This window comes from Acidiferrobacter sp., assembly GCF_054609335.1.
In genome coordinates, this window is the sequence record NZ_JBTRWP010000004.1 from 1 (window position 1) to 57,487 (window position 57,487).

The 57,487-nt window shown below is 62.2% G+C and carries 53 protein-coding genes and 2 pseudogenes (1 of these 55 cut by a window edge); 12 read left to right on the forward strand and 43 right to left on the reverse strand.

The features are described 5' to 3' along the window. The first annotated feature begins 305 nt into the window (after positions 1–305). Positions 306–509, forward strand: coding sequence for a P27 family phage terminase small subunit (locus ACYCTF_RS01545; protein WP_461284426.1), 204 nt, complete (start codon positions 306–308; stop codon positions 507–509). Here ACYCTF_RS01545 and ACYCTF_RS01550 read toward each other — a convergent pair whose 3' ends face one another. The 4 genes from ACYCTF_RS01550 to ACYCTF_RS01565 all read right to left on the reverse strand — a co-directional run bounded on the left by ACYCTF_RS01550 (position 510) and on the right by ACYCTF_RS01565 (position 2,226). Beyond that, positions 510–998, reverse strand: a complete 489-nt coding sequence (locus ACYCTF_RS01550; protein ID WP_461284427.1) for a GNAT family N-acetyltransferase — start codon at positions 996–998, stop codon at positions 510–512. It lies immediately after the preceding gene. Beyond that, entirely contained in the window at positions 995–1,264 is a 270-nt protein-coding gene (locus ACYCTF_RS01555; protein WP_461284428.1) for a type II toxin-antitoxin system TacA family antitoxin, read from the reverse strand. Before ACYCTF_RS01555 ends, ACYCTF_RS01550 begins: the two co-directional genes overlap by 4 nt. Before the next feature lie 342 nt (positions 1,265–1,606). Beyond that, a complete protein-coding gene (locus tag ACYCTF_RS01560) occupies positions 1,607–1,903 on the reverse strand; it encodes a 3'-5' exonuclease (protein WP_461284429.1) in 297 nt (98 codons plus the stop codon). Continuing rightward, the gene (locus ACYCTF_RS01565; RefSeq protein ID WP_461284430.1) at positions 1,876–2,226 is read right to left on the reverse strand and encodes a hypothetical protein; all 351 of its coding nucleotides are present in this window, start codon (positions 2,224–2,226) and stop codon (positions 1,876–1,878) included. The genes ACYCTF_RS01560 and ACYCTF_RS01565 overlap by 28 nt, the downstream gene beginning before the upstream one ends. 762 nt (positions 2,227–2,988) lie before the next feature. Here ACYCTF_RS01565 and ACYCTF_RS01570 point away from each other — a divergent pair. Continuing rightward, positions 2,989–4,176 carry an NAD(P)/FAD-dependent oxidoreductase gene (locus tag ACYCTF_RS01570; RefSeq protein WP_461284431.1) on the forward strand — a complete coding sequence of 396 codons (1,188 nt, stop codon included), beginning with the start codon at positions 2,989–2,991 and terminating at the stop codon, positions 4,174–4,176. A 786-nt stretch (positions 4,177–4,962) separates the two neighbouring features. Here ACYCTF_RS01570 and ACYCTF_RS01575 read toward each other — a convergent pair. The 4 genes from ACYCTF_RS01575 to ACYCTF_RS01590 all read right to left on the reverse strand — a co-directional run bounded on the left by ACYCTF_RS01575 (position 4,963) and on the right by ACYCTF_RS01590 (position 6,532). Next, positions 4,963–5,751 carry an SDR family oxidoreductase gene (locus tag ACYCTF_RS01575; RefSeq protein ID WP_461284432.1) on the reverse strand — a complete coding sequence of 263 codons (789 nt, stop codon included), beginning with the start codon at positions 5,749–5,751 and terminating at the stop codon, positions 4,963–4,965. A 143-nt stretch (positions 5,752–5,894) separates the two neighbouring features. After that, positions 5,895–6,053 carry an ATP-binding domain-containing protein gene (locus ACYCTF_RS01580; protein ID WP_461284502.1) on the reverse strand — a complete coding sequence of 53 codons (159 nt, stop codon included), beginning with the start codon at positions 6,051–6,053 and terminating at the stop codon, positions 5,895–5,897. Continuing rightward, a complete protein-coding gene (locus ACYCTF_RS01585; protein ID WP_461284506.1) occupies positions 6,019–6,201 on the reverse strand; it encodes a hypothetical protein in 183 nt (60 codons plus the stop codon). The genes ACYCTF_RS01580 and ACYCTF_RS01585 overlap by 35 nt, the downstream gene beginning before the upstream one ends. Positions 6,202–6,274: 73 nt before the next feature. Further along, positions 6,275–6,532 carry a hypothetical protein gene (locus ACYCTF_RS01590; RefSeq protein WP_461284433.1) on the reverse strand — a complete coding sequence of 86 codons (258 nt, stop codon included), beginning with the start codon at positions 6,530–6,532 and terminating at the stop codon, positions 6,275–6,277. A gap of 1,331 nt (positions 6,533–7,863) precedes the next feature. Between ACYCTF_RS01590 and ACYCTF_RS01595 the strand changes: the two genes are divergently transcribed. From ACYCTF_RS01595 to ACYCTF_RS01610, 4 genes and pseudogenes are all read left to right on the forward strand, one after another. After that, on the forward strand, positions 7,864–8,175 hold the full coding sequence (locus tag ACYCTF_RS01595) for a zinc ribbon domain-containing protein (RefSeq protein ID WP_461284434.1): 312 nt from the start codon (positions 7,864–7,866) through the stop codon (positions 8,173–8,175). Positions 8,176–8,214: 39 nt separating this feature from the next. Then, positions 8,215–8,889: a hypothetical protein gene (locus tag ACYCTF_RS01600; RefSeq protein ID WP_461284435.1), complete on the forward strand. Its 675-nt coding sequence runs from the start codon at positions 8,215–8,217 to the stop codon at positions 8,887–8,889. Between the two features lie 645 nt (positions 8,890–9,534). Further along, positions 9,535–11,315, forward strand: a pseudogene (locus ACYCTF_RS01605) (IS1634 family transposase). A gap of 141 nt (positions 11,316–11,456) precedes the next feature. Beyond that, entirely contained in the window at positions 11,457–11,714 is a 258-nt protein-coding gene (locus ACYCTF_RS01610; RefSeq protein ID WP_461284436.1) for a hypothetical protein, read from the forward strand. 114 nt (positions 11,715–11,828) lie between these two features. Here the strand turns inward: ACYCTF_RS01610 and ACYCTF_RS01615 are convergent, their stop codons facing one another. Both ACYCTF_RS01615 and ACYCTF_RS01620 read right to left on the reverse strand, forming a co-directional pair. After that, complete coding sequence (locus ACYCTF_RS01615; RefSeq protein ID WP_461284437.1) at positions 11,829–12,275, reverse strand: universal stress protein; 447 nt, start codon at positions 12,273–12,275, stop codon at positions 11,829–11,831. Positions 12,276–13,028: 753 nt separating this feature from the next. Continuing rightward, positions 13,029–15,320 carry a plasma-membrane proton-efflux P-type ATPase gene (locus tag ACYCTF_RS01620; RefSeq protein ID WP_461284438.1) on the reverse strand — a complete coding sequence of 764 codons (2,292 nt, stop codon included), beginning with the start codon at positions 15,318–15,320 and terminating at the stop codon, positions 13,029–13,031. A 348-nt stretch (positions 15,321–15,668) separates the two neighbouring features. Here ACYCTF_RS01620 and ACYCTF_RS01625 point away from each other — a divergent pair, with 348 nt between their 5' ends. The 4 genes from ACYCTF_RS01625 (at position 15,669) to ACYCTF_RS01640 (ending at position 18,412) form a co-directional block, all read left to right on the forward strand. After that, complete coding sequence (locus tag ACYCTF_RS01625; protein ID WP_065969614.1) at positions 15,669–15,866, forward strand: hypothetical protein; 198 nt, start codon at positions 15,669–15,671, stop codon at positions 15,864–15,866. A 9-nt stretch (positions 15,867–15,875) separates the two neighbouring features. After that, positions 15,876–16,079: a hypothetical protein gene (locus tag ACYCTF_RS01630; RefSeq protein WP_461284439.1), complete on the forward strand. Its 204-nt coding sequence runs from the start codon at positions 15,876–15,878 to the stop codon at positions 16,077–16,079. Between the two features lie 768 nt (positions 16,080–16,847). Next, entirely contained in the window at positions 16,848–17,567 is a 720-nt protein-coding gene (locus ACYCTF_RS01635; protein ID WP_461284440.1) for a class I SAM-dependent methyltransferase, read from the forward strand. A 539-nt stretch (positions 17,568–18,106) separates the two neighbouring features. Further along, complete coding sequence (locus ACYCTF_RS01640; RefSeq protein WP_461284441.1) at positions 18,107–18,412, forward strand: HVO_A0114 family putative DNA-binding protein; 306 nt, start codon at positions 18,107–18,109, stop codon at positions 18,410–18,412. A 417-nt stretch (positions 18,413–18,829) separates the two neighbouring features. Here the strand turns inward: ACYCTF_RS01640 and pgsA are convergent, their stop codons facing one another. The 25 genes and pseudogenes from pgsA to alaC form a co-directional block, all read right to left on the reverse strand. Continuing rightward, complete coding sequence (gene pgsA / locus ACYCTF_RS01645) at positions 18,830–19,417, reverse strand: CDP-diacylglycerol--glycerol-3-phosphate 3-phosphatidyltransferase (RefSeq protein ID WP_461284503.1); 588 nt, start codon at positions 19,415–19,417, stop codon at positions 18,830–18,832. Next, positions 19,414–21,213, reverse strand: a complete 1,800-nt coding sequence (gene uvrC / locus ACYCTF_RS01650) for an excinuclease ABC subunit UvrC (RefSeq protein WP_461284442.1) — start codon at positions 21,211–21,213, stop codon at positions 19,414–19,416. The genes pgsA and uvrC overlap by 4 nt, the downstream gene beginning before the upstream one ends. Then, the gene (locus ACYCTF_RS01655; RefSeq protein WP_083995719.1) at positions 21,210–21,896 is read right to left on the reverse strand and encodes a uracil-DNA glycosylase; all 687 of its coding nucleotides are present in this window, start codon (positions 21,894–21,896) and stop codon (positions 21,210–21,212) included. The genes uvrC and ACYCTF_RS01655 overlap by 4 nt, the downstream gene beginning before the upstream one ends. Next, positions 21,893–22,924 (reverse strand): beta-N-acetylhexosaminidase, encoded by a 1,032-nt coding sequence (gene nagZ, locus ACYCTF_RS01660; RefSeq protein ID WP_461284443.1) that lies wholly within the window; start codon positions 22,922–22,924, stop codon positions 21,893–21,895. The genes ACYCTF_RS01655 and nagZ overlap by 4 nt, the downstream gene beginning before the upstream one ends. 9 nt (positions 22,925–22,933) lie before the next feature. Continuing rightward, entirely contained in the window at positions 22,934–23,419 is a 486-nt protein-coding gene (locus ACYCTF_RS01665; RefSeq protein WP_461284444.1) for a L,D-transpeptidase family protein, read from the reverse strand. Next, positions 23,420–24,739: a 23S rRNA (uracil(1939)-C(5))-methyltransferase RlmD gene (gene rlmD, locus ACYCTF_RS01670; protein ID WP_461284445.1), complete on the reverse strand. Its 1,320-nt coding sequence runs from the start codon at positions 24,737–24,739 to the stop codon at positions 23,420–23,422. Then, positions 24,736–25,512, reverse strand: coding sequence for a 3'-5' exonuclease (locus tag ACYCTF_RS01675; protein ID WP_461284446.1), 777 nt, complete (start codon positions 25,510–25,512; stop codon positions 24,736–24,738). Before ACYCTF_RS01675 ends, rlmD begins: the two co-directional genes overlap by 4 nt. Continuing rightward, positions 25,509–26,402, reverse strand: a complete 894-nt coding sequence (gene cysM, locus ACYCTF_RS01680) for a cysteine synthase CysM (RefSeq protein ID WP_461284447.1) — start codon at positions 26,400–26,402, stop codon at positions 25,509–25,511. Before cysM ends, ACYCTF_RS01675 begins: the two co-directional genes overlap by 4 nt. Positions 26,403–26,520: 118 nt before the next feature. Beyond that, the gene (recJ, locus tag ACYCTF_RS01685) at positions 26,521–27,987 is read right to left on the reverse strand and encodes a single-stranded-DNA-specific exonuclease RecJ (protein WP_461284504.1); all 1,467 of its coding nucleotides are present in this window, start codon (positions 27,985–27,987) and stop codon (positions 26,521–26,523) included. Positions 27,988–28,382: 395 nt separating this feature from the next. Beyond that, positions 28,383–28,946 (reverse strand): annotated as a pseudogene (locus ACYCTF_RS01690) (DUF4396 domain-containing protein). Between the two features lie 793 nt (positions 28,947–29,739). Beyond that, a complete protein-coding gene (locus ACYCTF_RS01695; RefSeq protein WP_461284448.1) occupies positions 29,740–32,862 on the reverse strand; it encodes an efflux RND transporter permease subunit in 3,123 nt (1,040 codons plus the stop codon). Continuing rightward, positions 32,862–33,761, reverse strand: coding sequence for an efflux RND transporter periplasmic adaptor subunit (locus ACYCTF_RS01700; protein WP_461284449.1), 900 nt, complete (start codon positions 33,759–33,761; stop codon positions 32,862–32,864). Before ACYCTF_RS01700 ends, ACYCTF_RS01695 begins: the two co-directional genes overlap by 1 nt. Beyond that, positions 33,761–35,023: a TolC family protein gene (locus ACYCTF_RS01705; RefSeq protein ID WP_461284450.1), complete on the reverse strand. Its 1,263-nt coding sequence runs from the start codon at positions 35,021–35,023 to the stop codon at positions 33,761–33,763. Before ACYCTF_RS01705 ends, ACYCTF_RS01700 begins: the two co-directional genes overlap by 1 nt. 49 nt (positions 35,024–35,072) lie before the next feature. Further along, entirely contained in the window at positions 35,073–35,432 is a 360-nt protein-coding gene (locus ACYCTF_RS01710; RefSeq protein WP_461284451.1) for a hypothetical protein, read from the reverse strand. 92 nt (positions 35,433–35,524) lie between these two features. Then, the gene (locus ACYCTF_RS01715; protein ID WP_461284452.1) at positions 35,525–35,725 is read right to left on the reverse strand and encodes a glycoside hydrolase family protein; all 201 of its coding nucleotides are present in this window, start codon (positions 35,723–35,725) and stop codon (positions 35,525–35,527) included. A gap of 327 nt (positions 35,726–36,052) precedes the next feature. After that, positions 36,053–37,819, reverse strand: coding sequence for a single-stranded-DNA-specific exonuclease RecJ (locus ACYCTF_RS01720; protein WP_461284453.1), 1,767 nt, complete (start codon positions 37,817–37,819; stop codon positions 36,053–36,055). Then, a complete protein-coding gene (locus tag ACYCTF_RS01725) occupies positions 37,819–38,292 on the reverse strand; it encodes a hypothetical protein (RefSeq protein WP_461284454.1) in 474 nt (157 codons plus the stop codon). The genes ACYCTF_RS01720 and ACYCTF_RS01725 overlap by 1 nt, the downstream gene beginning before the upstream one ends. Then, on the reverse strand, positions 38,279–40,435 hold the full coding sequence (locus ACYCTF_RS01730; RefSeq protein ID WP_461284455.1) for an integrase: 2,157 nt from the start codon (positions 40,433–40,435) through the stop codon (positions 38,279–38,281). The genes ACYCTF_RS01725 and ACYCTF_RS01730 overlap by 14 nt, the downstream gene beginning before the upstream one ends. 4 nt (positions 40,436–40,439) lie before the next feature. Further along, positions 40,440–42,419 carry a site-specific integrase gene (locus ACYCTF_RS01735; RefSeq protein ID WP_461284456.1) on the reverse strand — a complete coding sequence of 660 codons (1,980 nt, stop codon included), beginning with the start codon at positions 42,417–42,419 and terminating at the stop codon, positions 40,440–40,442. A 4-nt stretch (positions 42,420–42,423) separates the two neighbouring features. Next, complete coding sequence (locus tag ACYCTF_RS01740; protein ID WP_461284457.1) at positions 42,424–43,656, reverse strand: tyrosine-type recombinase/integrase; 1,233 nt, start codon at positions 43,654–43,656, stop codon at positions 42,424–42,426. 167 nt (positions 43,657–43,823) lie between these two features. Beyond that, entirely contained in the window at positions 43,824–44,045 is a 222-nt protein-coding gene (locus ACYCTF_RS01745; protein ID WP_461284458.1) for a hypothetical protein, read from the reverse strand. Continuing rightward, on the reverse strand, positions 44,042–45,034 hold the full coding sequence (locus ACYCTF_RS01750) for a hypothetical protein (protein WP_461284459.1): 993 nt from the start codon (positions 45,032–45,034) through the stop codon (positions 44,042–44,044). Before ACYCTF_RS01750 ends, ACYCTF_RS01745 begins: the two co-directional genes overlap by 4 nt. Before the next feature lie 60 nt (positions 45,035–45,094). Beyond that, positions 45,095–46,165, reverse strand: a complete 1,071-nt coding sequence (gene thrC, locus ACYCTF_RS01755; RefSeq protein ID WP_461284460.1) for a threonine synthase — start codon at positions 46,163–46,165, stop codon at positions 45,095–45,097. A 14-nt stretch (positions 46,166–46,179) separates the two neighbouring features. Continuing rightward, positions 46,180–47,490 carry a homoserine dehydrogenase gene (locus ACYCTF_RS01760; protein ID WP_461284461.1) on the reverse strand — a complete coding sequence of 437 codons (1,311 nt, stop codon included), beginning with the start codon at positions 47,488–47,490 and terminating at the stop codon, positions 46,180–46,182. Further along, positions 47,487–48,686 carry an alanine transaminase gene (gene alaC / locus ACYCTF_RS01765; RefSeq protein ID WP_461284462.1) on the reverse strand — a complete coding sequence of 400 codons (1,200 nt, stop codon included), beginning with the start codon at positions 48,684–48,686 and terminating at the stop codon, positions 47,487–47,489. The genes ACYCTF_RS01760 and alaC overlap by 4 nt, the downstream gene beginning before the upstream one ends. A 144-nt stretch (positions 48,687–48,830) precedes the next feature. On the opposite strand from alaC, the gene ACYCTF_RS01770 reads away from it, so the two are divergent. Further along, complete coding sequence (locus tag ACYCTF_RS01770) at positions 48,831–49,241, forward strand: Mth938-like domain-containing protein (protein WP_461284463.1); 411 nt, start codon at positions 48,831–48,833, stop codon at positions 49,239–49,241. A gap of 4 nt (positions 49,242–49,245) precedes the next feature. Here ACYCTF_RS01770 and rpoS read toward each other — a convergent pair whose 3' ends face one another. The 8 genes from rpoS to ACYCTF_RS01810 are packed head-to-tail and all read right to left on the reverse strand — an operon-like array spanning position 49,246 to position 55,339. Continuing rightward, positions 49,246–50,229 (reverse strand): RNA polymerase sigma factor RpoS, encoded by a 984-nt coding sequence (rpoS, locus tag ACYCTF_RS01775; RefSeq protein ID WP_461284464.1) that lies wholly within the window; start codon positions 50,227–50,229, stop codon positions 49,246–49,248. Between the two features lie 23 nt (positions 50,230–50,252). Beyond that, the gene (locus tag ACYCTF_RS01780) at positions 50,253–51,017 is read right to left on the reverse strand and encodes a peptidoglycan DD-metalloendopeptidase family protein (RefSeq protein WP_461284465.1); all 765 of its coding nucleotides are present in this window, start codon (positions 51,015–51,017) and stop codon (positions 50,253–50,255) included. A gap of 2 nt (positions 51,018–51,019) precedes the next feature. Continuing rightward, on the reverse strand, positions 51,020–51,652 hold the full coding sequence (locus tag ACYCTF_RS01785) for a protein-L-isoaspartate(D-aspartate) O-methyltransferase (protein WP_461284505.1): 633 nt from the start codon (positions 51,650–51,652) through the stop codon (positions 51,020–51,022). 26 nt (positions 51,653–51,678) lie between these two features. After that, positions 51,679–52,431 (reverse strand): 5'/3'-nucleotidase SurE, encoded by a 753-nt coding sequence (gene surE / locus ACYCTF_RS01790; RefSeq protein ID WP_461284466.1) that lies wholly within the window; start codon positions 52,429–52,431, stop codon positions 51,679–51,681. A gap of 3 nt (positions 52,432–52,434) precedes the next feature. Continuing rightward, positions 52,435–53,439: a S49 family peptidase gene (locus tag ACYCTF_RS01795; RefSeq protein WP_461284467.1), complete on the reverse strand. Its 1,005-nt coding sequence runs from the start codon at positions 53,437–53,439 to the stop codon at positions 52,435–52,437. Then, positions 53,432–53,773, reverse strand: coding sequence for a Rieske (2Fe-2S) protein (locus ACYCTF_RS01800; protein ID WP_461284468.1), 342 nt, complete (start codon positions 53,771–53,773; stop codon positions 53,432–53,434). Before ACYCTF_RS01800 ends, ACYCTF_RS01795 begins: the two co-directional genes overlap by 8 nt. Further along, the gene (locus tag ACYCTF_RS01805) at positions 53,761–54,411 is read right to left on the reverse strand and encodes an HAD family hydrolase (RefSeq protein WP_461284469.1); all 651 of its coding nucleotides are present in this window, start codon (positions 54,409–54,411) and stop codon (positions 53,761–53,763) included. The genes ACYCTF_RS01800 and ACYCTF_RS01805 overlap by 13 nt, the downstream gene beginning before the upstream one ends. Beyond that, the gene (locus tag ACYCTF_RS01810) at positions 54,404–55,339 is read right to left on the reverse strand and encodes an RluA family pseudouridine synthase (protein ID WP_461284470.1); all 936 of its coding nucleotides are present in this window, start codon (positions 55,337–55,339) and stop codon (positions 54,404–54,406) included. The genes ACYCTF_RS01805 and ACYCTF_RS01810 overlap by 8 nt, the downstream gene beginning before the upstream one ends. Positions 55,340–55,673: 334 nt before the next feature. Between ACYCTF_RS01810 and ACYCTF_RS01815 the strand changes: the two genes are divergently transcribed. Further along, positions 55,674–57,487: the 5' portion of an Rne/Rng family ribonuclease gene (locus ACYCTF_RS01815; RefSeq protein WP_461284471.1), read on the forward strand. It continues 424 nt past the right edge of the window; only the first 1,814 of its 2,238 coding nucleotides appear in the window; the start codon lies at positions 55,674–55,676; its stop codon lies off the right edge, out of view.

The following is a 57,487-nucleotide window of genomic DNA, read 5'->3' on the forward strand; positions in this document are numbered from 1 at the left end:
CTCGCATGAGTTTTTATGACCCAGCGACGTTATATAACAAGGCCCGGCTTTTGTCCAGCCCCCGAAGCCCGTTGATTATCGGGAGGGGCTCGTATTGAGAACTATTACCACATTTAGAATTGCTGGGGCCGCGCGGCACGGTGGGAAGCCCCTACCTACCCCTTGGCAGGGAAACCGGCCGAGGTTGCTCGGAAACCACGCCTTGGTCATGTGCCATCAGCCGGTCTAAACGCGCGAACGTGTGGCCCGGATGGCTGGCGCTATGCCGTGGCCAACGCCCCGGCCGGACTCTTGGCGTTACTTCGATGCGGCGGTGCTGGAGCCCTGGGCGAACTGCGCCGGGATATACCCCGAGGCGCTCGCCGCTGATGGACGTGATCCGCGATCTGGCCATGGAAATGAAGGGGTATGAGTCGGAGATGGGTTTCACGCCGGCTTCGCGCTCACGGGTGCAAGTCGCGCAGGACGCACGGCGCACCGAAGATCCCTGGGCGGACATCGCCGGCTAATCAAGGCCGCGTGCCGGCCAGGCGCAGCATCAGGGTCGTCGGATGGGCGGGGGATGCCTGGAAGCCGTAGTGCTCGTAGAACTGCCGGGCGCGGTCGTTCAGGGCATGCACGAGCAAAGCAGGCACGCCAGCATTCTGCGACACGGCGACGGCGCGGGTGACCGCATCCCGGAGCAGTGCCGCACCGAGCTTCTTGCCCTGGGCCCGCGTGTCGACCGCCAGGCGCGCAAGCACCATCACCGGCACCGGATCGGGCATGTTGTGCCGGATCGCACGGGTTGCGGACTGGTGAGCAACAGCCCCGGCTGCCATGGCGTAATAGCCCAGCACGGTGTGCTCGGCGTCCGCCACCACGAAGGTCCGGGTGGCTCCGCTCACCTGATTGGCGAAGGCGCGGCGCTTGAGCCAGTCGTCGAGAACGATCTCCTCGCGGGAGAAGGTGTCGAGCTTGTGATGCTGCGAGAGCGGCTCCGGCGGGTGCAGATTCATGCACCGGTCTGCCACGGCGCCTTGACCGCCATCAGGCGGTCAAGCCCGGGATTGGGCGCTGGCGGCGCATCCAGCAGGGCCGTGAACTCGCGGAACTTGGCCTCATCGAGGCTGAAGAAGACCTGATCGAGCAGCACCGCCTGCGCCTTGTCACAGGCAGCCTCGAGCATGAAGTCGGAGCGGTTCTTGCCGAGCAGCTGCGCGGCCTGGTCGATCAGGTCACGCTGTTCGGGCAGCGCCCGGAGGTTGATGGCGGCGTCACGCATGAGTCGCTCCCGATAGATACACAACAGATACAAGAACCAAAGCCCGAATGTGTAGCTGTTGTCAATGCAAACCTTGCTTGGAAAGCTGTGGTGGCCGGGGAGATTCCCGCCCGCCGCTGGGCGAAGCTCGCCCCTTCAAAAAGGGTGAGCGCCACCACCGCTCCGGTTAACGCCCCGCTGTAGTACCCCGCCATGAGCGCCCCAACCTCGGCAACACTCGCGGTCGCCCCCCACGCCAGTGGCACAAACCACAGCGCCCCAAACCCGACCGCAAGCCGTTCCCAAACGAGCCACCCCAAGAGCGCGCCGACCGTGCCCCATGCTGCAAGGCAGGTCGCCGATTTAACGCCCTAGGCCAGCCTCAGTCAGAAACCGGCTGGGGCTTCCGCAATCGCCGGCATAGGACAGGACAAGCATTGTCTCCGCGCGAGTCATGCCTACGTAACAGAGCCGCCGCTCCTCGTCGACCGTACCATCCAAGTGGGGAAGCACCCCCTCTTCGACGGCGATCATCCAGACATGCGGAAACTCGAGCCCCTTGGCAGCATGCAGGGTGGACAACACCACAGCGCCCTCTTCAGGCTCACGACGTCGACCTTGACCCACGACCATCAAGCGTGCGGCCAGAGACCCTGACATCTTCTCCAGCGCCTGCAACGCCCAGGCACTGGGCTCGCCGCGCCCGCACTGGCGACACGCTCGCCAAGGTGCCTCTGGTGCCCGATAGGATAGAAACGATATTTGCCGCGGATGTTGCAGTCCACAGCCACAGCGATATTTCTGCGGTTTAGATCCACGCCCTTGACGGTGGCTATGGCGTCCATCACATCCGCCATCAACGTTTTTTCGACGGACACCAGCAAATACCAGGTTTTGGTTCCGGGGTCCTGCCAGGGTTTCGCCGCACCCGGCGTGACGCCATGTTCCAGCGTTTTCTCCAGCCAGCCCAGAACTTGTTCCATCCTTCATATCGGCATCGAATGCGTCCGCCCAAAGCCCCCGCGCTGACCGTTTGCTCCTTGCCCAGAGACCAATCCCGGCGATGGTTCAAGTTTACGGTCATGGCGGCAAATGTCGGAGCCTTGTCCAGACCCTCTCGGCGCTTGCATTCGCCACTTCCCCTTGTATACTACTCATATATTCTATTGTGTATTTGACTTGTACAATGTGAAGAGAACAAATACTGTCCCGATACCGCCGCGCTGCGCTTACGATGGCTTCGGGGGACGCATGGCTATCGCTTTGCCCGATGGGCACGGAGGTCCCACCGGGAGGCCGCCAGGTCGTGGTTTAGGGTAAGCCCCAAGGCGGCACGGAAAAATCGAGGCCCTTCGTAACAATGGGCGAGTCCAGGCCACGACGCATACATGGACACCCGCGCTCGATGGACTATTGTTGACGTGCTGACACCGCGGGACAGGGCGCCCCGATGAGACGTAAGCGGGCCACCCCCTTTAAGCGTGCGTTGGCCTGCGGTATGCGCTTGGATATCCAAGCCGTCGTCGCGCGCACAAATAGTTCGACGGTGTGCCTTCGCTTCGTGGGTGTGAAGCGTAGGCGCCAGGCGACGCGACATCGCGGCGGGGAGATACCGGATGGGGGGTGTCGGTATGACGGTCATTTCACGGTCCCCAAGAGCCGCCGTCGGCGCTCCCTTATGAGGGCGTGGTCGCGCGTTTCCGACCCGAGGTGCGCGCCGGGCGCCTACAAACAGGAGTACCGTCATGAAAAAAACGATCATCGTGGCCGGCAACGGGTTCGCGTCGCTCTTTTTCATCATGTATTTACTCGACAGTCCTATTTTCCCGTTCGTGGCAGCCCTCTTTCGGAGACTGTATTCCCGCTATGACATCATCCTCATTGGCAACGGGACTTTTGTTTATTTTCCCGCGATCCCCGAGTTTTTGACGAAGAAGCGAAACAAGAAAGGCATCACAGTCGACATTCGTCCGTTTTTATGGCGGAGAAACATTCGCTTCATAGAAGGCCAGGTTATGGAGCTGCGGGATGGCGGTCGCACAGTGGTCACGGATCACGGCACCTACCGCAACGATGTGCTTTTTCTGGGGATCGGGCCCACGTTCCGCAAGGAGGATATTCCGGGAACAGCCGAGCACACTTACTCGCCCTGCCATGGGCCAGATGACATGGATCGCTTTATAGCCAAGCTCGATGCCTTGGACAGCGGAATCATTTATGTCGGCTTTACGATCAACAAGAAGGATGGTTTCGTCGCCGGCCGCACGGGTCCCATGTATGAATGTGCATGTCTTTTGGATTCCGCGTTAAGGACGAGGGGCGTCCGCGATCGTTTCGAGATCCATTTCTTCTCGCCCAACCGCAGTCCGGGGGACAAGGGCCCGCTCACTGACCGGCTCGTGGAGCGTGGAATCCTATGCGATGATGGCTATTCGCCGGACAAGTTCGTGGAAGGCGGGATGATCGATCATGACGGGGCATTCCGTAAGGCGGACCTCGTCCTTTACTCGGCAGCGATGACAGGGCCGCCGCTTATACAGCGGTCGCACTGCTTGCCCATGTCAGTCGGCGGCCATATCGATGTGGATCGATACGGGCAGGTCAAGGGCTTGCGCGATGTCTATGCCGCCGGGGATTGCGCCGCTCATGAGGCGCCGCCCCCTTGGGTGCCTCATCAGGCGCACATGGCTCAGCTGCGGGCACAGGCCGCCGCCCGCAATGTGAGGGCCGCGTTAGCCGGACAGGGTGCGTGCCACACGTATCGGCACGAGATCTCATGCATCCTGGATATGGAAAACGACGGCATGTGGATGCATATCTCGGAGGATGGGAAGCCACCCTTCCGAGGCATCTTCCCGAAACGATCGCGGCAGCTGATCCGAGTCAAAATGCTGTTCGAACGGATCTTTCTCTTTTACCTTCGACATCTCTAGAGAAGCCCTGAACAACTCGTATTTCCGACACACCGTGCACTACGACGGCGCTGCGGTAAGGGAGATGAGGACGCAGGCTGCGTCTGGCCGGGCGCCGATCCAGCCTTTTTGGGTGTTTCCGGGATCTTTCATGCGAGATCCGACCGTTGAAGTGACCGCTACCCGAACGGTGGCTGGGTTCATAAGGTTTTGCGCCAAACGTGCGTCATCGGGTCGTCCAGACCATGCCAGGGTCGGCCGTATGCCTGGGGGCTAGCCGTAGGGCTGGTGGTCGCCGCCGCCCATGTCCAGGGGGCCACGGCCCTACCCGCTCTGCGCCATGGCCGGGAGGCTTTAAGTCCGAGGGACTTTGGCCAATCCCGGTCCGACCGATGTCTTTTAGCAACCCGCCCCAAGGCCTCAGGAACCGCTGCCCTCGGTATAAGGCGGCTGTGCACGAGGTCGAGGCGGCCGGTCCGCGCGTGGGATCCGGATCCGCAGGCGCATCGCGCAAGGCCTTCTGTGCCATCAACGGAGTGCCCCCTCAAGGCCTGCGACCGGGGTTTCGAGAACACCCACCGCTATGTGCCCGGCGCCTTGGCCGCCCTGTCCTTTGTGCACACACGTCTGCTGTGAGCCGTGGGTATAAGTCTCTCCAGCCTGCGGGCTTCCGGCCCGAACGGCTCCCGAACGGCGAGACTTAGCCCAACCAGGGCGCAAAATGGTGCGTCTGCGCTTCCCCGTCCCGTTGCAGTCCGGATTCGGGACCCTGCGATTATCGAAATCATGGGGTAGTTCCGGCATTCCTTATTTCTCGGAAATCCGTCTGGCTTTTCCAGAGACCCGGGCAATCAAAAAATCATAGACGGGTATGGGCAATCGCCGTAGCATCCAGGCGACTACAGCCATCTGCCAGGGCAGCACCAACCATGGCCGGCCGCGGTCTATGGCGCGCCGCATCTTCATCGCCGCCACGCTGACGGGCATGAGCCAGGGCATGGGGTAGTGATTGTCTGCGGTCATAGGCGTGTCGATATATCCTGGTGCGATGCAACAGACGCGGATCTGACCTTTGCGTAGTTCCAGTCGCAGACTCTCCAAATAGGCAATCAAACCCGCCTTGGAGGCGGAGTAGGCCGCTACCCCGGGCAGACCGCGCAGACCGGCGACACTGGCGATTCCTGCGACCCGACCCCCGGGACCTAGATAGGGCAGGAAGGCGCTTACGGTATTTTCGACTCCGATGAGATTGATCTCGACAATGTCCGCGAACACATCTCGATCCGTTGGTTCCGAACTCGATGTACCGCGACCGATACCGGCATTGGCGATAACGATCCCGATCTCGCCAAAAGCCCCATGGCAGCGGGCGGCTAAGGCATCCAGAGCCGGGGCATCACGGACGTCCGCCACCCCGACCATGACCTTGGCACCGCGATCGCGCAGGAGGGCCGCCGTAGACTCCAAGGCCGCGGGCTGCCGGCCAATGAGCAGCAGCGCTCGCCCCGGCTCCCCATAGGCCAGGGCCAAAGCGCGGCCGATACCACTCCCGGCACCAGTGATGACGACCGTTTTGGTGTTAGAGAAGTTGACCATCTTTTGCCTCAGCTCTCCCGAAAACTCTACCTATCCGCGCCGCAGTGCTCCGCCTGTAACCGCATCGCGGTTCGGGGGTGGTGACCGGCCATGCGGTCTACAATGTGCGGCTGGTCATGAGCGGCGCTAATCTGTAAGGCCCGCTAGGTGCCGACGAGCACCGTCCGCTCGCGGGCACGCGGGATCGCCGTGTACAACACGGGCGCGCTCAATAGCAGGCAATGGCCCGTGGTGACCGGCGCGATCACCGCGGGGTATTCGGCTCCTTTAGCCTTGTGCGCCGTGATGGCATAGGCCAGCACGAGGTCGTCCAGGCCCGCGCGCAAGCGTCGTCTCGCGGTCGTCCCAGGCTATGGTGACCGCCTCCTCGCCCTCGACGGTCCCGATGCGCGCGATGGTGCCGATGTCGTCGTTGCTGATGTCGTGCTGGTAGTTGTTGCGGGTCTGCATGCCGCCGTCCACGATGTGAGCGCAGCAGCCGGTGTCGGGTAAATCCCCATAGATGCACCCCGCGGTTTCGATACTACGGCAATGCTGGTCTCGCACCCTGGAGACGGCTCACAAGTCCCGGCCCCAGATCCCGGCCGAAACGGACGCACAGACCGGATGCGGCGAACGCGGTCGCATGGTTGTAGCCCATACCACCAAAACCCTGAACGAGACGCCCCGGCCGGCCAGTGGTATCGCCAGACCCCGTTACCATGGCCAGCACGTCGAGGTAGACGGCCCCGAACACACCGATAAGCGGCGGCTTAAAATGGGTCCGGCTAGCGCATTCCAAAAGATACAATCTAACACAACTGCACTCTTGACGTCTGGTCTTGGGGTATGGGACTGTCCGCTGTGGACGGCTATCGGTCGGGTGTCCCTACCCTCTTTGGGCAGCCCGCTGTGCGCGTGAGATGGAATCCGCACAAAGGGTAGTGGTCGATAATGAGTCTCAACCCGTTTGCGCGGGAATCCCCGCCGTCATCGTGGGCCGTATGGCCCATGAGGGCAGGGAGGGATAGCGCCGCCGCGTAGCGGCGATAATTCACAACTGGTGAAACGAGAGTTTATCATTGTGAACAGGAAGGAATGACCAACCACATAGGATCTTACCTGCAAACTGAATCTGCTGCTCAGCAAAGAGCAGGCAGATACTGTTCGTCGCACGGCATTGGCGTACCGTCACGCCCTGAACCACGTCTCGGCCATCGCCTTTGCCAACGGCAAGATGTCGCACGGCATGAAGCGGCAGACGCTGGTGTACCAGGAATTGCGGGAACGCTTCGGTCTGCCGTCCCAGATGGCCTGCCATGCACCGCGGCAGGTGGCGGCAGCCTACAAGACTTTGTGGGAACGGGCCAAAGCCAACACTGCCCATACAGCGCGCGGTTGGACGAAGCGGCGCTACAAGGGACTCGACAAGGCCCCGCACTTCACCGCCCTGACCGTGACCTTGAACCATCGCCGGGATTGGGCGTTGGGCAAGGAGCATACGGTCAGTGTGGGGACTTTGGAGGGGCGCATCCGGTGCCGGTACGAAGGATGGAACCAACACCTGGGCTGGTTGGAGCAAACACGGGACCATGGCATCACGCTGGGTGCCGCCAAGCTCTGGCAAGATCCGGGAACCCAGGCATGGTACCTGCTGGTGTCCATCGAAAAAGCGTTGGCTCAGAACCCGATGGACACCATCACCACCGTCAAGGGCGTGGATCTGAACCGCCGGAACATCGCGGTGGAATCCAGCACCCGCGGCCCATGTCGTTTTTATCAGGGCGGGCACCAGAGGCATTGGGCCGAACGGGGGGCCGCCAGTACACGCAGTGCGCTGCAAGCACAGGGCACTCGCGGGGCCAAAGCGGTTTTGAGGAAACTCGCCCTGCGAGAAAGACGGCTGAATGCGGATACGGCGCACGGCGTCAGCAAGGCCATTGCGGCGGAGCCACACGCGATGGTGGGCATGGAGTGGCTGAAGGAGATCCGGGAACGGACCGAACGTCGCCACTTGCAGACGGCTTCGGGGAAACGGCGCAAGGCCAACCGCACAGTCAGTAGTTGGGGTTTTGCGGATGTGCAGGCCAAAACCGCGTACAAACCCGGCTGTCGGGTGGTGTACCGGTCTGGGTGGATGCGGACTATACCAGCCAGGGGTGTCCCCTTTGTGGACACACCGGGCGGGAGAATCGGCCCAATCAGGGCTTGCTGTTTGTGTGCACGCATTGCGGCCATACCCTCCATGCCGATTTGGTGGCTGCCAGAAACATCCGTATGCGAACGCTCCTCATCCGGCAAGACTGGATAAGGACGGGGCGATTGTCAGCCGCCCCTGAAGCATCAGGCGATGAAGCCAAAGCCGCACGCCTGCAAAGGTATGCGGAACTGCGGTGGAGCCTGGATGCAAGCTCCGTCCTCATTGCAGGCCGTATGGCCTGTTAGGGCGGAGTGGTTGACGAGCATGCATATGGAGGTCTGCGTATGAAGCGTCGCGTCGCCGCTCTTGTGGTTCTGGTCTGTGCACTATGGGGCTTGGTGTGGCAGCCTGCGCAGGCCTACGTCGGCATATCGGTCAATGTGGGCGCCCCGGGTTTTGCATTCTCGTTTGGTGAAAACTTGAATGTCTTCTATGCGCCCCGCTACAGCGCCTATGTGTATGCGGACAACGGTCTTTACTATCGCTGGGTCGATGACGGCTGGGTCTATTCGCGGGTGATCGTCGGCCCATGGTGGCCATTCGCGCCCACGGTATTCCTACCGCCTTTGCTCGCTTATGGTCCGCCGCCTCCGGTCGTGGCGTATCGCCCCTACTTCGTGTGGTGGCGCATGCGAGTCGCGCCCTGGTATGCGCAGGCCCACCCTGTCTGGTGGGCACGGCATCACCCGTTTCTTGCGCGATATGCACTGTGGCGGACACGCGTCATCCCCTTCTATCGGGCTCATCCGGGCATCCTCTGGCGTCGGCCTGTCGGCCGCATGATCTTTACGCATCGTTTTGTACGACGTCGGATGTGGCGCTACACGCTCCATCATCCCGCATTCGCGGCACGTCATCCCTTGCTACGGCAGCGGGCCATGCGATATGCCCGGTTTCATCGCGGCTTCATCCGTCGCAGGCCACTCATGCCGCCCCGTTACCGGCGCTTCCGCCGGTGAGGTTTCCATGGGCGGGGGCGTGGCGTTCGCCGACACGAGTTTGTGAGCCGCTCAAAGCGGCTAGAGGGGGTCGCTCACGCGGCCCCGGTTCTTGGGGCGACCTGACGGTGGCAATCCACGCCACAGGTTCATTGGGTCCAAACGCCGGTATTCTGGCTCCTGGTTTCTGGAGAACTTCCGGATCATGGCCTCATTCCAGCCGAACGTGGAGACGAAATACCCCTGGGCCCAGAGGCGCAATCCTCCGGGAATTCGTTTCCATTCCCCGTACACCCGGATCCGATGAATGGCGCCCTGGCCATTAACCCGTGCGTCACAGGGGTTGCCGCCTCCATTGATCGTTAATCTGGGGGCGAGGCGAGAGAACGACGGCCGTGCTCAACCCGGCCGCCGCCCCCGAGAGCGCGGCGGTGGACAAGGTGGCCCAGGAGTTGCGGGTAGGAGTGGCCACGCTGGAACGCTGGCGGGCTAACCCGTCTTTCGCTATTCGCCCGGGAACACGCCCGTTTTCGCCAATGATAAGGGGGCTTGCGTAAGATAACATGCTGTGTTATTGCGAGATTTTTCTTGGCACGGTCTCTTTAACCCGTGTAGTGAAGACTTTGGTGGTTGACGGTGGCTTGGGAAGTTTCCACACTGCACGATATGTTCCTCAAATGCACACGCCGCAACAAGGACGGTAAGATCCACCGCTACTGGAGCGTGGTGGAGAACCGTAGGCTCAGCTCGGGGCGCATGGCGCAGCGCCAGGTCTTGTACTTAGGAGAGATCAACGACAGCCAGAAGGCGGCATGGCGCAAGAGCATCGATGTCTTCGATGGAGGTCGCCTGCGTCAGGTGGCGTTGTTCCCAGAAGCCCTGTCGCCGCCCGATGATGCCACGGCCGTCGGCATTCGGATCAACGAACTGCAACTGAAGCGTCCGCGCCAATGGGGTGCCTGTTGGCTCGCAGACGTGCTGTGGCGGCAGCTTGGGCTCGATGCCTTCTGGGAGGCGCGCCTGCCACCCTCGCGTAAAGGCACGCCCTGGGCGTCCGTCCTGCAAACGCTCGTGACCTATCGCCTGATCGATCCCGGTTCCGAGTGGCGGCTGCACCGACAGTGGTTTGTCCAAAGCGCAGGCCTATCTGCTCGATGCCGATTTTGCGCTGGCCGAGAAGGATACGCTCTACCGTTGTCTAGACAAGGTGCTGGCTCACAAGGACGACCTCATAAACTTCCTGCGTGCGCGGTGGGGCGAGCTCTTTGGCGTCACCTTCGATGTGTTGCTCTACGATCTAACGAGCACGTACTTCGAGTCGGACACGGCCCGCGGGGAAGAGGACCTTCGCCAATATGGCTACTCGCGCGACAAGCGTGGCGACTGCCGGCAGGTGGTGATCGGGTTGATCGTGACCCCAGATGGCTTCCCGTTGAGCTACGAGGTGCTCGCGGGCAACACCGCGGATTCCGCGACCCTCGGGGATCTCTTGACGCGCATCGAGACGCGCTATGGAAAGGCCAATCGGATTTGGTGCATGGATAGGGGGGTGCCGACGGAGGCGACTTTAGCGCAGATGCGGGCCATAGGGGCCTCCTATGTGGTCGGCACCCCAAAGGGGCGTCTCACAAGGCTCGAAGCGGATTATCTGGCGCAGCCCTGGTCGCAGGTACGCGAGGGGCTTATGGTCAAGCAATTGCCCAAGGAGGGAGAGACCTACGTGCTTGCCCTAAGCGCCCAGCGCGTCCACAAAGAGCGCGCAGCGCCAAGCAGCGTCTCAAACGGTATGTCGCACGGCTTAAGGCCCTTGCCAAGCGCAGTGTCCCAAACGGGACGCCTTGCTGATGAAGATGGGGGCAGCCAAGCAGGCCGCCGGACGTGCGGCGGGTCTCATCACCGTGACGGTGCCCAACGCAGACGAGACAGTGAGTAGGGACACGTTCCATTTTGCGCTTGATCGCGAGAAGTTGCGCGCGGTGCGTCGGCGTGAAGGACGTTATCTACTGCGTACCAACATGAACGGTTACGACCCGGCTGCCCTCTGGACCTTCTATGTGCAACTCACCGAGGTCGAGCAGGCCTTCAAAGAGCTCAAAAACGACCTCGCAATACGACCGGTTTATCACCAGCTCGAGCATCGCATTGAGGCCCACATCTTTGTGGCTTTCCTCTCCTATTGCCTCCAAGTCACACTCAAGCATCAATTGAAGCAACGCGCTCCCGGTTTAACGCCGCGTGCAGCGATCGAGACGTTCAAAACCATACAGATGGTGGACGTCCATATCCCTACGACCGATGGCCGCTCGCTGCTCCTATCGCGCTACACACAACCCGAACCCGAGCATCGTCTGCTTCTCGATGCGTTACGGTTGCGGCTACCCGCGCAACCGCCGCCCAAGATCACGGCCTCGCGCGTTTCCCCGGTGGTTGCCGTAGCCGCGATGTAGTGGAGACCTTTTAGAGCAAATATATTTAAATACAACAAGTTAGTCAGATCGACCCCCGCGAATAGCGAAAGACGGGCTAAGGCCTTGGGAGCCCCGAGAACGGAGCGGACCTGGACGGCCACTGCCCGTCTGGAGGCCGTAATGGCCATCGCGGCTTTGGCCACCCCGGCCGAGGTCCGGGCCAGACCCGAGGAGACCCGCAAGGATCAGCGGCGCATCCAGGAGCTCGAGCGCGAGATGCGGCGCAAGGACAAGGGCAAGGACAAGGCCTTGGCCGAGACCGCCGCCTTATTGGTGCTCTCAAAAACCTCTCGGCGATCTTCAACGAGGGCGCGGACGAATGATTCCGCTGAAGGATCGCCAAACTTTCGCCCAGAATATCCGACAAGCGCAGGTTGAAGGGGTCCGCTTGTACGCCGCCTGTGCGCTCGCCGGCATCGATAGCCGCACCCTGCTGGGACGAGGCTTGGGCCCCCGCACAGGGATCGGCGTCCAGAGGCTGTGCGCACGACGCTAGTGGCGGCTCGGGATTAAAAGGATGGGCATAGTCGCCGCCCGCGTTACGCCCTCGGCCACGCTACCCAGGACCAGATGTTGTATACCGCGACGCCCATGAGTGCCCACCACGATCAAATCGGCCGACCAGCCCTTGGCCTCTTCCACGATGACGGTGGCGATCCGTTGGGTCAGGTTCTCGGGTAGCGCGGTCTCAACCTCAAGTCCTGCCGCTATGACCTTGGCCCGCGCCTCGTCTATGACGTCCTGCCCGGCCTTGAACAAGATCTCCTCGAGCTGCGCATTGTCCATCATGCCGGCATCCGCCGTGATGAACGGAAATTCATCGATTACATGCACCAGCCGCAAACGCGCCGACTGTTCCTGGGCCAGCTTGATCGCCTCTTGCAGGGCCAGAGAAGAGGTGTGGCTACCATCGATAGCAACTAGTATCTTTTTGTACACAGGAATTCCTCGTTGTTATTTAAGTGACCCCGTGCGTCCCGAAAACGAAGATCCATCCCCGCTTTCCGGAGCCGCGGTTCCCTAAAATCGGTCACCAAACCGCCCCGTACGATACGTAAATTGGGTACGGACGAGCCGTATCGGACACCCCTCAAACACCCTACGACTTTCTATCGCCCTCCCCTTGCCGCGACTACCTGCCGTGGCGCTGTTCGTAAACCGGCATCGTCAATAAAAGCATTCCCAATGACACGCTCAAACATCTTCCTTATCGCAATCCCAGTACACCCAAAATCCCATCAGTCGCCGACCGTTCGTGACGTGCCGCCTATCCAGCTTGATCTCTTACCCTTACCTGTAGGATAGGCGGATCAAAAGATGTTTGCTTGATCTATATCTATTCGACATGTCTTTGTCAACATGATCTGAAAAATTGGTTGGCCCGACCGCGTTCATTGTGCGCATGGGCCGTGTTGCTGGGCTTGTGGCACCATCGGTATCGATCTTCTCGTGGGCAACATCCCACGGCCCCTCCGGTAGTCAAGGGCGAAAGCGATCCCGCAGACTGCGCGAAGCCCGAGATCGCCCATATACCGCGCTCATGCGTCGCGCGATGAGGCGCGGTGGCCGCAATGGGCGCAACCATAGGGCCCGGCACACCACGCCTTGCCGAAACTAGCGCCGGTCAAGGTCCTACGAGCCCGTGGGCGGGCTTTAACGCGGGCTTAGCGAATGCCTCTTCCTAAGCGATCGTCATGCATCTGTTTTTGTGAGGTGTCGCAGCAACGGCACCTTGATTTGATCGAGCAGCAACGTATACAGGATCGTGGCTACAAGCAGCCACAAGGTGATGGTCAGAGGCAGCCGTGCCATAAGAAGGCCCTGTTGCGCCAGCACGCTGACTATGGCGATGTCGGCGATACCGGCCCAGAGAAGAAGCGCGCCTGGACGCGAGTGCCACAAATGGCCGCGCTCGCGAACCAAGAGGACGTTCGCAAGGCCGGAGAATACCAGCCCCAAAAAATCCAAGGTTTGCAGGGCGTGTAATGGCAGGCCCATGGCCCATCCGCTCAGGTACACGGCAAAAATATAGACAAGCCATGCTATGGCCACGACGAGGGAAGAGAAGATGAGCGCGCGGACATCCCACCGGTCCGGGGTCGGCGAGGGCCGTACGCGATCTCTGGCCAGAGACATTGTAATAAAGTCGTTGGCGAACAGGAGCAAAAGAACGAGAAGTGGGGTGATCACGAAGCTCCGGAAAGCCAGCAGTCCCAGGCTCAGAAACAGTGCAATCTGAAAAGTCTTGACGATCTTATTGAGGGTGTAGGTCAACAAGCGCTGATAAACGCGGCGGCCGGTCACTATCGCGTCGACGACCCCGGAGAGCCCCGGCGTCGTCAGAACGAGGCTTGCCGCGGCCTTCGCGACGTCGGTGGCGCTCTCCACCGCGACCCCCACCTCCGCCTGCTTGAGGGCGGGCGCATCGTTCACGCCGTCACCCGTCATGCCGACGATCCTGTGGTGCCGTTGCAAACCCTGCACCAGATGAAACTTGTCTTCGGGAAAAACGCCGGCATAGACCGCACAGTCTTCGCCAGTGTCCACGCGGTCGCAGACGGTGCCGGTCAAGCCCAGCGTCTGCGCGACGGTCTTCGCGGTGGCGACGTTATCGCCGGTCACCATCCGCACCCGCACCCCGAAATCGTGCAGGGCCTGCAAGACCCCCGGCGCGTCGGCGCGGATAGGGTCCGCCAGGCCCAGCAGTCCAAGAAAGCGCGGCGCCCCCGCGGGGCCCGCCGCCACCGCCAGGACCCGTGCCCCCTGGGCCGCCAGTTCCCCGGCGATAGGCTCCCAGCCGGCCGCCTGGGTCAACTCGGCAATGACTTGGGGCGCCCCTTTCATGGCCTGCCACCGCCCTCCGTCGGCCTCAAACGACGCCTCGGAACGTTTTGTGGCCGGGTCGAATGGCGTAAAGCTCGTACGTTGGGGTATCGCCGCATTGTTCGCGTGGGCGGCAGCCAGGATGGTCAGGTCGATAGGGTCTTGGGTGGCATCGTCGCTGGCCACGGCGGCCATGGATAAGAGTTGGGCCTGCGTCGTTTCACCCATAGGGCGGGCTGCCACCAGACTGAGTTGGTTTTGGGTCAGTGTGCCGGTCTTATCACTGCAAAGGTCGCTCATTGCGGCCGCTTCCTCGATGGCCGCCAGGCGCGTCACGAGCACGCCGCGCTGCGCGAGCCCAAGGGAGGCCATGGCCGTCGCGAGCGTAAAGGTCGCCGGAAGGGCTACGGGTACCGAGGCCACAAATAGAATGAGGGCAAAGGGCAGGATTTCGGCCAGGGGCATATGCGTGACGGTGGCATAGACCAAGATGGCGGCCACCAGAAAGCCGTCCATGATCACGAGATAGCGGACGATCGCCAGCACGAGTTCCTCCAAGTGGCTCTTGGAGCCCGCGCCGCGAACCAGCTCGGCCGTCTTGCCGAAATAACTGCGCGCGCCCGTCGCCGTTATCGTTCCGCTGGCTTCGCCCCGCCGAACGACGGAGGCCGAGTAGACGGCCGCTGTCGCACTGCGCTCGACCGGTATGGATTCACCCGTGAGCGCGGACTGGTCGACCAAGATCTGCCCGTCCGTCAGGGTTATATCGGCCGGCACGATATCGCCGATACGCACATGGACCAGGTCGCCCGGCACGAGGTCACGGGCTGCGATGCTGCGCCACTGCCCATCGCGAAAGACGCGTGCCATGATATGAAGGCGTCTTTTCAGCGCATCGAGGGCGCCCTGGGCCTTATGTTCTTGGCGAAATCCCAGGATGGCGTTGAACATGAGCAGCAAGCCGATGATGATGGCCTCCGGCCACTTTCCGAGAACGAGCTCGAGAATCAGGGTGATCTCCAGCATCCACGGCACCGGATCCCAGAATTTTTTCAGGAACAGCACCCATGTGCGCGGCTTTATTTCGATAACGGAATTGGGTCCGTACTGCGCCAAGCGCCGTTGCGCCTCTTCGGTGCTCAGGCCGATATCAGCACTCATAACCCCTCCCCTCGTTCACGCTACCCTATTACGCGACAATGCTGCGGCTAATAACCATGAGTCGCATTGACGATTCGTCAACGGAGCGTATGGCCCATTATCAGCCCCGCCGTCCCGTAAAGACATGATCAGGCGCAAGCCCGGATCGCGCCGGTTTAGGGGCCATAAGGATGGGCTCATGCGGCGGATGCGCGATTCGACGGTACGGCGGAACCGGTCTGTCGCGCAGGCCGGGACAAAGGTCCGTGCCGGTGCCGGAGAACTTCCGGTCGATGGATGAGTCTATCTATGCAAACGTCGGTGTGCGACGGATTGTGCGGTAAAACGGTCTCATACTAAGGAGTGATCATGGAAATTCTTGAGAAGTCGGCATCCCGGGTCGTGCTCAAGTTCGACAAAGCTGAACTGGAGGGTTTCAGCGATCCTGTTATAAAAAACGCGGAGACCTTTGCCAGCGCGACCCTTGACATGGCCAATTTGCTGAAAGAGCAGGCCTATCGCATGAAAAACCATTTCGTACAGCCCCCGCACGCTTTCGGGGATTGAGGGGGACGTATGCACATTAGAACGGAAGGATCGGATTTTGTCGTATTGGACGTCAGCCTCAAAGAGGCCGGTCGTATCGCCGCCGATATTCTGTCCCAGGAGGCGATTGCCGGGGACAAGGCGCTTGCCGTGGCCCGCAAACTCCGGGAGGCGGGGTTCTATCTGCAGCCCGCCGTCTCCGGACGTTCGGAGTGGGCAGGTCCGGTCGAGTAAACGGGGTAACGACGGGGTCTGAGCGGCCCAGGTGGGCCCCGCGACGTGGGGCGCCATCTTTTTGGCGCCGAGGGCAACCGGTTGGTTAGCGGCGCGTCAGGCTGCCGGCCCGGCCCGTTTTGCGATGCGGACGCCGCAACAGTCGGCCAGCTTCGCTGGAAGGGCCTAGTCGATATATGAACTCTCCCACCGCCGCATCGCTTTTGCGATGGTGGCTGCTGCGCAGCTCACAAAGCCCAGAGGCTGCAGAGGCCGCGCGGGATTCTCCACAATCATACCCACAACCGACCACGACCGGTAACAAGATGCCTGGGTCGGATCCTGGTCCATAGGCCTGACGGCGGACTCCATTCATCCCATCATCGTATAGGCTACCGCCATCGCCATACGACACAGCAAGATTACTGTCGTGCGCCAAAGATCCGGCCCTGACATTTTTTCAACACACAGACATCACGCGAGACCTTGACGTGTCTTGGGCGCATAGGCTTCTCTCGGGTCATAATCCCCTGCGGACTACTGGTCGTGCCGCCCATCGCCACCCTTTGCGTTTAATCACATGTTTTTGGCGGCCTGCGGGTGACCGTCCGGCACATGACTATCATGGCCACGATCGGCAGCACCCGTGCTTCTGGCAAGGTGTCGTCGAATTGCCATCCACTTAGGCTATCCTTATGTCGAAGCGGTGAGATAGCTGATCAGTCGACCCGGCGGGCTGATCGCGCTTTGATAGTTTTGGGAAGCAACCTCACGAAAAAGGATATGTATATGGTCCCGGAGCATTTCGACCTTCACAATGAACCCTGGCTTGACGAGCGGACGCGTCGGCGCCTTGCTGGGGCGGGCCAGGGCATTGATGTCGCAAGCCAACGCGCGGATGATCTGGACGAGCGCTGCCTCGCCTTTCTCGACGCACGGTTTGCACAAAACCCCACGACCCGCCCCTCCGCTTTGGATCTGGCCTGCGGAAGAGGCGGACAGACATTGCGCATGGTGGCCTGCGGCGCCCTGGTTACCGCTGTAGACCGGCATGACCACGGTGCGGACATCCAACGCGCCTTAAGCGGACGTCCCATTCTACAGCCACCGCACTTCATCCAGGCGGACTTCCGGGCCTTACCCAAGACCCTGCCTGATGCGCCCTATGATGCCATCATCTGTCAGCGAGCCATTCATTACCTGCGGTACGCCGAGGCGATTACGGCTGTGCGCGCCTGGACGCATTACCTCAAACCGGGCGGCCGGGTGTTTCTTTCGGCCTCGGGATTGAACTCGGAATTGGGGCACAGATATCCTCATAGGGACCGGCCGGTCGCGGAACGCTATGCCTACTTGGCGTCGGACATAGCGCACCGGCACGCCATCCAGCAACCCGTGTGCCTCTATGAGGCTATGGACCTCGTAGATCTTTTGCATGCCGCCGGGCTTGGGGTCGCCGACATCTTCCTGTCTCCTTTTGGCAATGTCAAAGCCATGGGCTTCATCTAAGAGGGGCTGCCCACCCGCGTTTGAATGGACGCCTCTATTGCTACCCATTGCGTCTATCGGACACGCCTGTCCGCATTCTTGGCCGACAGATGCGCGCACCAAGCCGTCGTTATGCCGTCTGCTCTTTTGCGCATGCATGCCATGGTTTCGCATAATGGCCGTCGGATGCAATCAGATCATCATAACGTCCTCATTCTTCCATTGTGCCGCCCTCAATAACCATTATTTTCCCGGTGTTCATGACTGTAGAAATTCTCAATGTGGGACTCATGGGGTTTGCTACCAAAGTCCGCCTTCCCTGATGAGATGGCCCGCAGAGTTGTCGAAACCTCTGACAAGTCCACTGGATCGAGTGCACTTCCGACACCAATGGCCGAATGTCGGGTTGGCTGCCACCGGGTGGCCCGGAGCTCTATCTCTTCGCTTTGAGAATTGCTGTTCGCGGGCATCGATCTCTTGATAGAAGACTTCGTCGCGGATGTGGAAAGCTGGAACAGTGCACACTGATTGTTACCGTACAACCGGACTGGCGGGCCGCGTTGCGCGCAGCCGGCCGGGCAGCGGAAGAGCGCCAATATCAGGGTGAGCGATGGAATTTCGAGACGCCGGAGGCGTTGTTCTGTCATCTGACAGTGCGGCGATGGGCGCTGGTGCATCTCCTGCTGGGTGCGGGCGAGGTGTCGGTGCGGGAGCTGGCCCGGCGGGCTGGGCGCGACGTGAGACGCGTACATGAAGACGTGACGGCGCTTGCGGATCTCGGGCTCCTGGAACGGACCGACCGCGGCGGGGTTGTGTGCCCGTTTGCCGACATTCATGGCGACATGCACTTACGTGGGGTGGTTTGATCCGCACATAGCCAGTCTGCGGCTCTGGGGGCCACAACAGCGTCGCGTCAAACGTCGTCCTTGATCGGAGCGCGTTCCCCTCATAATCCTTTCAAAGGCCTTCCCGATTTGCGACCTGATGTGTCGTGAGACGCCCCACTGCGCGTTATAGAAGACCGCGCGAATTCCTGCCCCCTTCAGGGGATGGGGATGAGAGCGCCGCTGCTCGATGGACGGCTATGTTCCCGGGCACTCCACACGGTATCGACGGATGACCCTCACGGATACCGCGCCCGCCGTCCCCCAGGCTTTACGCCTGTGTTCAGAGCGGTTCCTGGCCACAGAGGCACTTGTGCTTCGGGAACCGTTCCCGCACTTGCGGGAGGTGTAGCCCTTGCGACCAACAGCCCTTGCGGCCAACAGGGGCGTAACATTTCCCTAGCGACCCTCGCCCTCCCCTCTCGTCAGTTCCGGCCACGCCGCCTTCAGATAGACACCCATCGACCAGAGCGTGAGCAGGGCTGCAACATAAAGAAGGAGTTCGCCGGCCCGGAACGCCGAGACACCTATGACCGGCCGCTCGTAGAGCAATAGCAGGATCGCCACCATCTGCACGCCGGTCTTGAACTTGCCCACCACCGACACCGCAACACTCTTGCGCTTACCCACCTCCGCCATCCACTCGCGCAATGCCGAGACTGCGATCTCGCGACCGATGATGACCAACACTACGACGGAAAAGAGCGAGGTGCTGAGCAGCGGTGGATGCAACTTGGGATTGGCCACGATCATGATGAGCGCCGTGGCCACCATGAGTTTGTCCGCCACCGGATCGAGAAACGCCCCGAACGCCGACGACTGGTTCCATCGCCGCGCGAGATACCCATCCAGCCAGTCCGTGAGGGCCGCCAGCAAAAAGAATCCCGCGGTCCCGATATTGGCCCATGAGACCGGAAGAAAATACACGAGCACGAACACCGGAATGAGTGCGATCCGGAGCAGCGTCAGGATATTGGGTGCGTTCAGGGGCACGGTTCGCCTTTGGCATGAAAGATGTCGTAGATGCGCCGCGCAAGCCCCTTGCTGATTCCTGGGAGTCGCTCGAGATCGGCGAGTTCGGCCTGCGCCACGAAGCGTGCGCCGCCCAAGGCCTTGATCAGGGTCTGGCGGCGCTTTGGCCCGACCCCGGGTATAGTGTCGAGTTCCGACACGAGCCGCGCCTTGGCGCGCCGCGCGCGATGCCCGGTTATGGCGAACCGGTGGGCCTCATCGCGCACGGACGCCAGAAACACCAAGGCCGCGGGCGCGTGATCGAGCGTGAAAGGCTCGGCGCGTCCCGGTTCATGGAACTCTTCATCCCCGAATCGACGTTCCGGCCCCTTGGCGATACCGAGCACGCGCGCCTGCCGTCCGAGCGCCCGCAAGGCCTCTTCGGCGCGCGCCACCTGGCCCGCACCGCCGTCGATCAACACGAGATCGGGCAGCGGGGCCTTGGCGTAACGGCGCGCGACCGCCTGACCGACGGCCGCATAATCGTCACCAGCGCCCACGCCTTCGATATGAAAACGCCGATAGTCGCTCTTGATCGGCCCATCCGGGCCGAACACCACGCACGAGGCTACAGGCAGCTCCCCTTGCGTATGGCTGATGTCGAAACACTCGACACGCGTGGCCCCCGCCAGCCCAAGGGCCGCGATCATCGCCGCCCAGCGCGCACTGTGGCCGGCGCGCTCCGCCTGCCGGCGGCGCAGGGCATCGGCGGCATTGGTCTTCGCCAAGGCCACCCATCGCCGGGGAATCCCGCGCGCGGGTACCGCGATCGTCACCGCATGCCCGGAGTCGGCACACAGGGCCTGGGCGATCCACTCGCGTCCCGGAACCGGGGTGCCGATATAAATATGCGTGGGCGGCGATTGCCCGAGATAATACTGCGGGAGAAACGCGGCCAGCGCCTCCCCGGCGGACATGGCCTCGGGGACACGCGGAAAGAGCGTCTTGCATCCGAGCTGCCGCCCCCCGCGTATCGCCAGGATCGCGACCACCAGCACGCCCCTGTCCTCGGCCACGGCCAGGACATCGGCATCACCCTTGTCGTTATCGACGTACTGGCGCTCCTGTGCGGCAGCCAAAAGCGCCACACGGTCGCGTAGCCGCGCCGCCTGTTCGAAATCGAGCCGCGCGGCAGCCTCCGTCATCTGCCGCTTGAGGTCACCAAGCAGGGTCTTGTTGCGGCCCTCGAGAAACCACAGCGTGTGGCGAACATCCTGCGCATAACTTTCTTTGTCCACGAGCCCCACGCACGGGCCTGAGCATCGATGAATCTGGTACTGCAGACAAGGGCGCGTGCGATTGCGGAATACCGAATCCTCGCACTGGCGGACCGGAAACACCCGCTGGAGGAGATTCAAGGTCTCGCGCACGGCTGTGGCGCTGGGATAAGGCCCGAAATACCGCCCGGGCTCGCGGCGCGCCCCGCGGTGGAACCCCAGCCGGGGGAAGTCCGAAGCCCCGCCCAAAAAGATCATGGGATAACTTTTATCGTCTCGTAACAATACATTATAGCGAGGTCTTAAAGTTTTTATGAGGTTATTTTCGAGCAGCAGGGCCTCGGTCTCGGTATGCGTCACCGTGACCTCGATATGATGCACGGCGGCCATGAGCGAGGCGATCCGCGGGCTCTTCGCGGGCCTAAGGTAGCTGCCCACGCGCTTGCGCAGGCTCACGGCCTTGCCGACATAGAGCACCACCCCGCCCTCGTCTAGCATGCGATAGACCCCAGGGCAGTCCCCCAAACCCCGCACCAACTCGCGTAGATCACTCATGACACCTCGCGCACAGCGGCCGTAAAGACCTCCTCGAACATGGTCGCAGTCAGACGCCGTGTCTGCGTGTTATAGCGGCTGCAGTGGTAAGAGTCCCACACGATCCGGCCCGCCACCTCATGACGCGCGCCGTGCGCGAAGCGGTGGCGCGCAAGCGGTGTGCCGAAGGCCCGCAGCACGGCCTCATGGGCGATGCGGCCCAAAGCCATGATAACGCCACCCTCGGGTAACGCGGCAAGCTCTGCATTGAGATAAGGCGCGCAGGTTCGGATCTCTTCGGCAGTCGGGCGATTAGCCGGGGGCACGCATTTCACGGCATTGGTGATACGCGCGCCGGTCAGCGCCAGCCCATCGCCGACTGCCAGCGATTGCGCACGGTTGGCAAGCCCTAGGCGATGGAGGGTCTCATAGAGCAGGATGCCTGCGTAGTCGCCGGTAAACGGCCGGCCGGTGGCGTTGGCGCCATGGAGTCCCGGGGCCAGCCCCACGATCACGAGGCGCGCGGACGCATCGCCGAACGCCGGCACCGGCCGGCAGCGATACTCCGGGTGGCGACCCTTGATCTCATCGCGAAACGTCGCGAGCCTGGGACACCGTCGGCACCGCGACAGCGCCGTCGTCTGCGCCGGTGTGTCGGACAGAGCCGACTTCGGCGATACCCGAGGCCTCGCCCTCCCACTCATGGCGATTCGCTAAATAATGACTGTAAGAGCTGGCGAGATGCGCGATAGTCGGCACTGGCGGGAAGTTCGTCTGCGGTCCACGCCGGACGCCCGTGCAGGCGCGTCATACGCGCCTGCGACAAGGGATTGACGTAGCCAGAGAGCGCCCCGAACAGGCCATCGAGACCGTCGGGGTCGTTGCAGGCGAGCACGACATCGCAGCCCGCGGCCAGGGCCTTGCGGGCACGCGCACCGAGATCGCCGGCCCCATGGGCCCCCGCCATACTGAGATCGTCGCTGAAGATCGCCCCGCTAAAGCGCTGCCCCTTGCGCAATACCTCTTGCAGCCACACGCGCGAGAAACCGGCGGGCTGGGCATCCACCCGTGGATACAAGACGTGCGCGGGCATGATCGCCGCCAGCACCGTCGGACACAGGCGCGCGAACGGGATGAGATCGGCATTCTTCAACGCTGACAGCGGGCGCTCGTCGATTGGTAGCTCGGTATGCGAATCCCCCATCACCCCACCGTGGCCGGGAAAGTGCTTACCACAGGCCGCCATCCCGGCCTGGGTCATGCCCAGCACATATTGCCGGGCAAGCTCGGTCACCACCAGCGGGTCTTCGGCAAACGCCCGATCACCGATCACGGTGCTCACGCCGTGCCCGAGATCGAGCACCGGCGCGAAGCTCATATCCACGCCATGGGCCAGCAGTTCGGCGGCCATGACATAACCGGCCGCATGGGCCAATTTGCGCCCGCGCGCACGATCGAGCGCATGGATCTCGCCGATGCGCGCGCCTGACGGAAGGTCGGTGAATCCCGCGCGGAAACGCTGGATACGTCCGCCTTCGTGATCGACTGTGATGATGAGCGGGGGATCCCGCAGGGCGTGGATCTCGGCGGTCAGCGCGCGCAATTGCGCCGGGCTCTCGTAATTCCGGCTAAAGAGAATCACGCCCCCGACCAGCGGGTGGCGCAGCCGCGTGCGCTCCTGCGGCGATAGCGTGGTTCCCACCAAATCCATCATGACCGGACCTAGGGACATGGCGTCTCCTTACGCAATGATACGCACGCGGGTGCCGGGTGGCACCCGATCAAAGAGTTCCATGACCTCGTCGTTACGCATCTTGATACAACCGTGCGACGAGGGTATACCCATCGGGTCCTCGTCCGGGGCCCCATGGATGTAGATGTAGCGGCGCATGGTGTCGACCTCACCCAAGCGATTCTCGCCCACCGTAAGCCCGCTCAACCATAGGATGCGCGTCAATACCCAGTCCCTCTGGGGATGGAGCCGGCGCAACGCCGGACTATAGATCTCGCCGGTCGGGCGACGTCCGACGAACACCGTCCCGCGCGCCGCGCCATCGCCGATCTTGGCGCGTACGACGTGCAGACCTCGCGGCGTTTGATAGCTGCCGTAGCGCTCGCCCACGCCGTTTTTGGCGGTGGCCACCGCGCTTTCCCATATCACGCGTCCCCGTTCGCGCTCGTAGAGCCGCAACCACTGGGCGGCGACATCGACCTCGATATAGGGCATCTAGACGTCCCTCGTGAACAAGGCCATGGCCTCGACGTGATGGGTCTGCGGGAACATATCCACGACCCCGGCGCGCCGCAAGCGGTACCCCCCCTTATGCACGAGCCATTGGGCATCGCGCGCGAGCGTCGCGGGATTGCATGATACGTAGACGAGGCGTGGCACGCCGCGCCCCGCCAGGGCCTTGACTGCTGCCATCGCCCCAGTGCGCGGGGGGTCGAGCAGCGCGGCGTCGAAGCGCCGTTCCGCGAGCACATCGCCCAAGGTGTCGGCGTCCAGATCCGCCACCGCGAACGTCGCGTTGTCGAGGTCGTTGGCGCACGCATTGCGCCGCGCCTTGTCGACGAGTGCCGGCGCGCCCTCGATGCCGAATACCGAGGCCGCATGGCGGGCTATGGGTAACGTGAAGTTCCCAAGACCGCAAAATAGGTCCAGCACACGGCTGCCGGCCTCAAGCCCCAGCCAGTCTACCGCCTGCGCCACCATGGCCTTGTTGGTCTCACCATTCACTTGGATGAAATCCGTGGGCCCGAAGGTCAGGTCGACGGCGAACTCCGGCAGGGCGTAGTGCAAGACCAGGCTGGGTCCACCCACGTATTGCACGGTCTCGGGCCCACCGGCCTGGACATGCATGGCCAATCCCTGTGTCTCCCCGAACGCGGAAAGCATCCGCAGATCTGCCGCCGTCAGGTCGCGCAGATGACGCACCACCAGCGCCGCGGCGTCATCGCCGGCCGCAAACTCGATCTGCGGGATGGCCTCGGGACAAGACAGGCCCGCTATGAGCGCCTTCACGTCGGCGAGATGCGCGCCGAGCCGCGCATCGAGCGTATGACAGTAGGATAAGGGTGCGATATAGGAGTGCCGGCGTTCACGGAATCCGAGCAAAAGCCCGCCTTTCTTGTCGACCACCCGTGCCCCGAGCCGGGCCTTGCGCCGATACGCGAATACCGGACCCGTCACGGGAGGTGCCCAGTCCGCGCAGTCCACCTGCGCGATATGGGTGAAGGCCTCGCGCACGATACCCTCTTTGGCGGAAAGCTGGGCGGCCGGCTCTAGGTGCTGGAGCTGGCAGCCGCCACACACCCCGAAATGCGCACATCGCGCCTCCACGCGCTTGGCGGAGCGCACCAGAATCTCTCGTACCGCACCGGTGTCATAGCGGCGCCTGCGGCCGACATAACGAAATCGCACCTCCTCACCGGGCAAGGCCCCATCAACGAACACCACCTTGCCGTCGCAATGTCCAACGCCGGAACCATCGTGATTCAAGGAGGCGATGACACAGGTCGCGTCCTCCGGCAGACGCCGGGCCCTCATGCGCCCGCCGTCTCCCACGCCTGCAAAAAGGCCGACAGATGGGGCCTGCCGGCGGCCGCCAGGACGGTCTTCAGCCGCTCCTCTTCCTGCCTGTGGGCCTCGGGCGCAAGGTGCCCGCGCATGAGCTCTAACCGCAAGTAGACAAGATAGGTATTCAAGACATCGGTCTCGCAGTAGTCGCGGATGCCGGCGATCTCGCCACGGCGATACCGGTCCCAGACCTCGGCGCCGTCATGGCCTTGCTTGCCGGGAAAGCCGAGAAACGCCGATATCTCGTCTAAGGGCGCCGTGGCGCGCGCCTGGTAGCCCGCGAGCACATCCATCACATCCGTATGTCGGGCATGATAGCGGCTCAGATAATTGTTCCAGCGAAACGCGCTGTCCTCATCGCCAGTCTCCCAATAGCGGCCGCAGGGGATCTTGTGCAACAGGGCGCGGTAATGCAGCACCGGCAGGTCGAAGCCACCGCCATTCCACGACACGAGCGTCGGCGAAAATCGCTCGATGCCCTCGAAGAAGCGCGCGAGGATCTCGGCCTCGGAGGCCGCGGGGTCGCCGAGCGACCACACACGGCACTCGTCGTTGCGGCGCAAGAGTACCGAGATCGCTACGACTTTGTGCAGATAGTGGCGCAGAAACTCCTGGCCGGACTCCTCACGCCGCCTGTGGACCATGACCCGCGCGACGTCCTCGTCTCCCAGGTCGAGGTGGTAGAGACGGCGCCCCGCGGCCACGTCCGGCACGGTCTCGATATCGAACACGAGGACATTCATAGCACTGGAAACACACCCGTGGACAGGTAGCGGTCGCCACGGTCGCAGACGATACTGACGATGGTGGCATTCTCGAGCGTGGCGCCGAGCATCAGCGCCGCGGCCACTGCCCCGCCCGAGGACACCCCGCAAAAGACCCCCTCCTCGCGCGCCAGCCGGCGTGTCATGTCCTCGGCCTCCTGCTGTCCGATGTCGATGATGCGGTCCACGCGCGTGGCCTCATAGATCGCCGGGAGATAGCTCGCCGGCCACCGCCGTATGCCGGGGATCGATGACCCGGCGGTGGGCTGCACGCCGACCACGACTATCCCCGGATTGCGTTCCTTCAGATAGCGCGAGGTCCCCATGATGGTCCCGGTGGTCCCCATGGCGCTCACGAAATGGGTCAGGGTGCCGTCGGTATCGCGCCAGATCTCCGGGCCTGTGGTCCGGTAGTGGGCGTCCGGGTTGTCGGGATTCGAGAACTGGTCGAGGATGTAGCCCTCGCCACGCGCCTCCATGGCGCGCGCCGTGTCGATGGCCTCCTCCATGCTGCCGGCCTTCGAGGTGAGGACCAGCCGCGCGCCAAAAGCGCGCATGAGCCCCTGGCGTTCGACACTCATGTGCTCGGGCATGACCAGCACCATGCGATAACCCTTGATCGCAGCGGCCATGGCCAACGCGATCCCGGTATTGCCGCTCGTGGCCTCGATCAGGGTGTCACCCGGATGTATGGTCCCGCGGCGCTCGGCGGCCTCGATCATGTTGAGCGCCGGCCGGTCCTTGACCGAGCCCGCCGGGTTATTGCCCTCGAGCTTTAGGAGCAGACGGTTTCCCCGCTCCGTACCCAGGCGCTGAAGGGCTACGAGCGGTGTATTGCCGACACACTCGGCAAGGGATTTTATGTTCACGCGATCGGTCCAATGAGTCTGTTCATCCAGCCATCCGCGCCTACCCCCGCAGGCGGCCCTGCGTGCCGCCCGCCAGCGGTCAAGACGAGCCCGAATACTGGTGTCGAGTGTAACGCACTTAAGGCCCCGGCGACACGGCGGACCATTCCGCAACATATAGGCAGAGGGTCTCGCGGCCGCCGAAGTCGTCCACCCCGAGGTGGTAGCGCACGGCAATGGAACTGCCGATAGGCGGTGCCTGCTTGCAACGGAATGCCACGGCCTTCAGGGGTTCGTCACGACCGTCCATGGCGAGCCGTAGGCGCAGATGCGCCTCCTTCACCACCGCCGCCTCCACCACCCCAAAAAACCCCTCGAAGAGCGGTTCGGGGAAACCATTGCCCCACGGGCCCCCGGTGCGGATTGCCGATGCCAGCGCCAGCGTCAATTCCTCCACCTGCAATACGCCATCGCCGCGCGCGTCGACGAACGGGCCGCGCCCTATGCGCCGCTCGACCTCGTCTGCGAACGCCGCGGTAAAGCGCGGATAATCGTCTTCGGCGACCGTAAGGCCGGCGGCCGCGGCGTGGCCACCGAACTGGCGGATCAGACCCGCATGGCGTTCGCCGATGGCCGCCAGCGTATCGCGCAGGTTGAGCGTCGGCACACTGCGGCCGGAGCCCCGCAGAGAACCGTCATCGGCGGGCGCGAATACGATCGCTGGCCGTTTGTAGGCGTCTTTCAGGCGCCCGGCGAGAATCCCGACGACGCCCGGGTGCCAGTGCGGTTCCATGAGACAAATCCCGGCACTCAAGGTGTCGGCCTCGACTGCCACCGCCAGATGCGCGCTGGCCTCGGCCTGCATCTGCGCCTCGCGCTCGCGCCGTTCGCGGTTCAGGGCATCGAGTTCGCGCGCCAGCGCCAAGGCCTCGGCGCGATCATCCGTGAGCAGGCAGCGCACACCCACACTCATGTCGGCCAGCCGCCCGGCGGCATTCAGCCGCGGCCCGATCTGGAAACCGAGGTCCTGGGCATAGATCCGCCCGGGCCGTCTGCCGCTTACAAGCAGCAAGGCCTCGATACCGGCACAGGCGCGTCCGGCGTTCATGCGCCGCAGCCCCTCGCGCACCAGCACGCGATTATTGGCATCGAGCGGGACGCAATCGGCGATGGTGCCGAGTGCCACGAGGTCCAGGAGATCGGCAAGCGACACATGGTCGGCGGCCAGTCGCCGACGCAGCGCGATCAGGACATAGAGCACCACACCGACCCCGGCCAGGGCCTTGCTCGGAAAGCGATCCGCGGGCTGGTTGGGATTGACGATGGCGACCGCCTCGGGCAGCGTCGGGCCGGGCAGATGGTGGTCGGTGATGATGAGACGCAAACCGCGATCGCGCGCCGCGCGTGCCCCCTCCAGGCTGTTGATGCCGTTGTCGACCGTCAGGATCCACTGCGGCTCCAGGGTTGCGGCGCGCGCCACGATGGCGGCACTCAAACCATAGCCCTCGCGCGCCCGGTCCGGGATCAGATAATGGACATCGCGCGCGCCCAGGCGCCGCAACCCGCGTACCGCAAGGGCGGTTCCGGTGGCGCCATCGGCATCAATATGAACACGATTTGTTCGCTAGTATGTAGTTTTTGTGCTGTATTAACGGGCGCTGCATAGGCAATCACTCTACTATATGTTCATGAACACCTAAAAGGGATATGGCCCAGACTCCAAAACGGTTATGTCCGTAAACTGCTATAAATAGCTGACGAGCTCAGGCGGTTTTTGCCACCGCCTCGATCCGGGTAATTGACGTTATCGAGACGGTATTTAACCGGGAGATCAAGGCAGTGGCAGATTATGAGGTTAACGTAGGTCGCGATGTGTGTTGCCACGGCCGCTGAATGAGCCAGAAGGTCTGGCGAGGCTCGTGGGGGGCGGTCTTGAATCAGGCCGTGCAATGGCCACGCATCAGGCTCTTTGCCAACACCACCCGCTTGCCGCTGATGTTCTTACATCGCATGCTTGATGCCCTTTCGGACAAGCCACCAGTTGGCCGGGTAGGCTGTGATAAAGCTTACCACCATGCCGATCTGCATCATAAACTAGAATATAGGGTTGTAGGGTTGCGGCGCGTGAATAAATATGACCTTTTGTACGACCGCCATCCAGCTAAACAGCCTCATTTCGAACGCGATCAGTGACAGGGTGTCGGTCTTGATGGCGCGGATCAAAGCCCTTTTCCGGTTTGTCTCGCCCATCTCGCGTATGGGCAGATACTGAAAAATGATGCCAAGTGCATAGGCCAACGCGAAATCCAGTAGGTAGGAGGTGAAAAGCGAGGATCCTGCAATAACGGTTCGTGTCAGGAATATGAAGGTGTCAGAAATGATATCGCCCAGCGTACAGCCGCCGCCACAATGTGTCACCGATAAAAAGACACCTTGCCAGAAGGGCTTGCGGGAATGTTCGTGTGATTCCTGCCGTTCCCAGGTTTTTGTCGCCCGACCAAATTTCCAGTAGGCCCACCAGGCAATCGGCCCCATGTAAAGCCCTGTCACGTCCATGATCGTCATACGCTGTCTGCGACCGCTAAAATGTCGACCAGGATAGCGACCGCTGCGATTAGTCCTGACGCGACTGAAAGCCACGCGCAAGCAACAAGCCAAAGTGGTCGAGCGTCAGGCATAAAGCCCCTTCCGCGTAGAAGGCTCGCGTCTAAAAGCCAGAAGACCGACTGAGTCTATAGCGAGCTTGCGTCTCCGCAATGCTACGAATGCGCTGAGACTTACGTCAAGGGGCGTTGGGTTGCCTCTGAAGAGACGTCGGGTGCAGGAAGCTCAGGACGAAGTTCGTTGTATAGTGCGCACCATATCAGCTGTGCTGTATTGAAGTGAAATCAGGGAAGTGAGGCGTACGAGATTGGTTTATGGACCTAGCGCGGGAGCTAGCCGGTCCAAAAAATAGAGCTGATCGAGCAGGCTCGACATTCTCAGCATCCTCAATAATCGGTGCTTAAAATGGGGATCAGTAAAGACTGACGTTGCGACACAGAAGGCATGAATAATGTTTCAAGACGGCATAACGTCGGCGCCCCGGTTGCGGAAACCTTCCCAACAGGGGCTTGCTGACCGTCGGCTCCGGCGGCGGCACCTTGACCCTAGTCGGCGAACGGGGGGGCGCGGGTTGCCCGACTCGGATCGCTCATGGTGGGAGTTGTGTTTTTGATTTCGCCGCTCACAAGTAGAGTAGGCAGGGGTTTCCCATTGACCAAAGGCTCGCGGCGCGATCCGTCTGTAGGGGTGCGCATCGCCCCGGTGTCCCTCCCATCCGGGCGCCAAGCCATTTTGACCTTGATAGGTTTGCGCGTCATTGCTCGGCGCCCCGCATGCGAGTCTGGTCACGCCGGCGCAGGGCGCGGTAGACGCTCGGAATGACGACCAGATTGAGCACAGTAGAGGTCACGAGGCCGCCGAGTACGACAAAGGCCAGCGGACGCTCGAGTTCCTTGCCGACCGGTGATCCCCAGAGGAGTGGCAACAAGGCCAGGGCTGGCGTGATCGAAGTCATCAGAATGGGTATGAGGCGGTCGAGAGTACCCTCCCGCACCACCTCGTCGACCGACCGGCCGTTGGTCTCGAGGTGCTTGTAGTGGCTTATGAGGATGATCCCGTTACGCGCGGTGATGCCAAAGAGCGCGATGAATCCGATAACCGCGGCGGTGCTCAAAGTGGATCCCGTCAGAAGGAGGGCCGCTACCCCCCCGACCATGGCCAGCGGCAGGTTGACGAGCACGAGCAAGGCGTCGCGCAGCGAACCGAAGGCCTTCTGGAGGAGTAGCGCGGAGACGATGATCGCGAGCAGACCGAGGCGCCATAGCGTCGTGTTGGCCCGCTGCTGACTGCGGAAGGTACCGCCGTAGCGCACGAAGTAGGCGCGCGGCAAGGAAACCGTCGCCATGCGGGCCTTGACCTTACGGACGACCGTAGAGAGCGCCCTGCCTGTCACGTCGAAAGTGAGCAGTAGGACGCGATGCCCATGCGCCCGGCGGATTTCGAAGGGGACCGGCCGTACCCGGATCGAGGCGAGTTCCGCGAGCGGCACGACAGCGTGTGCGCCGAGTGCTGGGGCGCGCACCGGGAGGTTGCGCAGGGCGCGTGCCGAACGCCGGGCGCCGTGGGCGACCCTCAGGGTGATCGCAAACCGCCGTGGGCCGTGAAGGACGTGACCCATCGAGGTATCGTTCAGGTAAAGGTTGACGTCGTGCAGTAGCCGCCCCGCTGAGACGCCGTAATGCGCATCGCGCCCGCGCTGGGGCGTGATGACGATCTGGGGGACGCGGATCTGCTGCTCTAGATGCAGGTCGACGACCCCCGGAATGGGCGTGATCACCCGGCTTGCGGCCTTGCCGATGCTATAAAGGCGACGCAGGTGCGGCCCGTAGATCTTGACAGCCACGTCCGCTGGCACACCCGATTCCACGTCGTCGATGCGATGGGCGATAAATTCGCCGAGGTTGAAGGCGACCCCTGGGATCGTCGCAAGGCGGCTGCGGATCTCGCCCAGCAGAACGTGCGGCGATTGCGGACCGCGGTGAAAATCGATGCGCAGGTCGAATTCGGAGTTGTTTGGAGTATTTGCGCCGGGCGTGAGTGTGCCAGCGCCGGCACGCTGGTCGACAGATACCACTTGGGGCAAGTTGGCCAAGTCGCGGCGCACGACCGCCCCCAGGCGCATCGATTCACGCCATGGAGTCCCTGGGAGTGCGGTCATGACCAGAATGTAATTGCCTTCGTGGAATGGTGGGAGGAACGAGCGCCCGAGTCGCGCAAAACCGATGCCCGCCATGACCACGGCCACAAGGGTAAGGCCTACGATGATCCGTGTTCGCGGCAGGACTCCTTCGAGGAGCCGCAGGTAATGGCGTTTGAGGAAGCGGACGAGGCCCGTTTCCCGCTCGCTGCCCGCCGGCCTCTTGCCGACGCCCGTGAAGAGCAGCGAACAGAGGGCTGGGACCAGGGTTACCGACACGACGAGCGAGGCGAGCATGGTGGCCAAATAAGCTATGCCCAGCGGTGAAAAGATGCGTCCGGGGATGCCGTGCATGAAGAAGACCGGCAGAAAGACCAGAATTACGATCGCGGTGGCGTAGACGATCGAATTCAGCACCTCGTGTATCGCACTCAGGATGAGGCCGTCGGTTCCCCCCGATTGCGATTGCTCGGGGGCCAGGCGCATGCGGTGGACGATGTTTTCCACGGTGATGATCCCGTTATCGACCACCTCCCCTATGGCCACGGCGAGGCCTCCGAGCGTCATCGCGTTTACACCGGCATGAAAGAAGTAGAGGATCAGAGCGCCGAGCGCGAACGAGGCCGGCAGGGCCACGAAGGTCGCCAGCGAGGCTCGCCAGTTCGCCAGGAACACGAACAGTACAAGGATGACGATGAGCGCCCCCTGCCACAAGGCCGTCCACAAGTTGTGGATGGCGGTGTGGATGAATGTCGACTGCCGGAAGATATGGGTGTCGAGGGTGACGCCCGGCGGGAGCGCGCGCCGCGCCGCGCGCAGGGTATGTAGCACGTGGCGAGTGGTCGTGATGGTGCCGGCGCCATAGGCCTTGTAGACGGTCCCCACCACCGCCGGTGCCTGACCCAAGGCCGCGGCGCCCAGGCGTATGGCGTGCCAGCGACGGATCCGAGCGACCTGGGCTAGGGTTATGGGCAGGCCGTCGCGCATCGCTACTAGGGTGTGTCGCAGGCGCGAAAGCGCATCGCTCTCATGAAGCCGACCCGCCGCCGACACGATCAATTCCTGGCCCGGTGTCTCCACCATGCCGCCGGGAAGGTCGCGGCTCACCCCGCGCACGGCGCGCGCCACCTCGCCCACGCTGACTCGGTAGGCCTGCATGGCGGTAGGATTGAGCGCGATCTGGTATTGCGTGACTGACCCGCCGATGTCTGCCACGTCAGCGACACCGTCCACCGACAATAGCCGCGGGCGGATCACCCAGTCCGCTAAAGTCCGCAGCTCCTGGGTCGGCAGAACCGCGCTTGTGAGCGAGTACTTGACGAGCCATCCGATGGCCGATGTGAGCGGAAAGATCTCCGGCCCATGTATTCCTGCGGGCAATCGTGATTGCAGAGTTTGGAGTCGTTCGGCGATCAGCTGGCGGTCATGGTAGATGTTGGTGCCGGCGTGAAAAACTACTGTGACAAGCGATACGCCAAGCGTGGTCTTTGAGCGGACCACACGTATGCCTATCGTGCCACTGACCGCGGTCTCGATTGGATAGGTGACAAGCGTTTCCATGTCGCGCGGCGCCATGCCCGGCAATGTGGTGCCTATGACCACCCGCGGCGTAGCGAAAGCTGGGAAAACGTTTATTGGCATGCTGCGCCATGCAAGCAGGGCCGCACCGACGAGAATGATAAAGCTCCCGATGACAAGCGCGCGGCTGCGTAGCGATAACGTGATCAGAAAATTGAACATCAGCTGTCCGCCTTGAGTTTGCCGCCGGTGAGCCACAACGTATAGAGCTCGGCGTTGCCTTGCATGACGACGCGCACGCCGACTTTAAGTCCCGAGGTCCCGCAATAGCCGTGTTCGCATATACCCGCTCCTATGGGCGTGTAGTGAAAGCGGCCAGGGCCCGCCGCGACGAACACCGCGCGTCGGCCGTTCACATCCACAATGGCGGTTCTCGGTACCGCAACGGTCTTGGTGGTCCCGACCGTTATGCGGGCGCGGGCAAAGAGCGCGGGTTTCAAGGTCGCTGGCGTAGACGCAAATGAGAGCCATATTGTCTGCGCGCCGCGCCGCCGATCGATGCGTGGAGCCATCATGACGATGCGCCCGCGCAATTTCGCAGAGACCCCAAGCGCACGGACGCTCGCCTTCTGTCCGAGGTGGATAGATGCGATGTCCTCCTGATAGACATAGGCCTTGAGCCAGAGCCGGTGGGGCTTGATCAGGCGATAGAGGGGCGTGCCTGGGACCACGCCCTCACCTAGGATTGCGGGCCTCATGTCCACGAGCCCGCTCATAGGTGCATGGACCAGAACGCTTGCGGGCGGGTTTCCGACGAGAAGTGATTGCACGCGGGCAAGTGGTGCGCCCCGATGCACATAGTCCCCTACGGTGGCGTAGAGCGCGGTCACTCGACCTTGAATCCGTGGGGTCACCACCGCTTCGGCACCGGGAGGTAATGTGAATGTGCCATAAAACGTTCGATAGGCGTGAAGTGTACGCAAGCTTGCCGTGGCAAGCCTAAGTCTGAGAGCGCGCACGTTCGCGGGTGTCAAGTGAACGATAGGAGAACGGTGAGCAAAGGCTGGAACGCTCGTAAGGGCAAGCGCCAGGATGGCGATCATACTGATTGGGGTCTTCATTACGGTGTCTCCTTGGGGCCGCCCAGGCTAATGCGCAGGACCGTACGAGCGTCCGATACCTCGGCACGCGTCTTAAGCCACGCCGTTGTGAGGGTGAGTTGGTCTGTGAATACCGCAAGGGCGCTTGCAGTATGGACCTGACCCAGCCTCAAGCCTTGCAGGGCCAGCGCCGCCGCATGCCGCGCTTGCTCGCGCAGACGCGCGAGCCGTTGTTCGCGTGTCTGCAGACGTTGAAGCGCGAAGAGGTTGCGGGCGACCGTGCGGCGGATACGCCAGCGCAACGCCCGCAGGCGCGCCTGCGCCTGAACGACCTGCGCCGCCGCTGCGGATCGGTTGCCCTGGTTGCGGTTCCAGAACGGCAAGGGCAGCGAGGCGCTCAATTCAAGGGATCGATCGATGGGTTGCGGAGGCACACCTTGCAGGACCTGCCGATCGAGCCCCACGCCAGCGCCTACGGTCATCCATCCGAGTCGCCGCGCGCGTTGATAGCGGTGCACGGATTGCCGGTAGTGGCGATCGATCTCGGCCAACCGCAGATCCGGACGATGGGCTAGGGCCGTGGCCATGGCATCGGCCGCCGTCGGTGGGCGCCAGCGCGAAGGCCCGGGAACGGACCAGGGCTTTTGTGGTTGATAGCCGATGAGAGCCCTGAGCTCGGCCTTGGCTTCGTGGCGCCGCGTGCACCAGTTCGCTCGTAACAATCGGGCCTGGGCGCTGAGAAGTTGTACTCCGCTTGCTCCGATCGGCGAAATCTGCGCGGCACCAGACAGCGCTGTGACAATGCGCATCAACTTGTTCTCAGTCGTGATCAAGTGTGTGACCTGGGTGACCGCGCGTGCAGCGCTTTGCCAGCGTGCGTAAGCGCGCGCCACGCGCCCGCGGACCTGCCAGACGCGGGTTTGAAGGCGGGCGTAGGCCTCGCGCACACCCAGTTGCCCAACGGCCGCGTGACGGGCGATGCGCGAAGTTAATGGGATGGCTTGAGTCAGCAGGACGCTGGTGTTGAATTCCCCGGGGCTGCCCAGCCCATTGCCAGTGCCCCCGGAGACGTTCAATCGCGGATTAGGCCACAAACGATCTTGCCTGGCTAAGCCGCGAGCGATCGCGACATCCTGACGGGCGGCCGCGAGAGACCTGTTGTGTTGCGTGGCGAGGCGCTCTGCTGTCGCGAGACTCAGGGCCTGAGCCGTGATGGGGGCTAGGCTTAGTGCCGAACTCAAAGCGAGCGCTGCCGCGCGCGCCAAAGAAAAAGGGATGCGCATAATACCTTCTCATGGGACTCATGGTGCGCCGGACTTCGGCGCCGGGAATCTACAAGATGAAGGCGAGGGAGGGGGGAGCGTTGGGTTGCGCGGGCCTGTGCCGGCGTCGCTGCAAGAGCGGGACCGTAGTCGTGACAGTCCTTGAAAAGCTGACCAGAATCATGTCGATCGCGAGGAATACCGCAAGGACCATAGGCAGGGGCGCCGGCGTGCCGACAATTTTACTGACGGTCTGCGGCCCTATGGCGTTGTGGACCACAGCGCAGGCCTTGCCGTCATGAGACCGGTGATGACCCTGCGGCGCCATGCACGCCCAGAGCGCAACTAGCCAGAAGACCAGGATCAAGGGAGTTATGACATTTTTGAGCGTGCGGACTCTCACGCTCCAGATGATCGCAGGCTGGCGCATCGTCTGTCAAGGGTCACGGTTCCGTCCGATTAGATCGAGTTAGTGGGGATTTGCTCCGATTCAACCCGGACTCTGGGTGAACGGCTTCACGTCTATGAATCGCGCCGAGGTGATTGGATGTCGCGAATCGGTCGGCCAAAAAGAATGGTGATTTCGGTCTCCCGCCGCGCTACCAGCCCTGGCAGCACCTTTCCGCCACCATAGGCCCATTGACGCAGTTCGTGTGCAGTGTTCGCAGTCCCGCTGGTTGATCCGCCGTCGCGGTGTCGCCGTCTGCAGCCGCCCAGCGCCAAGGTCTGAACGTGAAACCCATGAGGGTGGCAAGTTGCACCTCGGTCTCGATGGTCTTCGCGAAGCGGTAGCGCGGCGTCGTGTTTATTGATCAGTCGGACCGCAAGCCTTGGCGCGCTCCCGATACCAACGCTAAAACTCCATCACCATCAGCGTCGCTACGCCGCGTCCTCAGCCAGTTCGTGGCAGGTGACCAGGTTGACTTGCCGTCCGCCGGAAGCAGGTATAGGGTTGTGATGACCTCATCAGTTCGGATGGCAAACGAACTTAGTAGCCAAGCTTGAATCGGCAAATCCAATAAAATGAATCGCTGAGCCATCAACACACTCCTATGGGACGACCGCCGCATGCCGGACGCGCAATTGTAGGCGCGTCTCGTCTCGGAAGGTGTTGGCGTCCAGTTCAAAAGCTACTCGGACCGCCTGCCCCATTTCCACTGGACATACGCCGTCGTGAACCGCACCAAACCAGATGGCGTCAAATCGATCCGGCCCGATGCCCATCAATATCTTCAAGTGGGTTCCGTCGCCGACCGGACGGACACTGAGGATACGGCCTTCGGCACGAAAGACAGGCCACTCCCATTGCCGGCCGAAGGGCTCTAAGGTGGCCAGTTCTCTAAACAGCTCCAAGCTTGGGCGCTGGTCGAGTTCGCCATCGGTGAGTATGCGGGGTCCCGGAGTCCACGCCGCCAGAGCGCGGGCCGCGGTCCCATCGAAGGCGGCCGTAAAGCGATTAAGCCCCTCGCGTTTCAACGTGACCCCGCCGGCGCCTGCATGACCGCCCCACGTGACAAAGTCGCCAGGATGTAATTCGGCTATTTCGGCGAGCGCATTTCGTATGTGGAATCCGGGGACAGTGCGCAGTGAGGCGGTGATATGACCGCTCCCCTGCTTAGGCGAGAAATAGGCGGTGGGACGCCCATAGGCCTCCACCAACCGCGCAGCACATACCCCATGTACCCCTGGATGTCCTTCCGGATCGAACACGGTGATTGCCGTGCACCCGGCCACCACCTGTTGTTCAACCAATGGAAGGACCCGGCGTAACATTTGAGATTGGACCTGCTTGCGTTCGCTGTTGTGCCCCACCAGCATCTGCGCCAAGCGTATCGCTTCCTTCTCGTCATCGCACATCAACAGGTCGACGGCTCCAAGTGCGCAATCAAGCCGGCCCCGAGCATTGATGATTGGCCCAAAGGTGAACCCCAATGTCGCCGCCGTAATGGGGCCAGAGCAACGAGAGACCGTGTACAAGGCGCGCCACGCAGGGCGCGCCTCAGGCGCATTCATTAGCGCGAGGCCACGTGTCAGCACCGCACGGTTATTCGGCGACCGGGCCAGATCGACACAATCCGCTACCGTTCCCAGGGCGACCAAGTCGAGGAGGTGGCCAAGTCGCGGCGCGTCGGCCGGAAGGTACCCGCAGTCAATGAGTCGTTGTCGTACGGCGCAGCAGAGCAGCCAAGCCACATGAACGCCCGCGACGTAGGGGTCGGCGAATGTCGAATCCGTGCGGACCGGATTGACGCAGGCGATAGCTGCATGCGGCGGTCCCTGCTCCGGAACTCCATGGTGGTCTGTCACTATCGTCATAAAACCATGATCGCGCAGCTTCTCAATGCGGACATGGTCCGAGCTTCCCTGATCAGCCGTAATCACGAGCGCAGGACGAGGCGCCGAGTCCAAAATACGCTGGGTTACACTTTCTGAAACACCGTACCCTTCCCGCAGTCGATGGCCAATATAGCTGTGGATTCTGTGTTCTGGCACACCGAAGTAGTCCCGCAACGCGAACTTCAGCACCGAATGCCCCGAAGCACCATCGCAGTCGAAATCCGACAGCAGAATCACCGGCAACCCATCCTTTATCGCGCGCGCAACGGCCTCAGCTGCGACACCGATGTCAGGCAGGCGGTCCGGCGAATCGAGCGCACTCAGCGGCGGGCGGACAAGCAACCCCACCCTTCCTGCATCCTCGTCACCCAATCTCCCCGCGATGATTCGCGACTGAAGACGCGTATAGCCCGCAGCCATCGCCTCACGAAGGGTATCTTGGGACAATGGTCTGTCGATAATCCGCACGGGTTCTGGCATCACTCGCCATCCTGGTTGATCAGATGCAACTTGTCGCCCTTCTGTAACAGCTTCTCCCGCCGTTGCGCTTCCTTTCGCCACCGTTCCGCCTCACGCTCAGCTCGTTGACGGGCCAGAAAATGGGCTGCCTGACCACTCAGAGCAGCGCTGAGCTTGCCCTTCAGGTCCGCCACGTCTTCCCTGAGGCGGGAGATCACTTCGCTCGCGGTCCTTGGCGCGGCAACCACACCAGGATGCATCAACTCGAGGACCTTCGCCCTTTGTTGCTGATATTGACACTTTGCGTGCGCGATCAGAGTTCGTGAGTGTTTTGCCTCCTTGGCAACCGTCGAGAAATTGATTGCCAGGCGCCCTTCCGCCGCAAGGCGCTTCAATAGCGGATCCGTTGGCCTGTTCTTCTCGAGACGCTCAATGGCCTCCTCAAAATCCCTTTCGATGACCGCCCTCGGCGGCCGTCTTTTAGTGCTCGACATCGGCAATCTCCCGTTCCACGCACAGGTCCAACGGGGCGGTATTGATCCCCAAGCGCTCAAGGAGCTTTTTTGCGACTGCGGCCCGCATCGCTGCTACACGAAACATGCCGCCCTGTCCTCGCGCCTCGGCTTGCCTATGCGCGGCGGCATTGGTGATATACCGTTCCTGCCAGAACCCGACGTGACGCAAGTCCAGAATGAAGCAATCGCAACCCGCACAGAGTGACGGCTCCCGCGTGGTGAAGTTGGGGAAGGGCACGCCAATTGGACGCGTCCCCGCAGCCTTATGGCAGCCCATGGCCCCAGGGTCCATTGGGAAGCAATTACCGTGCGGGGCAAACCACATGTGCAAGCTGTTATCACGGACAAAGCGCATGACGCGCCGCCAGCCAACTTCCATATCCACACCTTCGACCAGCTTACGCACCTCATCGATCCCCTCTTCGAGCTGGGCGCCCATCTTTCCGGCGACCTTTGTCCGGCCGGTCACCATTTCGTACATCTGCATGGCCGTGAGTTGCGCTGCCATGGCATTGATCGGCTCGATTTGGATGCGATTGCGCCCCCAATAACCCCCTTCCGTGATAGCCATCGCTACATGATGGTATTGGCGCTGAACCGCCGGCAGCAGACGCGGATCGATGGACAACGCGAACTGGGCATAGGTCTTGCGAAACTGGTGCGGCCGGATGATACGGCCCTTCGATTCACGCCAGGGAATGAGGTCATTCCGGGTAATCCGGTGTGCGGATTCGTCCGGCAGGTCGGACAGATCCACCCACCGCTGAATAAAATTCTTGATGAAGCGGTTCAGCCGAGGAGTATTGAAGAGACTGATTTGCGTTTCATTGACGGCAAGATCCACTCCACTCTTAGTAGTAATCAATAGTCGATCTGTTTTGGCAAGTTTCCGTTCATGCGCGAACAGTCTGTCAAGGACCTGCATGGCACGGACCGGAAGGGGAATTTCGTCGCTACTCTTCGGCCGCATTCCGAGCAACCAATCTACATCCCGTGGAACCTCTTCTTCCTTGGTCAACTCCGATCGAAGCACGAATGCTTCATTGAGCCCCGATGCTGTCTCGACGATACGGACCCCACGTGGAAGACCAGTGTCTGGACAGGTACCTGCACGCAAAGCACATATCTCACTTGCGCGCATTCCAGTCGAGGATTGGATCGTAATGCATGCGGCGCCTGCAACAGTGGCGACCAATTGTCGCACGCGCCGCGATGCGTACGATTCGCGACCGCTTTTAGCCTGACAGCTCGTTAAGGGCTCGTGCCATGACGCAGACTCACCGTCGATGATGGAAAACGCATAGTCACTTAAGGCCGCGTCCATGCGTTTTCGGCGGGCCTGGTGAAGCCGCCATAGCTTTTCGTTGGGGGTTTCGATTGGACGATAGACCTTCTCAATTTTTTCACGTAGCCGCAAAACATCTTCCGCAGGCGCCCCTAGAAACCAAGCTGCCTTGTTCATCAGTGGAATGGCGACCTCATCGGGCAAAGGCCGGATCCAACCCCGCGCCTCGGTGATGATCCGCTTCGCAATCGAGTTGGCACCCTTCTCGTCCAGCCAAGGTCGTTCCGGCATCGGCGAGATCCCCGCCTCTCCCAGTGCTAGACGCTGCCGCCAGAGCAAATCGATGATCTTCAAGGGCATATAAGCTGCCCCTTCCCTAATAACCTCTTCGTCATCAACTTCTACAGCGACAATTGATGGTAGATCATCAATGAACGCGGCCACGAATTCCTTGTTTACATCTTTTGGCCACATCTGCCCGCGTTCAACCATCCATGGCACGACAACTCGAAGCCCTTGTGTCAGCATACCGCCATTCCCGGTTTTATATGCCTTAGCTTTGTCTCGGGGATCCACAAATAGACTCCAGACAAATCGCCGTAGCCATCCAAGCAATTGAGAATGTTCTGGGTCGAGGAGGTTACGCCCATCAGGCAACTTCATATCCCAAGTCACTTTCGATGCCAAGGGACGCTGGCCAATGCTCGGATTATCCAGCCACCAGAGCGCATCCCTCCACCGACTCCTCGAGGACACCCAAACCTCATCCAATTCACATTCGGGGCGGAGGTGGAAATGAGTGCCGGAATTGACGCGAATGATTTCTGCGGTCAACATATCGTCACTCCACCGTCGGCAAAGTGATATGGAAGCGCATGGCTGCGCTCATGACGTCACCGGGTACATGCTTCAGTAGCGCATCGAGATCAATGAACACGCGGCCATAACGCGCCCGCCAAGCCTCACCACCGATCCGGCCTTGCGCGCCGAAGATCGCCGTACGCAATGACAAGTACAACGCGACAGCTCCAGGGTCATGGATATCGGCGGCCGCCAAAGGGCAAGAGGGGCATCGGCCGTAAGCGGTGCACAACCGATTCTTGCCCTGCATCGGCCATGGCGAATCGTAAGGATCGAAGCAATGAAAGCCGGGCGTGGCGGCGCCACGATCCATGCGCGACGTCAGCCGACGTCGACGCGGATCGATCTTCCCGTCCGATCTGAACCATCGCTCCATGAAAAGCATGGCTTTTCCTAACGACTCCGCCTCCCGCCACCGCGTTCCGTCACTGACGTAATGCGTATCCGTGGTCCGAGCATTTTGGTGCCCGAGAACCTGACTCGACACCAAGATGCCCTCGCGAAGGGCAATCTCGTCGCCGATCGTGGCCCTAATCTGACTAAGCGTAAACAGCGGGAGACTATGATCCTTGCAGAACTCCATGAGGCCGCGACTCCAGGACGCATCGCTTCTGTTTATTCCCCTGTCGTTACCACCGAATCCCCGGCCAGCAGGATTCGTCCCTTGAAGCCGGCTGAAAAGGAACAACCTGTCCTTCAATGGATCAGGGACGGTCGCACGGACCAACTTCGTTAAACGCCTAAGAAGATCTAACATCGGCTGAATGCGAGCCGCCGAAATCGGGACCATGGGATCTTCGTTTGCTCGCCACTTAGTTCCACCCAATCGCACGACGGGCTGCCTGAGAAGCTCTCCAGAGTCGACATCTGACCACTCCAACTCATACAATGTCGTCGGATTCAAAGCAGATTCAATGGCCAGAAAAACCACGAGCGGCACGAGATCACGGGCATTTGGATAGAGGACCGCCTTAAGCGTCCAAATCCTATGCGCTTTCCTATCATTTGGGTTAACATAGTGATAACAATCTGGATTACTTTCTTTTATCACACCTAGCGGTGGGAGCCCTTCAGGATACTTTTGAGCGATGTAGGCGGCGCATGTACCCAGATCGGAAAGATCGCCATTTGTAGCGAGCCTTTCGCGCCCCTCCTGCAACAACCTTTCTGACCTCTCTATCTTTGCATGAAGGGCCTCAATATCCTTGGTTACCGCATTATCGATTGCTCGCAACGCTTCAAACGACAATCTTTCTCGTGCTGTGGTTCGCTGTTCCACGTTGTCCCAAGTGATGCTCGGCCTTGCATCAAAGGCCACTCGCGCCAAGCGACTGAATTCTGGAACAGACTTCAGTGCATCGAGCATGACCACCAATGCCCCGAAAGTCGTCGCCCTAGTTTTCGGATGAATTGGCCCGCCGTTCCTCCGATCAGTCTTCGTATCAAGCCATTGCTTGAACTGGTTCCATACGGGACGATCAATCTCTTCGAGACCAATATGTAACAGCTCCCTTTCCTTCAAGAAGGCTACAAATCCAGTCTGCAGCTCGGATCTGCGCCCCAGCAGTGTCTTCTGGCGCTTACCGACTCCGTAGACTCGGAAGCCCTCGGCCAGCGGCTTGGCTAGGCGCGGGGCCAGGCCCAGAAACGAAAGGTCCAAAACGTAGGGCTCACGATCCGGACCCGGAAACTCAATCCGGATATCATGAAGGTCCTTGCTGAAATATAGCGTGGTTTGTTTCAGACGAGCCGCACCCAGATCTACGATATTGGCGGTCTCTTTTGACCTCCTACGGGCCTGTGCCGCGACGGAAGCAGCCGAGCTTCGCTTACGCTTTATGTCTACGTTTTGCAGAAGAGTGGCATTAAGTTCCGGTGGTTCACCGGATGCGATGGTGACTGACTTTGCCGCCATAGACGCTTTGGCAACTCTGCTTGCAGGAGACCGCTTCTTAGCCATCCCTTTATTCCAATCCGACAAGAGATCTAATGTCCTGCTGGCCACGCGGGCCAAAGAGCTGGACAAATTTCAGATAAGTGCGAATAGTCGTTTCCAGCCGCTCATGACCCAGTTGCGCCTGAATCACCTTCCATGGTTCCGAATTCCCATTGCTCGCTTCAATCCAATAAGTGTAAACGGCATAAGTGTGCCGGAGATCATGCACGCAGTGGTTCGCGACCGAAACCTGCGTCCTTACACCGGAGTCCGGATCGATACGCTGTTTCAAACGCATCAGGCCCGCAGAAATACATGACTCGCTGACTATCGTCTCGAACCGCCGCGGGGTGAAAGGGGATCCTGGATCTGGGGAACGTGCTCCTGCCAGAAATAGGACTTTCGGCATCTTTCTTCCTTTCTTGCGCCCCAGTTCCAGTGCTTGAGCCCGCTCTCCTTTCATGTATTGGAGCGTGTCTGCGATCAACCAGTTCGGAACGGCGACGTTCCGTATCACATTACCCTTGCCAATGACTTCAACGGCTTGCTGCGAGAAGGGCGAGCCCTCATCAACATGAAACACAAGGAATTGATACGGGTTGAGCATCATGATCTCTGAAAGGCGGAGGCCAACTGCCCAACCCCAATCCGCCATAAGTCTATTTCTTGTAGGACGCAGGTCCCCTGCCGCCCTTTCTGCTGCGGAGGGACCAAGCACCGCCAGAAACTTCCTTAATTCTTTGATCTCGAACGGCCGAATAGCATTTTTCTTCGCTCGTCGAGACGGAACCAACCGCGAGGCGTCTGATAGGATGTCAAGCGATGCCTCTGAGGCTAGTCTCGCCTTCAAGACATCGGCGCTGCAGATATCACTGAAGTACGCGTTGTGTCGCCGGGCATAATCATAGAAAGCAATGACCGGCTGCATGTAAGCGATGATCGTCCCGCTACTGTAGACGTCACCCGTCACTGGACTGATAGCCGTGAACAAGCCATCCCGGAAATCAATCAAATCGTCCTGAGATGCAGTTTGCCAATCAATGTTGACTTCCAAACACCAGTTGAACCAGAACGCCAATGCGCTGGCGACATTTTTCCAGGTTCGCGGCGACGACCGGGAACCTGACTGGCAGTATTCGTCGTTAAGAAACGCGGTCGCTTCCTCGAACAGTCGCTGTTCTGGCTCCCAGAACAAACTCGGTTGCCCCACTTTCAGGCCCCCGAAGTCCTGAGTGATGTGAACCACCACGCCACTGTTCATTACTCAAGCTCCAGAGTTCAGCCTAATATAAACATTATATTCCTATAACACACTATTATCAATGATATTATTCTCATTACGTGAACGTATTTTTGCGTCCGTACCATTGATTTAATCCAGGTAAAGAAACGCCCGTTTGAATGAGCAGACCACTTAGTTATGAAGGTTCATATTGCGGCATCATAGTCACCGATGACGAGGATGCGTTCACCCCGCGCTATGGCCTCTGCCAAGGCACCGGTGGCCGGCTCGAGTCCGCTCAAGGTATCGGGCGCGGCAAGCGCCGCAAGCCCGCGGGTCTCCGCGGCGCGATCTCCGACCCCGCGGGCCGCATAGAGACGATCGAGGACCGCCTCTACGATGGCCGTCGGCGCCGATCGCGCGGTCATCGACGCCTCCACCCGGCGAACGCGCGCCACCAGCCCGGCTCCAGGACATGACACGGTCCGCGGTCGCCGATCAACGACAATCGTGCCAGCCGCCGGGCGCGCACAGCGGCGGCAAGCGGTTGCCACCAGGCAGTGACAAAGGCCTCCAGGAATGACGACCACGCGTCGGTATCCCCATACTGCACAGCACCCTGCGCCCCGCGTAATACGATCAAGGTCGCGCCTGCGTAATCGAGATCCGGGACCCCTGCCGGCAGTCCCGCCACCATAGCCCCGGTGGCCTGCGCCATGCCGCTCACGAGGGCATCGTCGGTGAACACGCGCCCAAAGGCCAAAGCGGCGCGCACGGACGCCGCGGCACGCCCCGGACCCCACAGCCAGATGCTATTGGCCTCGCCGCGTGCCGCCTCACCCCCATGGCCGGCGCTCAGGGCCTCATGCAATACCATCTGTGCCTCGTTCAAACGGGTCCGCCAATAGCGCGCGTGGCCTTCGGGCAGGTAATCATGGATATTGCGGCCGGCGACCTCGGCCATGGCGGTGGTATGCAAGGGCTCGGGGTCCGGCAGGCTCAGATACCAGCGCGTCGGCGCGAGCGCCTCGATCACCCCGCCGTCGGCGGCAAATACCTCCGCCACGCGCGCACAGAGGCGTTGTGCCTCGTGGGCGTCTAGTGTCAGGGTGTCGTTATCCAAAAGCAGCAAGCGGTCGCCATCCACCGCCAGGTGCACGGGGTCGCAGCGCACCCACCAGCGATCATCGCGCACCCGTCCTTCGCCGAGGCGCGCCAGGGCCGCGAGCCCGGTCGAGGGCGGCAGGTCGAAGAGCGTAAGGGCCCGAGCCGCATAACCTTCGTCACCCCACGCCACGCGCCGGGTGCGCGCCAGGGCCCGCGCAAGCGCCGCGGGTGGGGGCTTCGGCCATCCTGCGCCCCCGTGGAGCCCGGGCACATAGAGCGTGACCGCAGGGGCCGCGGGCGCCGGCGGCACGGTCAAGGCCCCGACAAAACGGCGCGGTGGCGGTCGGTGCGCACGCGCGCGTGATACATCCTAGGACGAACGATCGAGAATCACGGAGCGCACCGCCGCGAGTGTCGGAGGGATGGTCACGAGTTCACTCGCCCCTCCTTGACGGATGGCAACGTCGGGGTCCTTCAGGCCGTGGCCGGTGACCGTGCACACCACGGTCGTGCCCTCCTCGATGCGTCCGGCGCGCAGATCGCGCAGGGCCCCCGCCACCGACACCGCCGAGGCCGGCTCGCAGAATATCCCCTCCTCGCGCGCCATGAGTTTCTGCGTCGCGAGGATCTCGGCATCGTCGATCGCCCCGAACCAGCCGCCCGTGGCCTCGCGCGCCGATTGTGCGAGCGCCCATGATTGTGGATGGCCGATCCGGATGGCGGTGGCCACGGTCTCCGGTTCATCGACCATGCGACCCGCGACGAACGGCGCGGCGCCCGCCGCCTGATAGCCCACGAGTTTTGGGATCGCGCAACGCCCTTCCCGTGCATAGTCCCGGTATCCCAGCCAATGGGCGCTGATGTTGCCGGCATTGCCGACCGGCAGATAATGGTAGTGCGGCGCAAATCCCAGGGCATCGACGACCTCGAAGGCCGCGGTCTTCTGCCCCTGCAGGCGGTAAGGATTCACGGAATTCACCAGCGTGATGGGTGTCTCCTCGGCGATCTCCTTCACAAGCCGCATGCCGGCGTCGAAATTTCCCTGGATCTGCACCACCACCGCGCCATGGATCATGGCCTGACTTAGCTTGCCAAGCGCGATCTTGCCCTCCGGGATCAGAACGAAGGCGCTGATCCCGGCGCGCGCCGCATAGGCCGCGGCCGATGCCGAGGTATTGCCGGTAGAGGCGCAGATCACGGCGCGCGAGCCGACCTCGCAGGCCTTGGTCACGGCAAAACACATGCCACGGTCCTTGAAGGATCCGGTGGGGTTCAGGCCCTCGAACTTCACATACAGGGCCGCGGTCCGTCCCGTGGTGCGCGTCAGTCGATCCAGCCGGATGAGCGGTGTATCGCCTTCGCCCAGGGTAATGATGCGGCTGTCGTCTGCGATCGGAAGCCAGTCACGGTAACGCGCGATGATGCCGGTATAACGACTCATGGGAATTCTTGCTCCTATGCGAATGATTCGACGCGCAGGCGCCGGATCTTGCCGGTGACCGCAGACAATGCCGCAATGCGCGCAATGGCCTCGTCGATCTGGGCTTCGCGTACACCGTGAGTCAGGAGAATGACCGGCACGGTATGGGCGCCAGGCTCGGGCGGCTTTTGCAGGATCGCCTCGATGCTGATGCCAAGATCGGCCAGGATGCGCGTGATGTCGGCAAGCACACCAGGCCGATCCTCGGCCTCGCAACGCAGATAGCAGGCAGTGGTCACATCCGCCATGCCCAATATCGGGCCATCCGACAACGCGTCGGGCTGAAAGGCAAGATGCGGTACGCGCAGCTCGGGATCGGTCGTGAGCGTGCGCACCACATCAATGATGTCGGCGACCACCGCCGATCCCGTCGGTTCGGCGCCGGCCCCCGGGCCGTAGAATAGAGTCGAGCCCACGGCATCGCCGGACACCAGGATGGCATTCATGACCCCGTCGACGTTGGCGATGAGCCGCTTGTGAGGGATCAATACCGGATGAACGCGCAGCTCTATGCCATCTGACACGCGCCGCGCGATCCCGATATGTTTGATGCGATACCCGAGCTCGGCGGCATAGGCGATGTCCGCGGATTCGAGATCGCGTATGCCTTCGATATGCACCTGCGCAAACGCAAGCGGTATACCAAAAGCGATGGCAGCGAGGATGGTGAGCTTATGCGCGGCATCGATTCCGTCGACATCGAAATGCGGATCAGCCTCCGCGTAACCGAGCTCCTGGGCCTGCGCCAGCGCCGTGGCAAATTCGGTGCCATGTTCGCGCATCTCGGTCAGAATATAGTTGCAGGTCCCGTTGATGATGCCGGCGACCCCGCGGATACGGTTGCCGGCGAGCCCTTCGCGGATCGCCTTTATGATCGGGATCCCGCCGGCCACCGCTGCCTCAAAGGCCACCACCACACCCCGTGCGCGCGCAGCCGCGAAGATCTCGTTGCCGGCAGTGGCAATCAAGGCCTTGTTGGCGGTGACGACATGCTTACCCTTGGCAATGGCCGCCAGGATGTAGGAACGGGCCGGCTCGATGCCGCCCATGGTCTCGACCACGACCTCTATGGTTGGGTCGTCCAGGATCATGGCGGCATCCGTGGTGATGAGCCCCTCGGGCACCGCCTGCGCGCGGCGCTTGCCCGGGTCGCGCGTCAGGATCTTCACGATCTCTATGCCGCGCCCGGCACGGCGCGCGATCTCATGGGCGTTGCGCGTCAATACCGCGACCGTGCCGCCGCCCACGACCCCGAACCCCAAAAGGCCGACACGGACCGCCTTCACAACGCTTCCTTCGCCGGCATGCCGGCACGCCGCAAAAGGTCGCGGATGCTGCGCACCGCCTGACGCGTGCGATGCTCGTTCTCGATGAGACCGAAGCGCACATAATCGTCGCCATATTCGCCAAAGCCAATACCGGGCGACACCGCCACCTTGGCCTCGAGCAGGAGCTTTTTCGCGAACTCCAGCGACTTCATCTCCCGGAACGGCTCAGGGATCCTGGCCCATACGAACATCGTCGCCTTGGGTACGTCCACCTCCCAGCCGGCGGCCTTCAGGCCGTCGCACAGGACATCGCGACGGCTCTGGTACCGGTCGCGGATCTCGCCTACACACTCCTGTGGCCCCTCGAGCGCGAGAATCGCGGCGATCTGGATGGGCGTGAACATGCCGTAATCGAGATACGACTTCATACGCGCCAGCGCCGCCACCAGCTCGCGGTTACCGCACATGAAGCCCACCCGCCATCCCGGCATGTCATAGCTCTTTGAAAGCGTGAAGAACTCGACGGCGACCTCCTTGGCCCCAGGTACCTGCAGGATCGATGGGGCCTTGTAGCCGTCGAACACGATATCGGCATAGGCAAGATCGTGGATTACGTATATGCCATGATCCCGCGCCACTGCGATCACTTTCTCGAAGAAGTCGAGATCGACGCATTGCGCGGTGGGGTTGCTGGGAAAGTTCAGGACCAGCATCTTGGGCTTGGGCCAGCAGTTGCGGATCGCGCTTTCGAGCTCGGCGAAGAAATCGCCGCCGGGCACGAGCGGCACGTGCCGGATGTCGGCGCCGGCGATCACAAAGCCATAGGGATGGATCGGGTAGCTCGGGTTGGGCACCAGGATCACATCCCCGGGCCCTGTGGTCGCGAGCGCGAGATGCGCCAGGCCCTCTTTTGAGCCGATGGTCACGATCGCCTCGCGATCCATGTCGAGCGTAACGCCATAACGGGTCTCGTACCAGTGGCAGATCGCGCGCCTCAAACGCGGTATCCCCCGGGATACCGAATACCGGTGCGTATCACCCCGTTGCGCGGCCTCGCACAACTTGTCTACGATGTGCTGGGGCGTGGCGTGATCGGGATTGCCCATCCCGAAGTCGATGATGTCCTCGCCGCGCCGTCTGGCCTCGGCTTTCAGGTCGTTTACAATGTTGAAGACGTACGGCGGTAATCTCTTTATGCGGGGAAACTGATCCATACTCCACCTGGGGTGCCCGGACGGGCCGGCGGCGCGTCCGGCCGGTCCAGATGCCGTGAGAAGAGCGGCGCGCCAACCACGGCCGTTTGAACCGCGAACATACGGGCGAACCGCCGCCCTGTCAATGTCGATCGGAGGACTTTCGTGAAGATTCACCTGGATACCGGCGACGGGCGGCGCCTCATTCGGGGTTACGACCCGGGCCGACTGCGCATCGACGACCTCGTCTACGAACACAGCGTCATTCTCATGCCAGACGAGGTGGTCCCGGATTGGCGTCCCCGGCATTTCGGGGAGCTCGATGCCGCGAGTCTCGCGGAACTCGCCGCGGGCGCTCCGGAGATCATCCTGCTCGGCACCGGCGGCGTGCTGCGTTTCCCGCCTCCGGCATGGCTCGCCCCGTTTATGCACGCCCGGATCGGTGTCGAATGCATGGACACCGCCGCCGCCTGCCGGACCTACAATCTCCTCATGAGCGAGGGGCGCCGGGTGGCTGCCGGCCTGCTGCTCGCAGACCCCCCGCCCGAACCGGCGCTATCGCCAGGACCGCGATGAGCGCCTAAAAAAGCGCGTCCATCGAGTAACCGCCCCTTTCGAGCATGCCGCGCAGGCGCCGCAAGGCCTCCACCTGGATCTGGCGGACGCGTTCGCGCGTCACGCCGATATCCGCGCCCACCTGCTCCAGGGTCGAGACATCGCGACCGTTCAGGCCGAAGCGCCGCTCCACTACCTCGCGCTGCTTCTCGTTCAACTCCGAGAGCCATGCCGCGATCTGACCATGGAGGTCCTCGTCTTGCAGGATCTTCTCCGGGTTCGCGGTCTTGTCATCGGCGATGGCATCGAGCAGTGAGCGGTCGGGGTCGATGTCGCGGGGCGCGTCGACCGAGGCGATGCGCTCGTTCAAACCCATCATGGCGCGGACATCGGCGATCGGTTTGTCGAGCAGGAGCGCCACTTCCTCAGGCGTGGGTTCGTGGTCGAGCTTCTGGGCCAGATGGCGGGCGGCCCGCATGTAGATGTTGATCTCCTTCAAGATATGGACCGGCAGGCGTATCGTGCGCGTCTGGTTCATGATCCCGCGCTCGATCGTTTGCCGAATCCACCATGTGGCGTAGGTCGAAAATCGGAAGCCGCGCTCGGGATCGAATTTCTCGACGGCGCGTATGAGTCCAAGATTGCCTTCCTCGATCAGGTCGAGCAAGGCCAGTCCGCGATTCATGTAGCGGCGCGCGATCTTCACCACGAGCCGCAGGTTGCATTCGATCATGTGATGGCGCGCCGACGTGTCGCCTTGCAAGGCCTTGCGCGCGTAATAGACCTCTTCCTCGGCCGTGAGCAACGGCGAAAATCCGATCTCGCGCAGGTAGAGCTGTGTGGCATCGGCCTGCGGACCGGCCGTGTCCTCGCTTTCGCGCTCCGGGGCACCCTCGGCCGTCGCCGCCCCGTCACCGGCCCCCTCCAAGGCCTCCTCTGTGTCCGTCCCCTCAAGAGCTTCCGGCTCCGGTGCCTCTACTGTATTCTCGTCCAGTTCCGATTCGACCATGAGCGGTTGCACCTCTTTTCTCGCTAGTGGTGTCGTACGGGCAGATAGCGCAGGGGGTCCACCGGAATTCCGCGCCGGCGGATCTCGAACTCGAGCTCCACACGGTCGGTACCGCTGTCCCCCATAACGGCGATCACCTCGCCTTGCCGCACCATCGCCCCCTCCTCGACCTTAATGCGCGCATTATGCGCATACGCACTTAGGTACTCATTATTTTCTTTAATGATAATAAGCTTACCGTAACCAGGAAGTCTACTGCCGCGATAGACGACTCGCCCGGCGGCAGCGGCGCGTACCGGCTCCCCAGGCCGCCCGAGGATATCGATGCCGCGATTGCCCGGGCGACCGCTCAATGGGCCGCGCCCGAAGGTCTCTTTGACCGCCCCACGTGCCGGCCATATCCAGTGCACCGCAGACACACGCATCCGCGGTTGCGCCGGCCGGCTTGGCACGCGCTGCGCGAGCGGCATCGAAAGAGGTCTTGAAGGGGGCCTGACAGGCCTTCCTGCAGGCGGCGGTGCGACCCTGTCACGCCGCGGCGCGCTTAATCTCAAGCGCTCCCCCACTTCTATGCGGTAGGGTGCCGGGATATGGTTCCAGCGGGCCAGGGTCCGGTAGTCGTGGCCGGTCTCGAAGGCGATACTATAGAGGGTGTCCCCCGGCAGGACCCGGTAATAGCCGCGACCCCCGGCCAGTGCCATGCCGTCGTTATGGATAGGCGCGGGGATGCGGGCCACGCACCCGGCGAGCAGCGCGAGCATGCACCCAACGAGCAGGGCGCGGCGCATCCTTACACGATTCCGCCAGGGAGCAGCGGCACGAAATTGACCGCTTCGAGGCGCTCAAAGGACACGGCCGTGCCGCGCCGACGATACAATAGGAGTTCCTGCCCGTCCCCACCCACCGGTACCATAAGACGCCCACCCTCCTTTAGCTGACTAAAGAGCGGGGTCGGGACCGTACGCGCCGCAGCGGTCACAATGATGGCATCGAACGGCGCCTCTTCCGGCCAGCCCTCGCAACCATCGGCGTGACGGACGCTGATATTGGCAAGCCGCAGCATCTGGAAGCGCTGACGCGCGGTGCGCACTAGGCCCGCTATGCGCTCCACCGTATAGAGATGACCGGCAAGCCGCGCCAGCACCGCGGCCTGGTATCCGGAACCGGTCCCGATCTCCAACACCCTCTCGAGCGGTCCCGAGGCGCGCAGTGCCGCGGTCATGCGCGCCACGATGTAGGGCTGGGAGATGGTCTGACCGTGCCCTATCGGCAGGGCCGTATCCTCGTAGGCGCGGCTTGCCAAGGCCTCGTCGACAAAGAGGTGCCTGGGGACCGCCGACAGGGCCGCAAGGGTCTCCTCATCGCGTATGCCCTGCTCGCGCAGCCGCCCTATGAGGCGCTCGCGGGTACGCGCCGAGGTCATGCCGGCGCCGGCGCGCGATTCCGCGCTCACAATGTCTCCCGGCACCAGGCCTTCAGGGCCTCAAGGGTGTTGTGGCGGGTGAGATCGGCATGCAGGGGCGTGATCGAGACATAGCCCGCGGCGATGGCATGAAAATCGGTGCCCGGGCCGGCGTCATCGGCGCTGCCCGGCGGCCCCACCCAATAGATCGGGCGCCCCCGGGGATCGTGCGCGGCAATCACCGGCTCCGCCTTATGGCGATGCCCGAGACGGGTCGCCTCGAAGCCGCGCAGATCGCCATAGGCGACATCGGGCACGTTTACGTTCAGCACCGTGTCCGCGGGCATGGTCTCGGGCGTCAATGACGCAAGCAGGCGTTCGATGACCGCCGCCGCGGTCGGGAAATGCACCGGATTGGGCGAGGCCAGCGACACGGCAACGGACGGCAAGCCGAGAAACCGGCCCTCCATGGCCGCCGCCACCGTTCCGGAATACAAGACGTCATCGCCGAGATTGCCACCGTGATTGATGCCGGCGATGACGATATCAGGCTCGTGCTCAAGGAGCCCGGTGATAGCGACATGCACGCAGTCGGTGGGCGTGCCATCGACAAAGAAAAACCCGTTGGCGGCGCGTGCCACGCGCAACGGCCGCAACAGGGTGAGCGAATTGCTCGCCCCGCTGCGGTCACGATCCGGCGCCACCACGGTGACCTCGGCGGTGCGTGCGAGATGCGCAGCGAGGCATCCGAGGCCGGCGGCCATATATCCGTCATCGTTGCTGATCAATATCCGCTTCACGGCTCACTGCACATGCGGCAAAGGGGACAACCACTGGGCCACGAAGGTCTGGCTCATGGTCGCGCCCAGATGCTGGGCAAAACGGGTCACAAGCCCCTCCTTCGGTGAAAAATCGACGATACGAGGTGCGTTGAAGAGATGCCGGGCTACCTGCCCGACAGTCCCGAATCCATCGATCAGACCCAATTGGCGGGCGCGATAGCCCGTCCATATCAAACCACTGAAGAGTCCGGGATGCGGACGCAGGCGTGCCCCCCGGCCCTTTTTCACGGCCTGAATGAACTGCGCGTGGATCTGCGCCAGCATCTTCTCGGCAAACGCCTTGTGGGCCTTGGTGAGCGGCGAGAACGGGTCCAGGAAGTCCTTGTTGGCGCCGGCCACCAAAAGCCGCCGCGTGACACCGATCTTATGCATGAGCCGCGTGTAGCCGAACCCGTCCATAAGCACGCCGACCGAGCCGACCAGGCTTGCGGGGTTGGCATAAATCCGGTCGGTAGCCACCGCCACATAATAACAACCGGAGGCACACAGGTCTTGGACCACAGCGTACACCGGGGTGTGCGGATAGCGCGCCCGCAACCGCCAGATCTCGGCGTTGATGTCGCTTGCCTGCACCGGACTGCCGCCGGGGCTGTCGACATCGAGGATCACACCCGCCGGATGCGCGGCGAAGGCATGGCGCAAGGCGGCGTCGATCGGGCGGGCGCTGGCCGGACCGCCCTCCTGAATGGTGCCGTCCATGCGTACCAGCGCGGTAAACCGCCCGGCAAGCCCGGTGGCGCGCATCTGCGCCCCCTCGTAGCTCAAAAACAGTGCCACGATTAAGGTGATGACCAGAAAACGGAAGGCCAGCGTCCAGCGACGGCTGCGCCGCTGTTCGTGCAAGGCCGCGAACGCAAGTTTCTCGAGCGTCGCGCGCGCCCAGTCTTCCTTAAGCCCCAAGCGATCGTCCCGGTCCGATCGCCCGTCGTGCCCCCCATCGCGCTGCTCGTCGTTATCATCACTCATCGCCCGCCTCCTCCACGACCACCATCCCCTCTTGTTCCCGGCAGGTCAGGGCCGCGAGGCCCTGATTCCGGCACGGCCCACCCAGGCAGCGGCCGTCGGCCGGATCATAGCGCGCCCCGTGCACGGAACACACCAGGATCTCGCCTCCGGAATCAAAGAATCGCCCTTCCTGCCAATCGAGCTCCAGACCGCGGTGCGGGCAGTGGTTGCGATAGGCATGCACCACCCCGTGATGGCGTATGACGAAGGCCTCATCCTCGGACTTTAGCGCAAACCGCCGCCCGGGACCGCCATCCTCCAGGCCATCGCTTCGGCACACGACTAGGACAGCCATGCGCACAGTTCCGGAAAGGTCTGGACGCACAACCGCGGCTCATGAATGCGCAATTCCGCGGGATCGTGGACCCCATAGGTCACCGCCACACTGTCAATGCCGGCGCGCGCAGCCATCTCGATATCGTAGCTCGTATCGCCGATCATGAGCGCCTCCGCGGCCTCTACCCCGGTCTCCGCCAATATCTCGTGGAGCATGAGCGGGTCGGGCTTGGAGCGCGTCTCGTCGGCTGAGCGTGTCGTGCAAAACAGCGCACGCATCCGGCTTTCCTCAAGGGCCGCATCCAGGCCGATCCGTGACTTGCCGGTCGCCACCGCCATCCGGTAGCCACGCGCGTGGAGGTCCTTGAGCCCGGCTGCGACCCCTGGAAAAAGCGGCGTGGGCGTGTCATTCAAGCGCAGAAAATGCTCGCGGTAACGGCTGGCGATCGCCTGGCGCCGAGCGATCGCCTCCCCGGGCAAGAGCCGCGCCAGGGCCTCGGCGGCCCCAAGGCCTATGGTCTTGCGGATCGCCTCGTCGGTCAGCGTGCGCCACCCACAGTCGTGCGCCGCGGCCTGAAAGCAGCGCACGATACGCTCCGCGGAATCCATGAGGGTCCCGTCCCAATCAAAGATCAGAAGTTCGTACGCCTTACCCATCAAGCGACTCCAGTACCCGCACGAGATCCTTTGGCAGCGGCGATTCGATATCCACGGTCTGGCCCGTGGCCGGATGCGGGAACGACAGACGCGCGGCATGCAAAAACAGCCGCGCAAGACCCCTCTGTTTCCATACGCCCGCGGCCTTGGGGTCCCCGTAGCGCTCGTCGCCGGCCACCGCGTTCCCGAGATACGCGGCATGCACGCGGACCTGGTGCGTGCGCCCGGTGCCTAGGCGGACGTCGGTCAAGGTGGCATCGCGAAAGCGCCGGCGCGGCGCAAAGTGCGTCTGCGCGGGCTTGCCGGCGGCATCCACGACCACCCGCCGCTCGCCGGTCTCGCGGCGCAAGAGCGGCGCGTCCACGGTGCGTGCGCCGCCCGCCCATACGCCCTGCAGGAGCGCGACGTAGTGTTTGCCAAAGTGTCCGGAGCGCAAAGACTCGTGCAGGCCCCGAAGCGCCGAGCGCCGCTTGGCGATCAAGAGGCAGCCGGATGTCGCGCGATCGAGCCGATGCACGAGTTCCAGGCCGCGGGCCGCCGGACGTAGCGCGCGCAATGCCTCGATGACCCCGAAAGACAGGCCGGACCCGCCATGCACCGCCATCCCGGAGGGCTTATCCAGCACCAGCAGCCAGTCGTCCTCGAACAGAATGAGATCGGCGAGCCACGCGAGATCCGGGGCCGGTGGCGGCGGCGCCTTGACGTCTATCGGGGGGATACGCACGACATCACCGACCTGCAGGCGATAATCCGCCTTACGCCGACCCTTATTGATGCGGATCTCGCCTTTGCGGACAATCCGATAGATATGCGTTCGGGGAACGCCCTTTAGGACCGCCAGAAGAAAATTATCCAGGCGTTGCCCGGATCGCTCGGCATCTATCGTCACCAAGCGAACCGCCGACGCCGCCTTGTCGTGCCAAGACATCAGGGGAAGCCAAAGATTGCCGGGGCGCAACCCGGCTGCTATAGTGCGCCTTCGTATGCGACCGATATTAGCAAGCTTTCCGGCTGCATACAAAACGATTTTCGAAGGTCGACCGTGCCGGTCGCCTTCACAAGGGTATCGCACCCCTCGCCCAACCGGAGAGGTGCTCGGATGTACGCCCCCTGGCCCGGGAGGCGGAAAGTCTACAGCGACGGGTTTCAAAGCGGATTCATGCCCTTAATCCGGGCCCTTTCTTCGCCGCCCACACTCGCGTGGACTGCCGACCTCCCTCACGGCCGGGGTCGTGCGCCGCAACGCGGCGGAGTCAGGATTCATGAAAAGAATGCTTTTTAATGCCACCCACTCGGAAGAACTGCGAGTGGCGATCGTCGACGGCCAGAAATTGATCGACCTGGACATCGAATCGGCCAACTATCAACAAAAGAAAGGCAATATCTACAAGGCGCGCGTGACTCGCGTGGAACCTAGTCTCGAGGCGGCATTCGTCGACTACGGGGCCGAGCGGCAGGGCTTCCTGCCCTTAAAGGAGATCTCGCGCAGCTATTTCAACGGGGCCGAGAACAAGGGCGCGCAAGGTCCGGTACGCATCAAGGACGTCATCCGCGAAGGCCAGGAGATCGTCGTCCAGATCGAGAAGGAGGAGCGCGGCAACAAGGGCGCGGCCCTCACCTCTTTCATCAGCCTCGCCGGTCGCTATCTGGTACTGATGCCGAACAATCCCAAGGGCGGCGGCATCTCGCGTCGCATCGAGGGGGAGGAGCGGGCCGAACTGCGCGACACCATGGCCCAGCTGAAGCTGCCGGACGACTATTCCGTCATCATCCGCACGGCGGGCATCGGCAAGAGCGTCGAAGAGCTCCAGTGGGACCTCGATTATCTGGTGCAGTTGTGGGATGCCATCACGCGCGCGAGCGAAGACCAGCCGGCGGCCTTCCTGATCTATCAGGAAAGCAGCCTCGTCATTCGCGCAATCCGCGATTATCTGCGCAGCGACATCGGCGAAATCCTGATCGACAACCAGGATATCTACGAACGCGCCCTGAAATTCATGCAGCAGGTCATGCCGCAGAACGTCGGCAAGCTCAAGCTCTACGAAGATGAGATCCCGCTGTTTTCGCGTTACCAGATCGAACATCAGATCGAGTCGGCATTTTCCCGCGAGGTCCATCTGGAATCCGGCGGCGCGGTGGTATTCGACCACACCGAGGCGCTGGTCACGATCGACGTCAACTCGGCGCGCGCTACGCGCGGGAGCGACATCGAGGAAACCGCGCTCAATACCAACCTCGAGGCCGCCGAAGAGATTGCCCGGCAGCTGCGTATCCGTGATCTTGGGGGCCTGATCGTCATCGATTTCATCGATATGACGCCGACACGCAACCAGCGTGCCGTGGAAACGCGCCTGAGCGAGGCGCTCAAGGCCGACCGCGCGCGTGTACAGGTCGGACGGATCTCCCGTTTCGGGCTCCTCGAGATGTCGCGCCAACGGTTACGGCCGTCGCTCGGCGAGTCCAGCAGCCTGACTTGTCCGCGCTGCGAGGGTACCGGCCATATCCGGAGCGTGCCCTCGTCCGCGCTGCAGATCCTACGCTTCATCCAGGAAGAGGCGATGAAGGAGAATACGGCGGCGCTGCATGTGCACCTGCCGCTCGCCACCGCAACCTTTCTCCTGAACGAGAAACGCCATGAGATCAGCGGCATCGAATCGCGTCTGGGTACGCCCATCACGATCGTTCCGAGCATCGATCTCGAAACCCCGCACTACCGAATCAAACGTCTGAAGGCCGAGGAGATCGAGGCCGAGCGCATCGCGCCAAGCTATTTGATCCCGCTCGAGATCGAACCCGAAGAACCCTCGCGCCCCTCGAACCCGATCATGGAGCGGCCGGCCGTAGGCCAACTGGCACCGATTGCGCCGCCCCGACCGGAGGCTGCGAACCCGCCGTCCCCCGCTCCCGCCAACGGACTGATACGATCCTTCTTGCATCGCCTCCTGGGCGGCGGCAATGCGCCCGTACCCACGCAAGCCCCGGCCGCTGCCGAGGCCGCCCCGGCGGCCCCCACGGCACGGCCCGCGCGTCCGCCCCGGCGCGCCGCAACCGGCCGCAACCGGCCACCGGCCAAGGC

Coding starts and splice junctions, on each gene's coding strand:
- ACYCTF_RS01545 (WP_461284426.1), top strand. CDS start 306: ATGCGGCGGTGCTGGAGCCCTGGGCGAACTGCGCCGGGATATACCCCG.
- ACYCTF_RS01550 (WP_461284427.1), bottom strand. CDS start 998: ATGAATCTGCACCCGCCGGAGCCGCTCTCGCAGCATCACAAGCTCGAC.
- ACYCTF_RS01555 (WP_461284428.1), bottom strand. CDS start 1,264: ATGCGTGACGCCGCCATCAACCTCCGGGCGCTGCCCGAACAGCGTGAC.
- ACYCTF_RS01560 (WP_461284429.1), bottom strand. CDS start 1,903: ATGTCAGGGTCTCTGGCCGCACGCTTGATGGTCGTGGGTCAAGGTCGA.
- ACYCTF_RS01565 (WP_461284430.1), bottom strand. CDS start 2,226: ATGGAACAAGTTCTGGGCTGGCTGGAGAAAACGCTGGAACATGGCGTC.
- ACYCTF_RS01570 (WP_461284431.1), top strand. CDS start 2,989: ATGAAAAAAACGATCATCGTGGCCGGCAACGGGTTCGCGTCGCTCTTT.
- ACYCTF_RS01575 (WP_461284432.1), bottom strand. CDS start 5,751: ATGGTCAACTTCTCTAACACCAAAACGGTCGTCATCACTGGTGCCGGG.
- ACYCTF_RS01585 (WP_461284506.1), bottom strand. CDS start 6,201: ATGCAGACCCGCAACAACTACCAGCACGACATCAGCAACGACGACATC.
- ACYCTF_RS01600 (WP_461284435.1), top strand. CDS start 8,215: ATGAAGCGTCGCGTCGCCGCTCTTGTGGTTCTGGTCTGTGCACTATGG.
- ACYCTF_RS01610 (WP_461284436.1), top strand. CDS start 11,457: ATGGCCATCGCGGCTTTGGCCACCCCGGCCGAGGTCCGGGCCAGACCC.
- ACYCTF_RS01620 (WP_461284438.1), bottom strand. CDS start 15,320: ATGAGTGCTGATATCGGCCTGAGCACCGAAGAGGCGCAACGGCGCTTG.
- ACYCTF_RS01625 (WP_065969614.1), top strand. CDS start 15,669: ATGGAAATTCTTGAGAAGTCGGCATCCCGGGTCGTGCTCAAGTTCGAC.
- ACYCTF_RS01630 (WP_461284439.1), top strand. CDS start 15,876: ATGCACATTAGAACGGAAGGATCGGATTTTGTCGTATTGGACGTCAGC.
- ACYCTF_RS01635 (WP_461284440.1), top strand. CDS start 16,848: ATGGTCCCGGAGCATTTCGACCTTCACAATGAACCCTGGCTTGACGAG.
- uvrC (WP_461284442.1), bottom strand. CDS start 21,213: ATGAGTGATCTACGCGAGTTGGTGCGGGGTTTGGGGGACTGCCCTGGG.
- ACYCTF_RS01655 (WP_083995719.1), bottom strand. CDS start 21,896: ATGAGTGGGAGGGCGAGGCCTCGGGTATCGCCGAAGTCGGCTCTGTCC.
- nagZ (WP_461284443.1), bottom strand. CDS start 22,924: ATGTCCCTAGGTCCGGTCATGATGGATTTGGTGGGAACCACGCTATCG.
- ACYCTF_RS01665 (WP_461284444.1), bottom strand. CDS start 23,419: ATGCCCTATATCGAGGTCGATGTCGCCGCCCAGTGGTTGCGGCTCTAC.
- rlmD (WP_461284445.1), bottom strand. CDS start 24,739: ATGAGGGCCCGGCGTCTGCCGGAGGACGCGACCTGTGTCATCGCCTCC.
- ACYCTF_RS01675 (WP_461284446.1), bottom strand. CDS start 25,512: ATGAATGTCCTCGTGTTCGATATCGAGACCGTGCCGGACGTGGCCGCG.
- ACYCTF_RS01695 (WP_461284448.1), bottom strand. CDS start 32,862: ATGTTCAATTTTCTGATCACGTTATCGCTACGCAGCCGCGCGCTTGTC.
- ACYCTF_RS01700 (WP_461284449.1), bottom strand. CDS start 33,761: ATGAAGACCCCAATCAGTATGATCGCCATCCTGGCGCTTGCCCTTACG.
- ACYCTF_RS01705 (WP_461284450.1), bottom strand. CDS start 35,023: ATGCGCATCCCTTTTTCTTTGGCGCGCGCGGCAGCGCTCGCTTTGAGT.
- ACYCTF_RS01710 (WP_461284451.1), bottom strand. CDS start 35,432: ATGCGCCAGCCTGCGATCATCTGGAGCGTGAGAGTCCGCACGCTCAAA.
- ACYCTF_RS01720 (WP_461284453.1), bottom strand. CDS start 37,819: ATGCCAGAACCCGTGCGGATTATCGACAGACCATTGTCCCAAGATACC.
- ACYCTF_RS01725 (WP_461284454.1), bottom strand. CDS start 38,292: ATGTCGAGCACTAAAAGACGGCCGCCGAGGGCGGTCATCGAAAGGGAT.
- ACYCTF_RS01730 (WP_461284455.1), bottom strand. CDS start 40,435: ATGTTGACCGCAGAAATCATTCGCGTCAATTCCGGCACTCATTTCCAC.
- ACYCTF_RS01735 (WP_461284456.1), bottom strand. CDS start 42,419: ATGGCTAAGAAGCGGTCTCCTGCAAGCAGAGTTGCCAAAGCGTCTATG.
- ACYCTF_RS01740 (WP_461284457.1), bottom strand. CDS start 43,656: ATGAACAGTGGCGTGGTGGTTCACATCACTCAGGACTTCGGGGGCCTG.
- ACYCTF_RS01745 (WP_461284458.1), bottom strand. CDS start 44,045: ATGACCGCGCGATCGGCGCCGACGGCCATCGTAGAGGCGGTCCTCGAT.
- thrC (WP_461284460.1), bottom strand. CDS start 46,165: ATGAGTCGTTATACCGGCATCATCGCGCGTTACCGTGACTGGCTTCCG.
- alaC (WP_461284462.1), bottom strand. CDS start 48,686: ATGGATCAGTTTCCCCGCATAAAGAGATTACCGCCGTACGTCTTCAAC.
- rpoS (WP_461284464.1), bottom strand. CDS start 50,229: ATGGTCGAATCGGAACTGGACGAGAATACAGTAGAGGCACCGGAGCCG.
- ACYCTF_RS01780 (WP_461284465.1), bottom strand. CDS start 51,017: ATGCGCCGCGCCCTGCTCGTTGGGTGCATGCTCGCGCTGCTCGCCGGG.
- ACYCTF_RS01785 (WP_461284505.1), bottom strand. CDS start 51,652: ATGACCTCGGCGCGTACCCGCGAGCGCCTCATAGGGCGGCTGCGCGAG.
- ACYCTF_RS01795 (WP_461284467.1), bottom strand. CDS start 53,439: ATGAGTGATGATAACGACGAGCAGCGCGATGGGGGGCACGACGGGCGA.
- ACYCTF_RS01800 (WP_461284468.1), bottom strand. CDS start 53,773: ATGGCTGTCCTAGTCGTGTGCCGAAGCGATGGCCTGGAGGATGGCGGT.
- ACYCTF_RS01805 (WP_461284469.1), bottom strand. CDS start 54,411: ATGGGTAAGGCGTACGAACTTCTGATCTTTGATTGGGACGGGACCCTC.
- ACYCTF_RS01810 (WP_461284470.1), bottom strand. CDS start 55,339: ATGTCTTGGCACGACAAGGCGGCGTCGGCGGTTCGCTTGGTGACGATA.